Genomic DNA, 57,671 nt, shown 5'->3' on the forward strand with positions numbered 1-57,671 from the left:
CCGAAATCTTCGTCCTGATCTCCACGGACAAAGCCGTAAATCCAACCAGCGTAATGGGAGCTACCAAACGCACGGCAGAACTCGTACTGCAGGAAATCAACCAGCATAGCAAGACCAAATTCGTCACCGTGCGATTCGGCAACGTACTCGGCAGCCGCGGCAGCGTCGTACCGCTCTTTGAAAAACAGATTGCCGCAGGCGGCCCCGTCACCGTCACGCACAAGGAAATGACCCGCTTCTTCATGACCATCCCCGAAGCCGTTCAGCTCGTACTGCAGGCTGGCAGTCAGGCCGAAGGGGGCGAAGTATTCCTCTTCGACATGGGCAAGCCCGTAAAAATCAACGACATGGCCGAAGACCTCATACGGCTTCACGGCCTGACCCCGGGCAGGGATATAAAAATCGTCTACACCGGACTCCGCCCCGGAGAAAAACTCTACGAAGAACTCCTGACCAGCGAAGAAGGCACCACCAGCACCAAACACAAAAAAATCTTCAAAGCGAGGATCCAGCCCTTGGACGAAGCAGACCTCAAACAAAGCCTGCAAACCTTGCAGAAAACAACGGACAGGCAAATCCTTTTGCAGACGTTAAAACACATGATCCCGACCTATAAAAGTAAACAATTGGAAGAAAGAACAAAGCCTTCCCCTTGAGGGGAAGGTGGCCCAAAGGGCCGAATGAGGTGCAGTCCTCCAAACAACCGCGAAAGAAGGCAATGAAACAGTGTCAACCAATAAAATCTGGCTTTCCTCTCCCACGATGCACGGCGAAGAACAAAAATGGGTAGACGAAGCTATCCGCACCAACTGGGTATCTACCGTCGGTGCCAATATCAATGCAATCGAAGAACAAATCGCTGAGTATGTCGGCTGTAAATACGCCGTAGCGTTATCGGCAGGAACAGCAGCATTGCATTTAGCGACGAAACTGGCTGGGGAAAAACTCTACGGTCAGGCAAAACCGAATGCAGGAACCCTGCAAAGCCATAAAGTGTTCTGTTCCGATGTCACCTTCGATGCCAGCATCAATCCCGTAGCCTATGAAGATGGAGAAGCCGTATTTATTGACACGGAATATGACACATGGAATATGTGTCCGGAAGCTTTGGGCAAGGCCTTTGAAATGTACCCGGATGTAAAACTCGTGATTGTTGCGCACCTCTATGGCACGCCGGGGAAAATGCAGCAGATAAAAGAAATCTGTGATAAGCATGGTGCGCTGATTGTAGAGGATGCCGCTGAATCCTTAGGTGCAAAATACAAGCTCAATGGCAAATGGGTAGAAACTGGTACGTTGGGGAATTTCAATGCCATCAGCTTTAACGGCAATAAAATCATCACCGGCAGTTCCGGCGGCATGTTCCTGACGAATAGCAAGGAAGATGCCGAAAAGGTAAGAAAATGGTCCACCCAGAGCCGCGAAGCAGCACCTTGGTACCAGCATGAAGAAATCGGCTACAACTATCGCATGAGCAACATCGTTGCTGGTATCGTTCGTGGTCAGCTTCCTTACCTTGATGAACACATTGCGCAGAAAAAAGCGATTTACGAGCGATATGCAAAGGGACTTGCTGATCTACCAGTCAAGATGAATCCTTGGGACAGAGAAAACAGTCAGCCAAACTTCTGGCTTTCCTGCCTGATTATCGACAAAGAAGCGATGGCTCCACAGGTTAGAGGGGAGCAGAATTATCTCTACAAGCACGAAAGCGGCAAATCTTCGCCGCAGGAAATCTTGGAGGCAATGGCTGCAATCAATGCCGAAGGCCGTCCAATCTGGAAGCCCATGCATATGCAGCCAATCTATCGGACAAATGCCTTTATTACCAAAGAAGGCAATGGTCGTGGTAAGAGTAATGCCTATATCGCAGGTACAGGCATTGACGTAGGTGCAGATATCTTCCAGCGGGGATTATGCCTGCCAAGTGATAACAAGATGACTGCTGAACAGCAGGATAAGATTATTGAAGGGATTCATAAGTGTTTCTTGTGAGCTTATGAGGTGATTATTTGTATCAGAAATATGGCAAGCGGTTGTTTGACATAACAGCGTCAGCTTTAGCGCTAGTCCTATTAAGTCCACTGCTGTTATGGCTGGCATGGAAGATAAAGAAAAATCTTGGTAGTCCTGTTCTTTTCTCGCAGATCAGGCCGGGGAAAAAGAACAAGCTGTTTCGACTGTATAAATTCCGCTCTATGACGGATGCGAGGGATAAACAAGGAAATCTTTTGCCTGATGAAATGAGAATGACCGACTTTGGCCGCAAACTCCGTGCCACCAGTCTGGATGAATTACCGGAACTCTTCAATATTCTCAAAGGCGACATGAGCCTTGTCGGGCCAAGACCGCAACTGGTTCGCGACATGGTGTTCTTTACAGAAAAAGAAATGCACCGTCAAGATGTGACTCCGGGACTAACCGGCCTTGCTCAAATCAGCGGCCGCAATAATATCGACTGGAAAGAACGCTTTGCCTATGACCTGCAATATATCCAAAACATAAGTCTGCAAGAAGACCTGCGCATAATCTGGCGGACAATCTTCAGGGTCAGCCAGCAGAAAGACATTGCCACAGACGGCATGGAAACCAGCGAAGATTATGGAGATTGGCTGTTAAGGAATAAGCTTTTAACTGAATCGGATTATTGCCAAAAACAACAGGCAGCTAATGAAATACTAAGGGAGTGGCAGGAATTTCATGGTGTATGAACCATACAGCGTATTGATGACCGTTTATCAGAAAGATAATCCCGAATATTTTAGGCAGAGTCTTGCCAGCATGCTGAACCAAACCGTTATGCCGGATGAGATTGTGGTTGTTACGGATGGTCCTATAACGGATAATTTACAGGCGGTTATAGATGAACTGGACAGTAAATATCCACACATCATCAAAGAAATACAGCTTGAGGAAAATGTGGGATTGGGGACTGCCTTGCAAATCGGTGTTCCAAAATGCAAAAACAAACTGATTGCCCGCATGGATTCGGATGATATTTCTTTGCCGGATCGGTGCAGATTGCAGTTGGAAGCATTTTCAAATAATCCACAGCTTGATATTGTGGGGTATTCTATAAAAGAATTTTCCGGCAGTATAGATAACATAGTGGGAGAACGCAAGGTGCCAGAAACAAACAAGGCTATCTATAAATTCGCTAAATTACGCGATCCCTTTAATCATCCTACCGTTATGTTCCGTAAATCAAAAGTCTTGTCTTCTGGAAATTATGGTGATTATCGAAAAAATCAGGATAGTGACTTGTGGATTAAAATGCTTAGTCATAAAGCTGTATGTATGAACCTGCCTGATGACCAATTCCGTTTTCGCTTCGATGAAGCAACTTATGCTAGACGGAAAAATTGGTTGAATACAGGTAGCTTGCTTGAAATTCGGTATAAGGCGTGGAGAAGTGGCTATAATAACTTGTTGGAGTTTCTAATTATCAGTATTGGGCAATTGTCAAGATATGCGTTGCCAAATTTATTTCAAAAAATCCTATATAAATTTTTGAAAGGTGGCAATTAACTTTAATGAGTTTTGTATATACCGTAAGCAATTACTTAAATCGTTATCCGGGAATCAAGAAGAAAGCAAAACGAATTTTCCAACGGACCATGGTCGCTATATCACCAAAATTCAAAGCAGAAGGTGATATCCATAAATTGTCACCGAATGATTCCAATCATGAATATTTATTTGGCTATTACGATAAATCTCCTTGGGATGATTCTGGAAGATATGTCCTGTGCTTGCGGGCAAAGGATACATGGACAGATGTTGCACCGGATGAGCCGGCAGATATTTGTCTGATCGATACTGAGCATGATAATGAATTAGAAATTATTGCGCAAACACATGCCTGGAATGTACAACAAGCATGCATGCTTCAATGGCGGGGACCAGATTTCGCTAAAGAAATCCTATACAATGATTTCCGCGATGGAAAGTATTGCGCAGTGATTTTAAATATGGAAACGCGGCAGGAAAGAGTCCTGTCCATGCCGGTATATTCAGTGTCACAGGATGGCAGTTTTGCCTTGACTCTTGATTTTTCTCGCTTACATAGATTGCGCAAAGGCTATGGTTATGCCAATTTGCCTGACCATACAGAAGGGCAGTTAATTCCGGATGAACCGTGCATTTGGAGACTGGATTTACAGACGGATAAAGTTAATCCTGTGTTGAAATACGCTGATTTTGTTAATTTTGAACATCGTCTGGAAATGGATGGGGCGGAGCATAAAGTGAATCACATTATGATTTCGCCTAATGGTAAACGTTTTATGGTACTTCATCGTTGGTTTAATGGTGAACGTAAGTATACGAGATTGGTTACTGCCAATATTGATGGTACAGATATGTATAATCTTAGTGATGATGATATGGTTTCGCATTGTTGCTGGAAGAATGATAAAGAAATATTTGCTTTTGAAAATAAGCGCGATAGTGGCACTGGTTATTATCTAATGGAAGATAAAATGCAAAACTACCAACATTATTGGCCAACAATAAACTATGATGGGCATCCAAGTTTTTCGCCAGATGGGAAGAACATAGTATTTGATCGATATCCTGATGGAAAACGCATAGCAGCGGTTATGGTAGCAGCTGATAATCCTGATGAATCACTCATAAATATCAAAGCTAAAGTATTTGCGCCATTTAAGTACGACAATGATACGAGGTGCGATTTGCATCCGCGGTGGAGCCGTAATGGGGAATTTGTTTGTTTTGATGCGGTGTTTGAAGGACATAGAGGGATGTATTTTGTTAAAACTTAATAAGCCAATGATATCAGTTATAGTTCCTGTATACAATGCAGAAAAATATCTTTCAAGATGTATAGATTCTATTTTGCAGCAAACTTATAAAAATATAGAGATTATTTTGGTCGATGATGGTTCTTTAGATAAGAGTAGAGTCATCTGCGATGATTATGCCAATAGATATGAAAATATATCATCATATCATCAAAAAAATCAAGGGCAAGGCGCAGCTAGAAATTATGGATTGGATAGGTGCCATGGTGATTATATAGGATTCGTTGACAGTGATGATTATATTGCGCTGGATATGTATGAATATCTTTATGGATTAATTGTTAAAAATAGAACGGATTGCGCGAGTGTTTCCTTTAAGTTTACTACTGATGATAGGGAAAAGCTAAATAATGATAATGAACTAATTAGTGTTTATGAGAATGAAGATGTACTAGAGCAACACTTGTTGGAATCTACTACCACTACTGGCTCTCATAGTGTTTGCCGGTGCTTGTTCAAAGCAGAGAGTTTAACCGATGTGCGATTTCCTACAGGTATGATAAATGAGGATATACCATTTAAGTTTGCAGCCCTATCACATGTGGAACGTATGGCAAATAGCAATTTGATTAAATATTATTATTACCAAAAGAGTGAAAGTACGACAAGAGGTGCATTCAAGGAGAAAGATTTAGATCTTTTTAAGGCTACAACAATGTTGGTAGATATGGCTAGGCCATATAATGAAAAAATACAAGTATTAGCAAAGGCGAAACACGAACGAAGCTTTTTTTCAATTTTAGCAAGGATAGCCTTCTATGGAAGTGGTGTTTCGAAAGAACGGAAAAATGAAATTGTGAAAATATGCCAGGCTTCTTTACGGAAGAATTTTATTTTTTTATTAAAAATGCCATTGCCTATAAGTCGTAAAGTGCTGATTTTGTTGTTTGTAATGAATTATAGCATGACTGAATTATGTATCTTAATTGCGAAGAAATTGTTAAGTGTACGAGGATAGTATGATTAAGGTTTTACAGTTTGGTATGTCAACGGAAAAACGCAAGGGTGGAATTGAGACATATTTAATTAATCAGTTGAGAACCCTGCCTGAAGATGTTAGCTATGACTTTATCAATAGTTCTGATGATGTGATTGCTTATGAGGCTGAGATATTAAAACAAGGAAAAGTATATAACCTTGGTAGCAGACCTGCGAATCCTGTCGCTTATTATTGGCGGATGTTGAAATTGTTTTGGGATATCCGTCGTGACAATTATATGGCATTAATTATAAACCGTTCAGATTATTCGCAAGATTTACCTTTTTTGTTAGCTAAATTGATTGGCATTAAATGCAGAATTATGCATGCACATGGCAGTGGATATGAGAATTCAATATCCTTTTTACGGAAGATAATGTTCGCATATAATCGTTTGATTGTTAAAGCTTGCGTTACTGAATATTGGGCATGTAGTAAAAAAGCATCGAAATTCTTGTTTGGACACGAAGATGCGTTTATTGTACGTAACGGAATAAATGTAGAAAGATTTCATTATAATGAGAGTACCAGAAATGAAATAAGGAAATCGTATAAACTGGATGATGCCTTCGTTATAGGTAATGTCGGAAGGTTTTCACCAGTGAAAAATCATTTGTTTCTTATTGATGTGTTTGCAGCTGTGAAAAGACAATGTTCTAATGTTAAGTTGCTGTTGATAGGGGATAATAGCAATTTGGATGCTTATGATGGATATCTTAGGAAAATTCAAGAAAAAATAGATATGTATCATCTAAATGAAGATGTAATATTTACTGGAAATATTGAGAAAGTAGAAAAAATGTATCAGGCTATGGATTTGTTCTTGCTTCCGTCTATTAGCGAGGGATTTTCGCTTGTTTCTTTGGAAGCGCAGGCTTCTGGATTGCCATGCATAATCTCAACAGGGGTACCACTGGATGTTGCTTTGAGTGAGGCTGTGAAAATATGTAAATTGGGAGATATTGATGATTGGACATGCGGAGTATTGTCAATATACCATAGACGAAAGACGCGTATGGATAATACAGGGTTGATTATATCCAGTGGATATTCGGCAAAAGAAGAAACTGTGCGCGTGATTTCTCATCTCAAGGAGTTGATAGCTCGATGAAATACATAAAGTATGCGATGGTATTACTAGCCTTTGTTTATTGGTTGGTTCCTGTGTATTTGCGAGCGTTTCCGGGGTGGCTGAATAGCGGGATATATAATGGAGTACCATTATTGTATATTTTATGCAATTTTAGAAAAGTCCAATGTTTATTATTGGGAATAAAGAAAAAATATTTGTGGATATCATTTTTGCTTTTGGTATTTGCACTAGTATGGTCATTTTGTGCCATAGTCTATAACAACACTGATGATTATAGCTATTTTATGAAAATATTTACTGCATTTCGTTCAATATATATTAGCGTTTTTTTGTTGCTGCTGGCGAATAATACATTGCGGAACAAAAATATATTGGAGAAATATAGTGTTTTTTATAGCGGAGCGATTGCTGTTTGTGTTTTATTTACAGTTATGACATTGCTTTCTTTAGATTTGCGTGAAAATTATATTTTACTGCTTAATCAAACAGATAAGCCATATTTATTAGAAGATGAAATGTATATAACGCGTTTTAGCGTGGGGGGCTTTGCAGGGTTTGGTCAAACGATATTGGCGAGTATTGGGGGGATATTATCGTATTACTTAATAAGTCGAAAAGTCTATATCGGTTTCCCTTTGCTATTGATATCCCTATTAGGAAATTTATTTTATGGTAGAATAGGGATTATTCTTTCACTTATCGCAATTGTTGTTTTGATGATGAGGACAATGCGGTTTCGTACAATTGCTTGGCAGATTGGAGGACTCATAGTTTCGTCTTTTAGTATATATGTAATTTTAGGATGCTTTGATAATTCAATGTTTGATGCTTGGAAACTATGGATTATGCAACCAGTAGATGGATTTATACAAGGATTGCAATACGGTCAAATTACCTTTGGATCAAGTGGAGATAAGTTGGTGTATGGTATGTATTTTATGCCAGACGACAGTACGATTTTATTTGGGGATGGCAGATACGAGAATAATGATGGTAGTTACTATATGTATACAGATGCCGGCTATATGAGGATAATCCTTTATTTTGGTGTGATAGGAGCAATGTGCATATATGGATCTTATTTAGCTCTAACGGTTTTTGCGTTGCAAAATTTGCGCGGAGATAAGGTTGCTAGTTATTTAGTTATGACATTGGTTATATGTTTTTTCGTAGCAGAATACAAGGGGGATGCATACCCGGTATTTTTTGGAATTGTCATGGCGTTAGGCTTGAGTGGTAATAGTAGGGAGATGTCAGTTTGCCGAAGATAAGTGTGGTAATGTCAGTTTACAATGGAGAACAATATTTACAAGAGTCTATTGAAAGTATATTGACACAAACATACAGCGATTTTGAATTTATCATAATAGATGATTGCTCAACGGATAATAGCGTAAATATTATTGAGTCGTATGACGATAGTCGCATTCGTTTGGTGCGCAATAAACAGAATATGCGATTGCCTGCTTCACTCAATAAGGGAATAAACTTGGCAAAGGGGGAATATATTGCACGTATGGATGCTGATGATATATCCATGCCGGAGCGGTTTGCTAAGCAGGTGTTTTACATGGATACTCATCTTGATGTAGCAGTGGTTGGCGGAGGATTTCAAGCGATTGATGAAAGTGGAAATAATCTATATATACATCATCCGGCCACTGGTAAAAAGTTAGCAAAGTATTGCTTGATTCCATCGCCAATGGCCCATCCAACTGTGATGATGCGTCGTGACGTTATTGTAAATCATAATCTATTTTATGATGAGAAATATTCATCAGCACAAGATTATGATTTATGGCAGAGAATAAACAGAAAGTTTAAAATAGATAATTTGCCAGATATCCTGCTGAGATATCGTATACAAAGTAATAGCATTAGTGTAGCGAAGAGACATCAACAACAAGATAATACATACAAAATCTTTAACAAGTATTCTCCAGTAGATGTTTCCTATGATGAAGTTATGGCGATTATGCATAGAAATTATGTGTTAAATCCTTGGCAGCAAGCTCTGATAATGTATAGGGTGTTTCATACGTTGGATTATACATATTGGCGAAATGTTACTGGATATGCGGTGCGTTATATCATGGCTAGATTGAATCTAAATAAAAGCACTGCCGTATAAACAATAGCATGGACATTTTATTAATTTTTATTTAGGGATATGTTTGATAATAATTGTTGACAAAATTGTATTATGGGAGGATTTGTCATGATGGTTTTTGATAATATTTTGAAAGGATGTAGTGTGTTTTGAAAATCGCAATTGCTGGTACGGGCTACGTTGGTCTGTCAAATGGTGTTCTATTGGCCCAGCATAATGAGGTGGTAGCGCTGGATATTGTGCCAGAGAAGGTGGATATGCTCAATAAGGGGATTTCTCCTATTGTAGATGGGGATATTTCGGAGTTTCTGGCGAAAAAGGAGTTGAATTTTCAGGCTACGCTGAATGTAAAGGATGCGGTTGAAGGTGCAGAGTTCGTGATTATCTCCACACCGACCAATTATGATCCAGACAAGAATTTCTTTGATACTTCCTCGGTAGAGGCGGTGATTGAGGAAGTTTTGGAAATCAATCCTTCGGCTGTGATGGTGATTAAATCGACTGTTCCCGTTGGCTATACGGAGCAGATGAAGAGGCGGTATAAGACGGACAATATCATCTTCTCGCCGGAATTCCTGCGAGAGGGGAAGGCTCTGCACGACAACCTCTATCCATCGCGAATTATCGTGGGCGAACGGTCGGAACGGGCGAAGGTCTTTGCCGGACTGTTGGCGGAAGGTGCAGTGAAGGAGGATATTCCTACGCTATTCACGGGCTCTACGGAGGCAGAGGCAATCAAGCTTTTTGCCAATACCTGCCTGGCATTGCGGGTGGCGTACTTCAATGAACTCGATTCCTATGCGGAAGCTCGTGGTTTGGATACGAGTGAGATTATCCGTGGTGTCAGCCTTGATCCACGGATTGGCGATTTCTACAATAATCCTTCTTTTGGGTATGGTGGATATTGTTTGCCAAAAGATACGAAGCAGCTTTTGGCAAACTACCGTGATGTGCCGCAGAATCTTATTGGCGCGGTGGTGGAGGCTAACCGTACCCGTAAAGATTTCATTGCCGATGCGATTATTGCCAAACAGCCCAAAGTAGTTGGTATTTATCGTTTGACCATGAAGACGGCTTCGGATAATTTCCGGGCTAGTGCGATTCAGGGCATCATGAAGCGTATCAAGGCAAAAGGGATTCCCTGCATTGTCTATGAGCCGACTTTGAAAGAGGATAATTTCTTCCGCTCTGAGGTAGTAAATGATTTGTCCGATTTCAAGGTGCGTAGTGATGTGATTGTTGCTAATCGCTGGAATGATGATCTGGAAGATGTGCGTAACAAGGTGTTTACCAGAGATATTTTCAGCAGAGATTGATTGAAAACGCTGAATAGAAAAGTGCCGTCGCGTAAAGCGACGGCACCGGATGCTACATGTTGTTTAATTTGTCTGCAAGGTTTGATGGGGAATAAGCAATACGAGAAATATTTACGGTATGCTCTGTTATGGTAAATATTACCGAATAATTATCTATCAATAATTGCCGGAACTGTTTTTCTGGGCGTTTAGAATCCACCATGACTTTTACTCGCTCAGGGAAATAGTTTAATGTTTCGATTGCTTCAGCAATGCGATTGAACTGCCCCGTTGCGATTTGAGGCATTCCAATGGTGTTAGCTATGTACTCGTATATGTCAGACATATCCTTGGCAGCTTGTTCAGAGATTATGATTTGGTACTCGGTCATGAGTATGTTCTCTCCTAAAGGATGCAAAGAATTCTTTGGCAGGCATGGATTTTCCGGTTTCGATATCTTCGATTCCTTTGTCCAAGAAGGAACGGATTTCATCGGCAGTCATTCGGTCAGTGTTTAAATGATGGGGCCCTTGTGTTAGTGATAGTTCAAAAGGAATCGCGCCTTTGAGGGCAATTTGTTTCAGATATATGGTGATGGCTGATGTCATCGAAAGCCCCAGGGCAGAGAGAACAACTTCGGCGTTATGCTTGACTTCTTGGTTTATGCGTAGATTTAAGGTGGCTGTTTTTTCCATGATAAACCCTCCTTGATGGTCTTTTTTTCTTTTATTGTAACGCGGATGTAACGAAAATACAATGCTTTTGTTGTCAACAGAAGAGGTGTGTATGATTTGGCAAAGTATAAGGAATTTGATGTTCGTAAAAAGGTGCTGGTAACAGGTGGTGCCGGATTTATTGGTTTCCATTTGTCTAAGCGGTTGCTGGAGCTTGGAGCGAAGGTGGTAGGTTTTGACAATTGTAATGATTATTACGATGTGTCGCTGAAGGAGAGTCGGCTGGAGATTTTGCGGCGGTTTCCGCAGTATGAATTTATCAAAGGTGATTTAGCTGATGCGTCAGCTGTCAAGGAACTGTTTGATAAGTCAAAACCGGATATTGTGGTGAATCTTGGTGCTCAGGCTGGTGTGAGGTACAGTATTGACCATCCACGCAGCTACATTGACTCCAATGTGATTGGGTTCTTCAACATATTAGAGGCATGCCGCTATCATCCTGTGGAGCATCTTCTTTTTGCTTCCAGTTCTTCTGTGTATGGCAATCAGGAGAAAACGCCTTTCAGTACCACGGATCAGGTTGACCATCCGATTAGTCTTTATGCAGCTACGAAAAAATCCAATGAGTTGATGGCTTATACCTATAGCCATTTATATGGCATTCCTGCTACAGGTTTACGTTTCTTTACGGTCTATGGCCCTTATGGTCGGCCTGATATGGCATATTTCAAATTTGCGAATCTGATTCGTGATGGGAAAACCATCAAGATTTATAACAATGGAGATATGCTGCGGGATTTCACTTATGTGGATGATATTGTCTCAGGAATTGAGCATATGCTTTGCAATCCGCCAAAAGCCAATAAAGATGGGGATAAATACAAGATCTACAATATTGGCAACAATAGTCCGGTTCGATTGATGGATTTTATCGAGACGTTGGAAAAAGCACTTGGTAAAACGGCAAAAAAGGAATACTTGCCAATGCAGCCTGGGGATGTGTATCAGACCTATGCGGATGTCAGCGAATTGGAGCGGGATTTTGATTTCCGGCCGAATACAACGATTGCAGAAGGGCTGGAAAAGTTTGCTCAGTGGTATCGTACTTACTATGGCTTGTAAGGGGGAACGCAGGCGTTGAGTATCAAGAAAATCCTGAAAGATAATTTGCCGCCGTTTATGTTGGCGCCTTTGAAGCGGGTGTATAGTGATGCACACTATGCTGCCATGCATGTAGTGCCGGAGGAGTGGTATTTGAAGCGTCAGTTCAAAAAGAGGGTGGGCTATTCGCTAAATTTGGATAATCCCCGAACATTTAATGAAAAGCTGCAATGGCTGAAACTTTATGACCGTAATCCACTGTATACGAAAATGGTGGATAAGTATGAAGCCAAAAAGTATGCGGCGGATATTATCGGCGAGGAATATATCATCCCGACGTTGGGCGTTTGGGATCACTTTGATGACATTGATTTTGACCAGTTGCCGGGGCAGTTTGTGCTGAAATGTACCCATGACAGCGGTAGTATCGTCATTTGCAAGGATAAGGATAAGCTGGATAGAAAAAGGGCCAAAGAAAAATTGGAACGTGGGCTTCGCTATAATTACTATTATCGCGGTGGTTTTGAATGGCCGTATAAAAATGTGAAGCCACGGATTATTGCCGAAAAATATATGGTCGATGAATCCCGTACGGAGCTGAAGGATTACAAGGTCTTTAACTTTAACGGAGAGCCAAAGATTATCCAAGTTGATTATGATCGATTCGTGGAACATAAACGTAATCTATACACTGTAGATTGGAAATATATAGAAGCAGCTATTGAATTTGCCACAGATGCAGGTCATCAAATTCCAAGGCCAAAACGATTAGATGAAATGCTAAATCTTGCATCGAAATTGGCAGCAGATATCCCTCACGTTAGAATAGATTTTTACTCTATCGAAGATAAAATTTATTTTGGAGAAATGATTTTTTTTCATGGTTCTGGTTTTGAAAAATTTATACCAGAAGAGTTTGGTGCGAAATTAGGAAATTGTGTGAATATTCATGGAGGGGTAATACTAAGCGGTAATGGCTATATTTTGATCGTTCGGGCAGCAGAATCTTGTACAGATTTAACCGATTACAAATTTATGTGCTTTAATGGAAAGATGAAGTGTTCTTTTACTTGTACGGGACGCAATACAGATAGAGGGCTGTATGTAACTTTCTATGACAGAGATTGGAAGAAATTGCCTTTTTCCCGCCATTATCCGGCTGAGCAGATTGCTATGCCAAAACCTGTGAGTTATGAGAAAATGGTAGATTTAGCAGAAAAAATATCGGCACCACTGAAATTTTCCCGTATTGATTTTTACGAAATAAGCGGGAAGATTTATTTTGGGGAGATTACTTTTTTTCCAGGGAATGGTATGGAAGAATTTTCGCCGGAGGAATGGGATTATAAAATAGGGAGTTGGATTCGGTTGTAATGATGGAGGTTATGTTTTGGATGAGTTGATGATTTGTCTGGGCGGTGATATCGTGCCGACCAAAACAAATGAACATTTTTTTATAACTGGTGATAGCAAGGCGCTACTGGGCAAAGAATTACTGGACATATTGGCCAACAGTGATGCCAATATTTTCAATCTGGAAACACCCTTATGTGATAAATTGGCACCGATTGTGAAATGTGGGCCGAATTTGCACGCTCCGACTGCTTGTGTGAAAGGTTTGAAGGCTATGCATATTACAGCTATGGGGTGCGCTAATAATCATACCCTTGATCAAGGGACAAAAGGTATGTTTCAAACCAAACGCTTACTGGAAGCGCAGGATATCGACGTTTTTGGCATCGGTCGTAACTTATCCGAAGCGGCAGAACCTTATCTTATTGCGAAAAATGGCAGACGGGTGGGAATTTATGCCTGTGCGGAGCATGAATTCACCATTGCTACGGAAACGAAAGCTGGAGCCAATTCTTATGATGCTTTGTATTCCTTTGACCATGTGGCTGAGCTTAAGGCAAAATGCGATTATGTTATCGTCATGTTTCATGGAGGTAAGGAGTTCTATCGGTATCCATCGCCGGATATCCAGCGTATTTGTCGTCGTTTTGTGGAAAAAGGCGCAGATTTAGTGGTTACTCAGCATACTCATTGTATTGGTTGCCGGGAGGATTATCGAAAGGGAGTAATAATCTACGGTCAGGGAAATTTTCTTTTTGAACAGAGTGCTTTTTGCAATCGAGAGTTTTATGCAAATGGATTGTTATTGAGAATTAAGATAGATGATGGGTGCAAGGTAGAAGAATTACCTGTGGTACTGGATGAAAAAGGTCGTTTAGCACTGGCAGAAAGTCTGATAAAAGAACAGATCATGCATGAATACCGGAAAAGGAGCTTAGAAATCCAGAGAAATGGCTTTGTGACAAAATGTTATCAGCGGTTTGCACGTAAAACGATTGAAGGATATCTACGTATTCCTTTAGGATATCTTAATACAAATATTATTTTGCGTATTGCAAATCGACTGTTGAAGCGGAGGTTGTATTATTGGCTGACCAATAGACGGCACAGACTTTCTTTCCTTAATATTGTAGAATGTGAATCCCATAGAGAATTGCTGATTCAGGGATTAAAGGGTGTTACAAAAATAATATGAGTGATATTGGTAATAAGGTAAGAAGTTCTACAAAATGGACATTGTTGACAGAAGTATTAGCAAAAGCTATAACGCCCATTACGGGAATGATATTAGCGCGTTTATTGTCTCCCGAAGCATTTGGTGTCGTAGCGGCAATTTTAGTTGTTACATCTTTTGCAGAAATATTTGCGGACGCTGGCTTTCAAAAATATTTTATTCAGCATGAGTTTTATGAAGAAGCAGAGAAACGTTCATGTTTTATCACAGCTGTGATTACATCTTGTTCAATTGCTGCTGTTATTTGGTTGGTGATATTCATATTCGCAGGACCAATAGCTACAATGATGGGGATACCAAAAGCTGTGTGGGGGATACGTTTAGCAGGGATAGGTATTATTGTTAATTCATATAATGGCATGCAGGCCGCGATATTTAAACGTAATTTTCAGTTCAAATTACTGTTTAAAGTAAAAATGATAGTCTTGTTAGTTCCGTTGCTAGTAACAATTCCTTTGGCATATGCAGGATGTGGGTATTGGGCATTGATAATCGGAACGCTTAGTCAGCAGGTTCTTACTTGTCTTATACAATCATATTACACGGCTATGCCATTAGGATGGTTGTTTTGTATAGAGGATTTACGCAAGATGCTTTCCTTTTCGTTATGGACACTTTTTGAGTCTATAACCATTTGGTTTAGTACATGGGGCGGGATGTTTTTAGTAGGAATGATGTTGAGTAGTTATTATCTAGGAATATACCGTGGAGTGATGACTTTAGTTGGAGCAGCTTTTTCCATTGTTACGGGAACTATCATGCCAGTATTATTCACCGCTTTGTCAAGATTACAAAATGATATGAATGCTTTTCGGGAAATCGTCATATCTATACAGTATAAGTTGGCATTGATTCTTTTGCCGTTAGGTGCCATTTTGTATATATTTCAAGATTTAATCATTGGATTTTTATTAGGAAATCAGTGGCAGGAAGGTGACTTCTTTTTTGGTATTTGGAGCCTTACCATGTGTTTGTCTATACTTATTAATGGCTTTGCAAGTGAGGCGCTACGGGCAAGAGGAATGCCAAGAATGTCATCATTGTCTCAGTTACTGCATTTTCCTGTATTGTTCGTTTTAATATGGTATACAGCGAAGATAAGTTTTCAGGCGTTAGCTATAGGAACTTGTTTAAGTTCTTTATGGTTATATACTGTAAAACTTATAATGCTACGACAGGTTTTAGGCTTTTCATTGCGGAAAATATTTGGATGTATTCTCAATGCAGCTCTGCCAGCTGCTATAGCGGGATTTTTAGCATGGAAGATTCGTATGCTATTAAGCGGCCATCATGAGCCTTTATCTATAATCGTTGCTTTTTTGATTTTTTTCTTGTGTTATATGTCCTTAATACTAATCGGGAAAAATAATAGAAAATTGGTATTTGATGGATTCAATTTCTTGCGTAGTAAGTTCTACAGATAATCGTGAGGTGTCGGTATGTTTGTAGTAAAGAAGAATTCTGAGATGATGAATAAGACGTTCCGCCTGCCGGTGGATTTAGTAAAGCGGCTGACGGAGGTGGCGAGGACGCAGGATGTGTCGGTGAATAATCTGGTGCAGCAGTGCTGCGAGTATGCGCTGGGGGATATGGACGGTGAGGCACAGCAGGATGCGAGGCAGCGGACGTGAGCGGGTGATGGGGCTTTCCAGGAATAACAGAGCATAAAAAACCATCGTTCTCGGATAGGTGAGAACGATGGTTTTTGCGTTGTTTCCGTTCTGGTTGTGTTGCTGATTTACGTATTCGTGCTTCGAAACGTTGAGCGTATTGGATGATTTTTTCTATGGGTTATTTGGGCTGCAGCGCAAGTTCTTCGACTTCTTCACGTGAGAGGTTGACGAGTTCGAGGATTTCCTCAATGGATTTGTTTTTGGCTAACATTCGTTTCGCCGTACGAAGATCAGCATTGCGTTCTCCCTCGGCACGGCCCTCAGCACGGCCGTCGTCGTGTGCTTCACGCATTTTCATTTCGTAGGTCATATAACTCACCCTTTCCTCGCGGTTGGTTTTTGTTTCCGTGATGCAGGCATCGATTTCTTTGATGAAATCATCGGATGCAGGAAGCCCGTTCATATAGTCAAGGAATGCGCGTACGTCTGGCGATACATCGTTGGCAGTACCTTTACTGCTGAGAAATATTTTTGCAGCACCGTCGTTTAGTTCGAGGGTTTTATCTTCGATGCAGATGTTACGGAATGTATAGATATGGCGGTTTTGTTCAAAGAGCTCAAACGGGCAAAGAAAGATGATGATGGAGGAGCGGAGCTCCTTGTACAATACATTCTACCATATTCAGAACATGTTTTCTATCATTATTTCATGTATACATGCGAAAAGAACCATCATTCTTCAGGCAGGAAGAACGATGGGGGTTGAGAGATTTTCGTTCTGGTTGTGTTGCTGATTTACGTATTCTTAATCTTTCTAGAAAATGCTGGACAAATAGGAATGAATGCGTTACAATAATAAAAGTAAAACGGTTTCGTTAAGAAGAATAAAGGAAGCAGGAGTGATTGGCAGTATGGCGGGAGCAAAGCGCAAAAAAGTGACGATCGTGGATGTGGCGGCGAAGGCCGGGGTTTCAAAAACCACGATTTCCCGCTATCTGAACGGCAAATTTGAGTATATGTCTGAGGAGTCGCGCCAGCGTATCGCTGATGTAATTGAGGAGCTGGGCTATCGTCCGAATTCTTTGGCGCGCAGTTTGAAGTCGAAGCAGAGTTTTGTCCTTGGCGTGATTGTTTCCGATATTACGAGTCCGTTTTCTCCGATTCTGCTGAAGGGGATCAGTGATTGCTGTGATCGTTACGGTTATCGGATTTTGATTGCAAACTCTGATGATGAGCCGCGCAAGGAACGCGATTATATTATGAATATGATCGATCAGAGCGTGGATGGCATCATCCTGAATACGACAGGCGGCAATGACGAATTCTTGCGCGAAACGGCGGATATGGGCATGAAGTTTGTGCTGGCAGACCGGACGATCGATTTGGATCTTTTTGATACGGTGCACAGTGCGGACCGTGATGCGATCGGTCAGATGATGCGGTATCTGAAGGGCGTCGGTTATGAGTCCGTCGGTTTTTTCACGCAGCCGTTGACGAACAGTACGCGAATCAACCGCTGTCAGATTTTCCGTGAGGTATACGGCAGTTATTTTGACGGCATGGCGCAGGTGTATTTTCTGGAGAAGAAGCAGCGGGATGCCAATGTGATGCAGGAGTTTATGCGGCGCAATATCGATACGAAGCATGCGATTTTTACAGGCAATGGCGTGGCGACCATGCGCGTGGTTCAGACGATGCGGGATCTGGGAATTCGCTTTCCGCAGGAAACGGGGCTTTGCGGCTTCGATGATTGGGAGTGGATGAATCTGGTCGGCGGAGGCCTGACGACGATTGCTTTGCCCACTTATGATGTAGGCAAGGAATGTGTGAAGCGCATGATGCATTTGCTGAACTATTCCCGCGCGGGAGAGCCGCGGCGGGTGGAGCTGCCGTGTACGCTGCAGATTCGGCATTCGACCTGAGACGCGGCGAGTGGATTGTTTTTGAGGCGGGGATTCCCGCCTTATCATACTATTTTAGAAGTAAACCGGTACACTTGATGTGGGAATGTAAACCGGTTTATGCAAGAGCATCAAGGAGCACAGGAGGTATGGACGTGGCAGAGGTATTGACTTTTGGAGAGCCTATGGGGCTGATGGTGGCGGATGAAGTAAAGCCGCTGAAGGATGTGGAGCATTTTTCCCGCTATGTTTGCGGGGCGGAAGTGAATTTTTCTGTAGGTCTTTCCCGTCTGGGGCATGAGGTGGCATATATTTCCCAGGTCGGCCCGGATCCGTTTGGCGAGCATATCCGCGATTTTTTGGCGGAGAATCATATTGATAACCGTTATGTGAAGGTGGAGCCGAAGTATATGACGGGGATGCAGCTGAAGGCGAAGGTGACGGAGGGGGATCCGCTGGTCATCAATTACCGGAAGGGATCGGCTTTTTCGCATTTCCAGCCGTCTGAGCTGGATGGGATCGATTGGAAGGGCGTCCGTCATGTGCATGTCACGGGGATTTCTGCCGCGCTGTCGGAAAGCTGCCGGGAGGCGGCCGGAAAGCTGATGGATTTGGCGCGGGCTAAGGGCGTCCGGGTTTCTTTTGATCCGAATCTGCGTCCGGCGCTTTGGCCGGATAAGCAGGAGATGGTGCGGGTACTCAACGGTTTGGCCGCGAAGGCGGATATTGTGTTGCCGGGTGTCGGCGAGGGCGAAACGCTGATGGGGTCGCGGGATCCGGAAAAGATTGCGGATTTTTATTTGGCTCAGGGAGCGAAGGCCGTTGTGGTGAAGGTCGGCGCCAAGGGATCCTTCGTAAAGACGAGCGATGGGGAATGCTTTGATTCGCCGGGGTTCCGTGTGGATCATGTGGTAGATACGGTCGGCGCAGGAGATGGCTTTGCCGTCGGTACGATCAGCGCCCTGCTGGAGGGGAAAACGATTCGGGAGGCCGCCCGCCGCGGCGCCGCGATCGGTGCGCTGGCCGTTATGGTCGAGGGCGATAACGAGGGACTGCCGGATCGCCCGAAGCTGGAAGCCTTTATGAGCAGTCAGCAGTAAACAGGTCAGGATGTTTGGAGGAATCAAAATGGATGTACGTTATTCAGTGAATCCCCGCGACTTTAAGCGGTATACCACGGAGGAAGTCCGCAGGGAGTTCTTGATTGAGAAGGTGTTTGAGCCGGATGCGGTAACGGCGGTGTATTCCCATGTAGACCGCATGGTTACGTTCGGCTGCATGCCGGTCAGCCGGACGGTCGCGCTCGATGACGGGATTGATGTCTGGCATAATTTCGGAACGAAGTATATTTTGGAGCGTCGGGAGATCGGTATATTCAATGTCGGCGGTCCCGGCGTGATCACAGCGGACGGCGCAGAGTACCGGCTGGGCTATAAGGATTGCCTATATGTTACGATGGGGACGAAGGACGTGACGTTCCGGAGTGAGGACGGCAGCAAGCCGGCGAAGTTCTATATGGTTTCTGCACCAGCGCATAAGGCATGCAAGACGACGCTGCTGACGATTGCTGATGCCCGCAAGGTACCGTGCGGTTCTATGGAGCAGGCGAACGACCGGGTCATCAATCAGTTTATTCATCCGGATGTATTGGAGACCTGCCAGCTGTCCATGGGGATGACGTCGCTGAAACCGGGCAGCGTCTGGAATACGATGCCGGCGCATACGCATGAACGGCGGATGGAGATTTACTTCTATTTTGAGATTCCGGATGAGGATGTCGTTTTCCATATGATGGGACAGGGCGACGAGACGCGCCATATTGTCATGAAAGGGGAGCAGGCTGTGATCAGCCCGTCCTGGAGCATTCATGCCGGATGCGGCACGTCGAATTATACGTTCATCTGGGCGATGGGCGGCGAAAATAAGACGTTTGATGATATGGATGATCTTCGGAAAACGGATCTGAAGTAATGGAGAGTGTCCGGGTATTGCGGGCAGAAAGGAAGTCAGCAGCATGGATATCATGAAGCAGTTTTCTTTGGAGGGGAAGGTCGCACTGGTGACCGGCGCGGCATACGGCATTGGTTATGCGATTGCGAAAGCCTATGCGGAAGCCGGCGCGAAGATCGCGTTCAACTGCCGCGGGCAGGAGCACATGGATAAAGCCCTTGCCGCTTATAAAAAAGATGGAATCGAGGCGCACGGCTATATCTGCGATGTCACGAGAGAGGACGAGGTGCAGAAGATGGTCGCGGATATTGAAAAAGAACTCGGCACCATTGATATTTTGGTGAACAACGCCGGTATTATTAAGCGGATTCCGATGCTGGAAATGAAGGCGGAGGAGTTCCGGCAGGTGATCGATATCGATCTCAATGCGCCGTTCATCGTGTCCAAAGCGGTGATTCCGGGCATGAAGAAGAAAGGTCATGGCAAGATCATCAACATCTGCTCGATGATGAGCGAACTGGGCCGTGAGACGGTTTCCGCTTATGCGGCAGCCAAGGGTGGATTGAAGATGCTGACCCGCAATATCGCTTCGGAGTACGGCGCGGACAACATTCAGTGCAATGGCATTGGACCGGGATATATCGCTACGCCGCAGACGGCGCCGCTGCGTACGCCGGGCCATCCGTTCAATTCCTTCATTCTGTCCAAGACGCCGGCTAACCGCTGGGGTACGCCGGAAGATCTCATGGGGCCGGCGGTGTTTTTGGCGTCCGATGCTTCGGATTTCGTCAATGGTCATATTCTTTATGTCGACGGAGGAATTCTGGCCTATATCGGCAAACAGCCGTAACGGGGCCACTTTCGGAACGTCGGAAGGAACCGGCCCGATCATGAGCCGGATAGATAGGAAGAGGTGCGAAAGATGGATAAAAATCAAGTGGCTGCTAAGCTTTCTGCGCAGGGAATCATTGCCGTGGTGCGCGGCAGGACCTGCGAGGATGGGATCAAGATCGCGGATGCCTGCATCAAGGGCGGGGTAAAAGCCATCGAACTGGCTTTCACGACGCCGCAGGGTGATGTGGCGATCAAGACATTGGCCGAGAAATATCGGGACGATGAGGATGTGATCATCGGCGCCGGGACGGTGCTGGATGCGGCCTCCTGCCGGATTGCGATTCTGAACGGGGCGAAGTTTATCGTTTCTCCCTGCTTCAGCGAAGAAGTGGTTCGCATGTGCAATCTGTATCGGGTGGTTTCCTGCCCGGGCGTCATGACGCCGACGGAGGCAGTCGCCGCATTGTCGGCCGGTGCGGATATCATCAAGGTATTCCCCGGGGATATTGTCGGCACGAAGATGATAAAAGATCTTCATGGCCCGCTGCCGCAGGCTGCCCTGATGCCGTCAGGCGGCGTTAGTGTGGAAAATACGGCGGACTGGCTCCATGCCGGCGCGGTTGCGGTATCGGCAGGCGGAAGCCTCACCGGCGCGGCAAAGACCGGTGATTATGACGGCGTAACGGCGAAGGCCCGGGAGTTTGTTCAGGCTGTTGCCGCAGCCCGCGCCTGATCGTGGTATTCTTGAGTCAGAGTTCTGGGACGGACGGATTCAGGAAAGGCGGTGGATTGCTGTGATTCAGCTGGAAAAAGTCAAAGCGGCACTGGAAGCGGTCGAAGCGTGCTGCGGACATTGCGTGGTATGTTCCCCCTCATGCCCGATTGCCGTATCACGCCGCGCGCTGGCCGGCCTGCGGGATGATCTGCTGGACGCAGCGCCCGACGATGACGGTACCGTGAAACAGGAAGTATGACCGCGGCGCCATGAGAAAAGAATCCAATAAAAAATAGCGCAAGGAAAAACGCTCCCGGTGGGCTTGGGCCGCACCGGGAGCGTTTTTTCATTGCTCAGTGAAATTCGTAGGGTTTGTTTACCTTATGATAGGTGGTATGCAAAAGCTCATGCGCTTTGTCGCTGAGCGGTTCGCCGAGGAATTCGCGGTAAAGGGTCTGGATTTCCGGGTTTTCATGCGACTTGCGGATGGGCAGGTTTTTATCGATTTTGTAGAGAGCCGCCATGCGCTTTTTGCGGATGGCGTTCGTCGTGCCGATCGGCTGTCCGCCGCCGCCGATGCAGCCGCCGGGGCAGGCCATGATTTCGATGAAGTCGTAGGGGCTGGTTCCCTTCCGGACTTGCTCCATGATGATGCGGGCGTTCCGCAGGGTATGAGCTACGGCGATACGGATTTCCCGGCCGTTCAGCGTCACGGTGCATTCCTTGATTCCGTCGAATCCGCGGACATCGTTGAAGTCGAGTTTTTCCAGTGTTTCGCCGGTGACTTTTTCGTAGACCGTGCGCAGGGCCGCTTCCATGACGCCGCCTGTGGCGCCGAAGATCGCGCCGGCGCCGGAGCCGGTGCCGAGCGGGCTGTCAAAGTCGCTCTCCGGCAAATTGCCGAGGGAAAGACCGACGTATTTGATGAGCTTGATGAGCTCGCGCGTGGTGAGGACGATATCGACGTCCTGCATGCCGTCGCGTCCCATTTCCGGCCGGGCGGCCTCAAATTTCTTGGCGGTACACGGCATGACGGACACGGTGACGATCTGGCGGACATCGATGCCGGCCTTTTCCGGATAATAGGTTTTGGCGATGGCGCCGAACATGCTCATGGGTGATTTTGCCGAGGACAGATGGTCGCGGCAGTCCGGGAAATGTTTTTCCATATAGTTGACCCAGCCGGGACTGCAGGAGGTCATCATGGGCAGGGTGCCGCCGTTCTGCAGGCGGTCGAGGAATTCCGCGCCTTCTTCCATGATCGTGAGGTCGGCGCCGAAGTTGGTGTCGAATACCTTGTCGAAGCCCAGAAGCTTCAGCGCTGTGACCATTTGTCCGGTTACGATGGCGCCCGGCTCCATGCCGAAGGCATCGCCGAGGGCGACGCGGACGGACGGAGCGATCTGTACGATGACATGTTTTTGCGGATCCTGCAGGGCGTTGAGTACTTTTTGCGTATCGTCCTTTTCGACGATCGCGCCGGTCGGGCAGACCAGGCTGCACTGGCCGCAGAGGATGCAGTCCGTAGCTTCCATCGGTTTGTTGAACGCCGTGGTGACGACGATGTCGCTGCTGCGTCCGGCATAGGTCAGGGCGGCGATGCCCTGCACGTCCTTGCAGGCGCGGATGCAGCGTCCGCAGCGGATGCATTTCGAGGGATCGCGCACGATGGAAGGATTGGTTTCGATGCGGGGCTCCTCTTTGACTACGCTGGGCAGCGGGGATTCCAAAATGTTGAACCGGCTGCAGAGGCGCTGCAAGTCGCAGTTCTGATTGCGCGGGCAGCTCAGGCAGTCTTTGTGATGGTTGGCCAGCATCAGCTGGAGGATGGAGACCTGCGTATCGCGGACGATCTGCGTGTCGGTATGGACGTCCATGCCTTCCCAGACTTCGGTCGAGCAGGCCGCGAGCAGACGCCGCTTGCCCGTGACCTCGACGGAGCAGAGACGGCAGTGCGCTTTGATGCGCTGGTCTTCATGGTAGCAGAGGTGCGGGATATCGATTCCGAGCTTCTGCGCCGCCTGCATGATTTTCGTTCCTTTCGGAACTTCAAGCGGGATATTATTGATGGTCAGATGAACCATCGGGATTTTCTTGGATTCGTTTTCAGCGGCCATTATTCAGCACCTCCGATTTCAAATACTTCCGGGAACGCCAGCATTGCCGACTGCAGGGTATTCTGCGCCGTTTCCCCGAGCCCGCACAGGGAGGACATGCTCATGACACGGGCGATGGTGGCCATGATGCGGATATCTTCCCGGGTGGCCGTGTGGTTGGCGATTTTGTCCAAAATGATCTTGATATGAAGATTGCCCTCGCGGCATGGCGTGCATTGACCGCAGCTTTCTTCCGAGAAAAATTCCTGATTCATGCGCAGGAAGTCAATCACACTGGTCCGCTTGTCGATGACCAGCATGGCGCCGGAGCCGACCATGACGCCGGCGGCCCGCAGGTCGTCGTAAGTATACGGCGTGTCGAGGATGGAATCGTCCGCGACCTTGCCGGAGGCGCCGCCAAACTGGATCAGCTGGATGCCGCGGTCCTTTTGGATGCCGCCGGCAAGATTGTAGATGATTTCGCGGATGGTCGTGCCGAACGGGATCTCAAAGGCGCCCGGGCGGTTGACGTTGCCGGCCACGCTGATCATTTTCGTGCCGATGGATTCCCCGGAGCCGCAGGACGCATAGACATGGTCGGCGTCCATGAGAAGATGCGGGACGATGGACAGGCTTTCGACGTTGTTGAGACAGGTCGGCCGCGCGAAGAGGCCGCTGACCTTGATGAACGGCGGTTTCATGCGGGGACGTCCGGCCTTTCCTTCGATGGAGCGGATGAGCGCCGTGCCTTCGCCGCAGACGTATGCGCCGCCGCCGGAATAGAGGTGGAGCTGGAAGTTGAAGCCCTTGCCGAGGATGTTTTCCCCGAGGAATCCGTAATTTTTGGCCTGCCGGATGGCATTCAGCAGGAGCGGGCGGAAGCAGGCGTATTCGGCGCGCATATAAATGTAGCCGTCGGTAGCGCCCACGACATAGCCGGCGATAATCAGCGCCTCGATCAGGTTGAACGGGTCGTTTTTGATGAGCTCGCGGTCTTTGAAGGTCGTGGTCTCTCCCTCGTCGGCATTGCAGACGACGATTTTGTTTTCGCCGACGACAGCGCGGGCCTGTGACCATTTCCGGCCCATTGGGTATTCCGCGCCGCCGCGCCCGCGTACTTTGACCGAAGCGATGAGGTCGCAGATTTCCTCCGGATCCATATTCACGGCCTTGCGCAGCGCCTCGAATCCGCCGATATTCATATAGGAACCGATGGATGAGGTATCATATTGGCCGAAATTCTTGGTGAGAAATCGGATGTTTTTGCTCATGGTATTGCCTCCTTGCTCAGGTCAGAGAACGCAGGAGCGCTTCGATTTTTTCCTGCGAATCCAGATGGTCGTAGATGTGACCGTTGATGCGCACGGACGGAGCGCGGTCGCATGCTCCGTAGCAGGTGGTCGTCTCCAGCGTAAAACGTCCGTCGTAGGTGGTTTCGCCGATTTTGATGTCGAGCAGCCGTTCCAGTGTCTCAAGCAGACGTTTTGTATCGATTACATTGACCCGGCAGGCCGGCGAGCTGCACACCTGGATCGGATATTTGGCCCGCGGCTTTGAGGAAAGTTCGCTGTAAAAGTTCAGGCAGTCGAAGACATTCGTCACCGGCATGTCCAGACGGTCGGCCAGATAATAGGCAACCGGTTCCGGTATGTAGTGGCGCTCGTTGAGATCCTGAACTTCCAGAAGGATGCCGACGATCTGCGTTTTGTCATTGTCGTGGGATTCCAGAACGAGATCGATCTTTGCCTGAAGCTCCGCCGGCAGCGGATACTCTTTCGTTTGTGCAGTCAGCATAGAAAAGCCTCCTAAATATTCACTACAGATATGACTATTTTATTATATAATAAATGGAAGGGGATTCCCATACCTCAGCCGAAAAAACTAAGAAAAATCAAGAAAAAACTAAAGATATTAGTAACCGGTACACACTTTGAGAAATAAAGAACGAAGTAGAGGGGAAGAATAAGAGGAAACATGGGGTCGGAGACAAGGATGCGGGCCGGAAAAGCGGGACTTGTTAACCAAAAGATTACATGACAAGGTATACAACGTTACAGTATTATGATATAATAAACATGTCGCTTGGAGAGCATGTAAATAGACTTCATACTGATCATATGGGGGGAACATTTATGGCAATCAAGAACATTGAAATGGACCGTCGTGACAGTGCGAGTTATCGCAAAATTTTGAAACGAGGAGGTTTCCTTTCGGCCAGTTATTTGTCTGTCAATGGCTTCGATGTGACCCAGCTCAGGAAACTGGCGCTGGCGGGAGAGCTCGATGCAGTCCGCTGCGCTATCGGCAACTCCATCCGCTGGTATTATCGGGAGCGGCAGGCAGAAAATGCACATCTCCGCGGCTTGGCATGATTCTTCATGCTCATGTTGTATTTTTTCTTTTGGAACTTTGTGGAATCGGTGCTGCCGGTTCTCTTTTTTTGCCTTTTTTCAGAGGATGATGATAAGATAGAAGGAAAAGAGGAAAGAGGGGACAGAGTTGTCTTTATTCTGGGTTGTTCTGATCGGCGCTTTGACGCTGATCTTTCTGGTTATTCCCGGCGCGCTGATCTGGCGCCGCTGGATGCGTATTCCGGTGGATGAGGGACGCCGCCGCTTTTTGAAGCGGGCTGCGGCTTATCCGGCCGCTTTGGCGGCCGCCGGCTCCTATGGAGGATTGTATGAGCGGGTGCATACGGTGGACCGCCGGTACACCATACCTGTACCCGCGGCTTCGGGGCTGAACGGGTATCGTATCGCGCAGATCAGCGATGTACATCTCGGCCCGTTTTTTTCCCCGGAGGATCTGCGGCGGCTGCTGGAGCGGATCGCGGCGGACGGGCCTGATCTTCTGGCCGTGACGGGCGATCTTTTTGATGATGTCGGGATGAATCCGGACGCGGCCCGCATATTGGACCACTTTACGGAGGCGTTTCCCGACGGGATATGGTTCTGTCTGGGCAATCATGAGCATCATCGCGGTGTGGCGGCCATCAAGGGGCTGCTGGCGTCGACCCGTGTCCATGCGCTTTACAACGATGCGGAGCAGGTGCCGGGCCGGGTGCTTTGGATCGCCGGCGTGGATTTTCCCATGATCCGTGACGAGGCGAAGTTTCAGCAGTTTAAGGCGGATTTTTTCCGTCAGGCCGTGGAGAAAATCCCCGGGAAGGATTACGGGCGGACGATTCTGCTTGCCCATCATCCGGAGTTCTTTGACAATGCGGCAGAGAAGGGGATTCCGCTGACGCTGGCAGGGCATACGCACGGCAGCCAGTTCGGCGTGCTGGGCATGCCGCTGTTTCCGATTTTCAAGTATACGCGGGGGATGATTCGCCGGGATGGCTGTTATGGCTATGTACACTGCGGCAACGGGAGCTGGTTCCCCTTCCGGATCGGCTGTCCGCCGGAGATCGCCTATATGACCTTGAGCGAGGGATAAAGGAATGACGCAGAAGGAGACATGGAAAGAGCATCTGGCCGGGGTTCGTCAGACTCTGCGCTGCGGCCGCATCGCTGAAGCCCGGGCTGCGCTCGATGCCCTGCGCGGCGCAGGCGTTGTGCCCGAGCCGGAGCAGTGGCGGATTCATGAGTTGTACGGCGCGGTCTTTCATGATCTTGCCGATGCGGAGGGCGCTGCGGCGGCTTATTTCCGGGCGGCAGCCGCGGATCGCTATCTGCGCAGCCAGCGGGAACATTTCTCCAACTATCTCTTTGCGCTGCATTACCTGCCAAATCTTGCGGCAGATGAACTGGCCGGGCAGCATCGCCGTTATGCTTTGCTTTTTCGCGGCGAGGCGCCGCTTCCGCCGCGTGTCCCTCCCGCGCATACGCGGCTGCGCATCGGTTTTTTGTCCCCGGATTTTGTCCGTTCGTCGTCGTCTTTTTTTTACGCCGGGCTGCTGACGGGGCTGGACAGGACGCGCTTTTCGGTGTATGCGTATTCTTTGTCCATGCGGGAGGATGCGTTTTCTTCCTCGCTGGCCGACTCCGGGGTGACGATGCGCTGTTTGGCGGGACAATCGCTGTATGAACAGGCGCAGGCGGTCCGCCGGGATGAAATCGATATTCTCGTGGATCTCGGCGGTCATTCCGCCGGCGGCATGACGCTTATGGTGACGGCATTGCGCCCTGCTCCGGTACAGATCTGCGGTATCGGCTGGTTTGATACGACGGGACTGGACGCCGTGGATGCGGTTCTGGCCGATCCGGTCATGGATCCGGAGCCGCGCGCGGATGGGGCGCGGTTCTCTGAGAAGCTGCTGTATCTTCCGCAGGCATTCTGCTTCCGGCCTTCGGCGAAGATGCGCCGCTTCCGGCGGCCGCCGCGCCGGCCCGGCTCTCCGGTGGTCTTTGCCAGCCTGCAGAATGTGATGAAGATCAGCCGTCCTGTGCTGGACTGCTGGCGGCGTATTCTCGATGATGTGTCGGAGGCGCGGCTGTTCGTTCAGGATACCATGCGGCTGCCGGAGCGCTGCGCGGCGGTGCGGGAGCGCATGGCCGGAGCTGGGCTGCCGATGGAGCGCGTCATGGTACGGCCGGGCAGGGACGGCTATCTTGAGGATTACAGCCGGGCCGATATTCTGCTGGACACGTTCCCGTACCCCGGCGGAGCGTCTGCGGCGACGGCGCTTTATATGGGCACGCCGGTTGTCGGCTGGGCAGGAGATCACCACAGCGCCCGTCTGGGAGCCTCCGTTTTGTCTGCGGCCGGGCAACAGGACTGCGTCGCTTCGGACGCAGAGGAATACGTCCGTCTGGCGCTGCGGCTGGCTGGCGACACGGAGAAGCTGGCCGTGCGGCAGCAGGCCCTGCGGGAGGCCGTGCGGCGTTCGCCGCTCATGGATGAGGAGGGCTATTGCCGGAGTTTTATGCAGGCGTGCTGCCGTCTCTGGCAGCAAAAAGGCGGAGGTGAGGTTCTTTGACGCAGGATATGTTTCGTTTTTTGCCGGCGGCCGGTGCGGGCCGCTGGCTGGTCGTCGAGAGCCTCCCGTATCTTCCCGGGGTCTGCCGCCGCTATCCCGGGGCCAGCATTACGGTGGTGACGCGCTTTGAGGAGGCGCCGGAGCTTCCGGAGCTTCGGGCGCTTCCGGTGACGTGGGCCGTGCAGGATTTCCGCGCGGGCGGGCTGGCGTTTCCGCACGGCTCGTTTGATTTCGTTCTGGCGGAGTCCTGTCTGACGGAGGCCGGCGATCCCGATTCCGTCATGATGGAGCTGAGCGGCGTCCTGACAGACACCGGCACATTGTATACGCAGTTCCGGAATATCCGCTATCAGGGGATTCTGGAGCAGCTCCGGTGCGGAGCGTTCCGGGTCCGGTCGCAGCATTATTATGCCAAGTCGGAGGTGGTGCGACTCCTGAACGATGCGTTGTTCAAGGAGATTTTCTTCCTGCCGGGGCAGCAGGACGAGGAAGACGCGGCGGAAAAACAATGGCAGGAACGGGGCTTTGAGGATTTCAGCCGGGATCTTGCCACCGCGGTCTGGTTCGTCCGCGCGTCGCGCAGCACCGCGTCCGTGGCCAACCTCAAGAGTTTGTACAGCCGTCCGGTACGGGCGCGGCTTTCTCGTCTGCTGCACCGCATCGAATACGGCATCGATACGGAAAAATCCGTTGCCGAGCTTCACCGCCTCTGCCGCGAGCAGGAGATTTTTCCCGAATATCTGGACGATTTCATTCACGAGGCCTGCCTGCATGAACAGCGTGTGCATGATGCGCTTTGATCCGGGAAAGGCCGCCGTACCCTCGCCATGACCGCGCTCCAACCGGAGCGCGGTTTTCTCTTCTTGACAGATTGTTGAAATGGTTTTACACTAAATAGGTATGTCTATGTCCATTGCAAAAGGACAAGATGATTCAACTAACGCGTTGGCAGGACAAAGGGCTGTCCCGGAGGCCTGCCGCGCAGAAATCAGGAGGAGTTTCATGTCGGAGGACAACAAAACGCAGCGTCCGTATGCCCCGCGGATGCTGCCGGACAAGGAGTACGAAGAGATCAATTCGTACGTCGTTTTCTGGGGATTGTTTTTTTCGGTCATTTTCGCTTTGGCCGTCGGCTATCTGTGCCTGAAAATCGGCCAGACGGTGGACGCCTTTGCGCCGGTTTCTGTGCTGGCTATGGGCATGGCGGTGCTGTTTCATCGCCGGAACGCCTTTCCGGAGACGGTTCATATTCAGGCGATTGCGAGTGCCGGAACGAATATCATCGGCGGTGCGATGTTTATTCTGCCGGCGCTGTACATTTTGCATATCGAAGACGTATCCTTTGTGGAAATGGTGATCCCGATCGTGCTCGGCGGTGTGCTCGGCGTATTCCTCGCTACGGTGTTCCGCCGGTATTTCTGCGAGGAAATGGACGGCGTTTATCCATTCCCGTCGGGAAGCGCCGCAGCGGAGGTTCTGGAGTCAAACGAAGGTTCAAAAGCACATCTGATGCTGCTCAGCGGCGCGGTGGCCATGGTTTATGATTTTGTCCTCAACACGCTTGGCTGGTGGCAGGAGCTTCTGAAGACGACCACATTCCAGTGGGGGCAGGCGCTGGCGGATAAGTACAAGCTGGTGTTCAGTCTGGACAGCGACGCGGCTCTGCTCGGTATCGGATATTTTACGGGTCTGCGCTACGCGGCGATCATCGCTGCGGGTTCGTTCTTTTCCTGGCTGGTCTGCATCCCTGTAGCGTATTATCTCGGCGGGGACCACACGATGGTTGTGGGCGGAACGGCCATGCTGCTGGCCGATGCGCCGGTTGAAGCGGTCTTTTCCCAGTATGTCCGCCACATCGGCATCGGCATGCTGGCCATGTCGGGCATCATCGGCCTGCTTTCCATGTCCGGCGTCGTTGTTCGCGTCGCCCGCCGTGCGGTATCGGATCTCTTTTTCGGCGGTCGCGATTCGTCGGCTTCGCTGCTTCGCACGCAGCAGGATATGCCGATGGGACAGATCGTATCCGGCAGTCTGCTGATTGCTGTCTTGTTTGCGGTATTTTTCCATGTCATGTGCGCCGAGACGCTGACGCAGACGCTGATCGCCTTCGTTCTGGCTGTGGCGTTCGCGCTGATGCTCTCCGTCGTGGGAATCAGTTCGATTGCCTTTACGGGCAATGAGCCGGTATCCGGCATGACGATCTTTATGATTATCGTTTCCGCTGTGGTCATGGGCAATGCCGGCATGCACGGCAGGGTCGGCATCGTGGCGATTCTGATGATGGCGTCGTTCCTCTGCGCGACGCTGGCTGTGGCCGGCAATTTCATGTCGGAGCTCAAGGTGGCGCATCTGACCGGTGCGACGCCGAAGAAGATGCAGCAGTGGCAGATTGTCTCCATCATCCTGTCGGGCATCGTTTCGGTCGGTGTAGTGTTCCTGCTCAACCATGCTTACGGCTATACGGGCGAGGGAGCGCTGGCGGCGCCGCAGGCCAATGCGATGGCGGCGATTGTCGGCCCGATGATGGACGGCGGCGACGCGCCGTGGCCGCTTTATATGGCGGGTGCGTTCTTCGCCGTCCTGCTCTGGATGATGAAGATTCCGCCGCTGGCCTTTGCGCTCGGCTCTTATCTGCCGATGGGAATCAATACGCCGGTTTTGGTCGGCGGTCTGATTTCCTATTTCGTTTCGCATAGCAGCGAGGACGCCAAGGTCAACGCCAAGCGCCTCAGCGAGGGCAATACGGTCGCCTCCGGCTTTGTGGCCGGCGGTGCGATCGGCAGCCTGATCAGCGCGGTTCTGCATATCGCAGGCATCGACTGGTTTGCCAAGGCATGGGCCGCTTCGCCGGCTGCTTCGCTGGCCGGCGTGGCCGCTTACTTCCTGCTGTGCATTTTCCTGTGCGGCATGGCCCGCCGTGCGGCCCGCTGATATTTTCAGATTTTAAACGGACAGAAGAAAAACTCCGCGTTTCCGGCAAGGGAAACGCGGAGTTTTTTGCTTCTGGCCAATGCATATCGGGAGAATCCGGATAACTTTAGGCTATAGAGTTCATACCTTTTTTATATGACTAAAAAGATGATAATAATAGACAATTTAGAATACTTATGCTAATATAAAAACAAGCAATCATTTTCTGTTTATTCTGAGAGCGATAGAGATATAAAGGAGGGAAGGAGCGTATTACGCAGCGTATCTTCGATAACCAGACAGGGGGGATTTTCCTATGGTCACATTTTTGATTGCACTATTTGCATTGATTGCAGGTTATTTTATTTATGGCAAGATCGTCGACAATGTTTTCGGGCCGACGGACCAGCCGACGCCGGCTATGGTTCATAACGACGGGGTAGACTATATCCCGCTGCCGACCTGGAGAGTGTTCATGATCCAGCTGCTCAACATCGCGGGCCTTGGCCCGATTTTCGGTGCGCTGGGCGGCGCGATCTGGGGGCCGAGCGTGTATCTTTGGATCGTTTTGGGTACCATTTTCGCCGGCGGCGTTCATGACTATCTTTCCGGCATGATTTCCCTGCGCGAGGACGGCAAGAGCATCTCGGAGGTCGTCGGCAGGGATATGGGCAAGACGATGCTCATGATCATGCGCGTGTTCTCCGTCGTCCTGCTGGTTCTCGTCGGTACGGTATTCATGACAGGGCCGGCCGGACTGATCTCGAAGCTGACCGGCGTGGCGGTCACCTATGTGCTGCCGTGCGTTCTGCTCTATTATTTTCTCGCGACCCTGCTGCCGATCGACACCCTGATCGCCCGCTTCTATCCGATCTTCGGCGCATGCCTTATCATCATGGCGCTCGGCATCATGGGCGGCATGCTCTTCGGCGTCGGCGGCCATACGATGCCGGAAATGACGCTGCAGAACCTGCATCCGCTCGGTGCGGAGAAAATGCCGATCTGGCCGCTGATGTTCATCACGGTCGCCTGCGGCGCTGTCTCCGGTTTCCATTCCACGCAGTCGCCGATCATGGCGCGCTGCCTGAAGGATGAGCGTCTGGGCCGCCCGGTATTCTATGGCGCGATGGTTTCCGAGGGCATCATTGCCCTGATCTGGGCAGCTGCCGGCGTCACCTTCTATGACAGCACGGGCGGTCTGGCCGCTGCGATGAAAGCAGGCGGCGCGGGAACCGTGGTCTATGATATCTGCGTCGGCTTTATGGGAACGGGCGTCGGCGCGGTGCTGGCGATGCTCGGCGTCATTGCCTGCCCGATCACTTCCGGCGATACGGCTTTCCGCTCGGCCCGTCTGACTCTGGCGGACTGGTTCAATATCAAGCAGGAAAAGGCGCCGAAACGCCTGCTGTTCGCCGTTCCGCTGCTGGCTATCGGCGGCATTTTGTCGCAGATGGATTTCAATATCATTTGGCGTTATTTCTCATGGACGAATCAGACGCTGGCTATGATCGTACTCTGGACCGGTGCGGTGTATCTGTTCCGGACGAAAAAGGGCTCGAATGCCTGGATCATTCCGGCTGTGCCGGCGACGTTTATGTCGGCCGTTACCTGCACCTACATCCTGATGGCGCCGGAGGGGCTTCAGCTTTCCACGGCGATTTCCTATCCGATCGGCATCATCTTTGCGGTATTCTGCGCGGTATTGTTTGCAAAGACTACGGTTCTGAAAAAAGGATAAGGTCTGTCGCGAAAAGCGCATGAGACAAAAGAAACGTGCTGCGGCAAAGCGTTATAGCTTTGCCGCAGCACGTTTTTTGCGTCATTTTTGTGTTTTTGCATCGTATGAGAGAGGGAGCCGTCAGGCGCACGGCGTTTCAGCGGGAGTCCGGCGGAGCGGGAAAGCTGTCGCGGTACTGGATGATGGCGGGGAAAACGGTCTGGCTCGGCGCGGCGTCGGGGCCGGTTTCCAGAATCTTTGCCAGGACATCGACGGCTGCGGGGCAGAGGATGTCGAGACGGTTGTCGATGCTGGTCAGCGACGGCGTAGCGCAGTCGGCGAGGACCGAATTGTTGCAGCCGATAACCGGCAGATGAAGATTCGCGGCGGAAAGCGCTTTCTGCGCGCCGATGGCGATCTGATCCTCCGAGCCGATGATGGCATCGAACGGCAGGGACGGGGCGATCATCCGCTTTACGGTCTCTTCGACGATGGGCAGGTCGCGGCTGGTGCGGCAGATCAGTTTCTCCTGATGCGGCAGCCCGGCCCGGGCGATCCCCGCGCGGAATCCCTGCAGTTTTTGCTGTCCGCTGTAGTTGGTGCGGTCGTAGAGATAGAGGATGTTTTTGCAGCCCGCATTGGTCAGCTTGCGGACTGCAAGCTCCATGCCGCCGGCTTCGTCGCAGAGTACGCTGTAGATGTTCGGCAGTTCCAGCAGGCTGTTGATCGCGATGATCGGCACCTTGCGGGCTGTTTCGGCCAGATGGCTGTTATCCTCGTCCTCCCGGAAGGGGGAGCCGATGAGAATGATGGCGTCGACGTGTTTTTTCAGCAAAAATTGAAGGTATTTTTTCTTCGACTGAATGTCGTTGCCCGTGCAGATCAGCATCATATCGAGTCCGCGCTGCTTGAGCTCGTGCTCGACCAGAGAGACGGCTTTTGCATAGAACGCGTCGGATACATCGGTACAGAGCAGGCCGATCATCCGCATCGAGTCGAGTCCGAGTCCGCGCGCGAAGGGATTCGGCGAGTAGTTCTGCTGACGGATGACATCGAGTACCTTCTGACGCGTTTTTTCGCTGACCTTGTCGCTGTTGTTGAGGACACGGGAGACGGTGGCGATGGAGACGCCGCAGGCATTGGCAATATCGTAAATGGTCATAAAGCACCTCCCTGTGCGAATTTACAGTAGCTTACAATATCTTACCCTAGATTTTAGCGCAATTCCGTTGGATAATGCAATAGCTTACATAAAATTTTCTATAAAAACAGGCGGAAAAGGAAAGCGGGGAAAAATTAAATGTGAATATATTGCGTAAAAAGATCATAAATATCGCCATAAATAAGAAAAATATCCGGATAAAAAGAAAGAAATAAAGATAAATAATACTTATCGAAAGACATATTGATAATTTTTCCTAAACATAAAATTTTTAGAATTTTATTGACAGTATGGGAGAGAATGAGTATAATCGGTCTTGTAAGGGATTACATCACACCCCTTCGGTAAAGAGGTTACAAAGAACTACGAAGAAGGATGAAGAGAGTTTTGAGGAGGAATGGAACATGACCTGGAAAAAGAACGTCCTTGCCGCGCTGTCTGTACTCGCTGTCGGCACCATGGCGCTGACGGGCTGCGGCGGAAACAGCAGCTCTTCGAGTGGAAGCGGTGACAAGATAGTTCTTCGCTATGCGGAGAATCAGGTAAAGGATTATCCGACCACGCAGGCGGCGCAGAAGTTTGCGGATCTTGTCAAGGAAAAGACGAACGGACGTATCACGGTCGAGGTTTATGACAGCGGCCAGCTCGGCGACGAGAAATCCGTCATTGAGCAGGTGCAGTTCGGCGGCATTGACATGAGCCGCGTCAGCCTGACGCCTCTTTCCGAGTTCAGCCGCAATCTGATGGCGTTGCAGCTTCCTTACCTCTATCGCGATTCGGAGCATATGTGGAAGGTGCTGGACGGCGACATCGGCAAGGAGCTTTTGAAGAGCACGGAGGATTCGGGCATCGTCGGCCTTTCCTGGTATGACGCGGGCGCCCGCAACTTCTACAATTCCAAGCGTGAGATCAAGAGTCTGGCCGATATGCAGGGCCTCAAGATTCGCGTGCAGGAATCCTCGATGATGATGGATATGGTCAAGGCGCTTGGCGCGAACCCGACGCCGATGCCGTACGGCGAGGTTTACTCCGGACTGCAGACGAACGTCATTGACGGCGCGGAGAACAACTGGCCGTCCTATGAATCCACGAGCCATTACGAAGTAGCCAAATATTATGTAGTCGATGAGCACAGCCGCGTTCCGGAGATGCAGATCATCTCCAAGCAGACGATGGATAAGCTGTCGGCGGACGATCAGAAGATCATCCGTGAGTGTGCGGCGGAATCGGCCAAATATGAGCGCCAGCTCTGGGCTGAGCGCGAAAAAGCCTCGGAAGAGAAGGTCCGCGCAGGCGGCGCCGTGATCACGCGGCTTTCCGATGCGGCCCGTGCGGAATTCATCAAAGCCGTTCAGCCGCTTTACGAGAAGTACGGCGCGGAATACAAGGATCTGATTCAGAAGATTCGCGACGTCAAATAACCGGAGATATACGGCAAAGGTCTGTGGTATCGGGCAGGAATACGCATGATGGAGCCTTCCCCTGCGGGGGGAGGCTCTTTTTATCCGATGCTAAGGGTCGCTAAGCTTCCCGCTTTTCAGCGGGGAGCAAGCGCCCCTAAAGCTCTGGATAAGTTCGACTAGATTCAAAGGGAGTAAAAACTCCCTTTGAATCAGTCTCACTTTATCCGATACTGACGGACGGGCCGGAAGGAGGTCTTATCATGAGTGAGGAGAAGAAGCAGCTGAACCCGGTTCTAAGCGCCATGACCTATGTGTTCGACTTTACCTATTCGCTGCTGCTGCATTATTCGAAGATCGTGCTGCTGCTGATCGTCCTTATCGTTTCGGCGGAAGTGTTCAGCCGCCAGTTCCTGCATACGAGTATTCACTGGTCGGAGGAAGTCGCTCTGTTCCTGATGGTATGGATGGCGTTTCTGTCCATGGCCATCGGCGTGCAGAAGGGCGTCCATATCGCGCTGGGATTTTTTGTCCAGCTGATGCCGGAGAAGCTTCGCTGGTACGTCAATAAGTTCGACCTGCTGATTATCATGGGGTTCGGCGTATTTATGGTCTATTACGGCGCAAAGCTCGTGCAGAGCACGATGAGCTCGACGTTGCCGGCGACGCAGTGGCCGGCGGGGCTGCTGTATCTTATGATTCCCGTCAGCGGCGTTTACATCGTTTACTTTGCCGGTCTGGATTTCTTCGGACTCAAGGAGTACGAGCATACGCAGTTTTATCAGGATGACGAAAAGAACGGAGGCGAAGCATGATGTTTGATGCCAATACGGCCATTGCGCTGTTATTCGGAACCTTTTTCCTGTTCATCATCTGCCGGCTGCCGATTACCTTTGCTTTGGCCGGCTCTACGGCCATCACGATGCTCTATGTGCATGTCCCGCTGATGTCGCTGGTCCAGCAGATGAGCAAGGCGATCAACAGCTTCTCGCTGATGGCGATCCCGTTCTTCATTCTGGCCGGTGAAATCATGTGCGCGGGCGGCATTTCCGACCGGCTGCTGGCCTTCGCCAACGTCCTCGTCGGCCGGTTCCGCGGCGGCCTATCGCATGTGAATATTCTGGCCTCCATGTTCTTCGGCGGCATTTCCGGTTCGGCGGTCGCCGACGTTTCCTCGCTGGGCTCGGTCGAGATTCCGATGATGAAAAAGGCGGGGTACAGCGGGGAGTTTTCTACGGCGGTCACGGTGGCCAGCGCCTGTCAGGGCGTGCTGGTTCCGCCGTCTCACAATATGATCATTTATTCGCTGGCCGCGGGCGGCGTATCGGTCGGCGCGCTCTTTCTGGCCGGCTTCATCCCGGGCATCCTGCTCGGCTGCTGCCTTTTGGTGGTTTCGGTCTACATGTCCGTGAAGCATCACTACCCGAAAGGATCGGCCGTGGGCCTTCGCGAAGCGCTGCGCACGACCAAGGACGCGTTCTTCGCGCTCGGCACGGCGTTCATCATCCTGTTCGGCACGGCGCTGGGCTTTTTCACGGCGACCGAATCGGCGGCCATCGCCTGCGTGTATGCCTTCCTCGTCTCGGTGTTCATTTACCGGGAGCTCAAGATGAACATGATGCCGCGCATCCTCATGAATACGGTTAAGACTCTGGCGATGGTATTCAGCCTCATCGCTGCGGCCGGAGCCTTCGGCTGGATGATGGCCTTCCTCAAGGTGCCGGCGATCATCACGCACGGCGTGCTGTCCATCAGCGACAACCCGCTGGTTATCCTCTTTGCCATGAATATCCTGCTGCTTTTCCTCGGCGCGGTGATGGATATGGCGCCGCTGATCGTCATCATGACCCCGATTCTTCTGCCGGTCGCGACGGCATGCGGCATGAGTCCCGTGCAGTTCGGCGTGATGCTCATCTACAATCTGGCCATCGGCCTCTGCACGCCGCCGGTCGGTTCGGCGCTCTTTGTCGGCTGCGGCATTGCGAAGCTGCCGATGGAGCGGGTCGGCAAAGCCATGATTCCGATGTATGCGGCGATGTTCATCGGATTGATGCTGGTCACCTTTGTCCCGCAGTTTTCTATGACGCTGCCGACGATGCTCGGTGCGCTGAAATAAGAAAATAAGCGAAACTGAGAGAAAATCATCACGGTTTTTATTGACAATAGGAAGGAAAAGTCATAAAATAAGAATTGTAAGGGCTTACAAATAATGTAACAGAGAAAGTGTACGATACAAAAGCAGATTGCGGCGGAACATACGCAAAGGAGGATTTCATCATGAAAGCATTTATGGACGAGGATTTCCTGCTCCAGACCGAGACGGCAAAAAAACTCTACCATGAACACGCGGCCAAGATGCCGATCATCGATTATCACTGCCACATCAGCCCGCAGGAGATCGCGGAAGATCATCGCTTCGGCGATATTACCGAGGTCTGGCTCGGCGGCGATCATTACAAGTGGCGCATGATGCGCAGCAACGGCGTACCGGAAAAATACATCACGGGAACCGCGTCGACGGCGCGTGAGAAATTCCAGAAATTTGCGGAGTCCCTGCCGCGCGCGATCGGCAATCCGCTGTACCACTGGACTCATCTGGAACTCAAGCGGTACTTTGGCTGCGACAAGACGCTGAACGGCGACACGGCGGAGGAGATCTGGAATCTCTGCAATGAAAAGCTGCAGCAGCCCGATATGAGCGTTCAGGGCATCATCCGCAAATCGAACGTCAAAGTGATCTGCACGACGGACGATCCGGCGGACGATCTGCGCTGGCACAAGAGGATTCGCGAGGAAGGCAAGTGCAGTGCGCTCGTTCTGCCGGCGATGCGCCCGGACAAGGCGATGCGCATCGAAAAGCCGGAGTGGGAGAACTACATGAAATACGAGCTGGGGCAGGCGGCCGGCATGGAGATCTCGACCATGCAGGATATCCGCGACGCGCTGTCCAAGCGCATCGACTATTTCGCCTCGATGGGCTGCAAGGCTTCGGACCACGCGCTGGAATACTGCTTCTATAACCCGGCGGAAGAGTACGAGCTGGATGATATCGTCGGCAGGGTCATCAACGGCAAGGGCGCGCCGAGCCGCGACGAGATCGAGAAGTACAAGACGGCGCTGTTGCTCTTCCTCGGCAAGGAATATGCCCGCCGCGGCTGGGCCATGCAGATTCACTATTCCGCGCTGCGCGACAACAACTCCAATATGTATGACCGACTCGGCCCGGATACCGGCTTCGACTGCATCGCCACGTACAACTGCGGAGAAGGACTTGTCCATCTCATGGACGCGCTGGAGCGCAACGGCCACCTGCCGAAATTCATCATTTACTCGCTGAATCCGGCGGACAATGCCATGATCGGGACGATCCTTGGCTCGTTCCAGGGACCGGAGGTGCCGGGCAAGATTCAGCAGGGCGCCGCCTGGTGGTTCAACGATACGAAACTGGGCATGGAAGCGCAGCTGGCCAACGTCGGCAACCTGTCCGTTCTGGGCAACGCGCTCGGCATGCTGACGGATTCCCGCTCGTTCCTGTCCTATACGCGCCATGAATATTACCGCCGCATCCTCTGCAACTTCCTCGGCAATCTGGTAGAGAACGGCGAATATCCGGCCGATATGGAGTTCCTCGGACAGATCGTCGAGGACATCAGCTACAACAACGCCGACCGCTATTTCGGCTTTGGAAAAGAATAATAGCAGGCAGGCACTTCTCCCGTGCGGAGAAGGGCCTGTCTTATAGATAAACCGATTTACGAAAAAGTTACGAAAAAGAGGAAGGGATAGATCATGAAGAACATCCGTGAATTGTACCGCCGCGAGCAGCATCCGGTCCGCGTCCTGCAGATCGGGGAGGGAAATTTCCTGCGCGCCTTTGTAGACTATGCCATCGACGCCGCCAACGAGGAAAACGGATTTGACGGCAATGTGGCCATCGTCATGCCGCGCGCCAGAAAAAACGAGCGGTTCGCGAGTCAGGACAATCTCTACACCGTCTGCCTGCGCGGACAGAAGGACGGCAAGCCGTACAAGGAGAATCGCGTGATCCGGTGCATCGATTCGGTTCTCGGCGCGTATGATGATTACGACGCGTTCATGAAGCTGGCGGAGCTGGACACCCTGCGCTTCGTGGTATCCAACACGACAGAAGCCGGCATCGTCTATGAGGACGGCGACCGCTTCGACGATTGTCCGCCGAAGACGTTCCCCGCTAAGCTGACGAAATTCCTCTTTGCGCGCTACCGCCATTTTCATGGCGCGGCCGACAAGGGACTGGTCATGCTGCCCGTGGAGCTCATCGACCACAACGGCGAGACGCTCAAGCGCTGCGTCCTGCAATATGCGGCGCTCTGGCAGCTGGAGGACGGCTTCCAAAGCTGGCTGGATGAGGCCTGCATCTTTGCCAGCACACTGGTAGACCGCATTGTGGCCGGCTATCCGAAGGATCAGGCCGCGGCGTATGAAGCGGAGCTGGGCTATACGGACTGCCTGCTCGATCAGGGCGAGCCGTTCGGCCTGTGGGTCATCGGCGATCCGCGTGTGCGGGATATGCTGCCGATTTCCACGGACAAGCTGCAGGTGGAATTCACGGAGGACATTGAAAAATTCAAGGAACAGAAGGTCCGCATCCTGAACGGCGCGCATACCTCGATGGTTCTCGGCGCTTATCTGGCGGGATTCGACTACGTCGGCCAGTGCATGAAGGACAAGGCGGTGCGTACGCAGCTGGAACAGTCCGTATTCGGCGAAATCGTGCCGACCGTACACCTGCCGGAGGAAAAGGCAAAGGCCTTTGCCGCCGCCGTATTTGAACGCTTCGAGAACCCCTTCGTCAATCACGCGCTGCTGTCCATCTCCCTGAACTCTTTGTCCAAGTGGCGTGCGCGCGTGCTGCCGACGCTCAAGGACAGCTTCGAGAAAAACGGCCGCCTGCCGAAATGGCTGACGTATTCCCTTGCGGCTCTGCTGGCCTTCTACCATACGACGGAACAGGGCGACGGATGCCTGATCGGCCATCGCGGTGCAGGGACGTATGAGATTCATGACGACGCGGACAAGCTGGAACAGATCGCCAAGTGGGCTGGCGGGCCGGACGCGGAGTACATTCATGAGATCATGAGCCAGACCGGCTGGTGGGGAGAAGACCTCACGAAGATCGCGGGTCTGGAACAGGCCGTGGCCGGACATTTTGCCCGCATCGCAAAGATCGGTGCCAAAGCGCACATCGAGGAACTCGGAGCACAGGAGTAAACATCATGGCAAAGATATTCAGGATCCATCCGGAAGATAACGTAGCCGTAGCCGTTCAGCCGCTGGCAAAGGGAGAAACGGCCGGACTGGACGGGCAGGACTTCACGGCCGGCAGCGATATTCCCGCCGGACACAAAATGGCCATCCGGGCGATACGGCGCGGCGAACCGGTGGTGAAATACGGATTCCCGATCGGCTCGGCCAAAGAGGATATTCAGCCCGGTGACTGGGTTCATACCCACAATGTACAGAGCCGTCTCGGCGACCTGCTTTCCTATGAATACCACCCGGAACAGGCGGGCAATACGGCGGTCGCGAATGACAGGGAGTACACGTTCATGGGCTATGAGCGGCCGGACGGACGGGCCGGCATCCGCAATGAAGTCTGGATCATCCCGACGGTCGGCTGCGTCAACGGAATCGCCCGCGCCATCGAGGCGGGCAGCCAGTCCTTCCGGACGGAGCACATCGACGGGATTTATGCCTACAGCCATCCGCACGGCTGCTCCCAGCTCGGCGACGACCAGCTGAACACGCAGAAGATGCTGGCCGGACTCGTGCACAGCCCGAATGCCGGCGCGGTGCTGGTCCTTTCGCTGGGCTGCGAAAACAATCAGATCGACCTCATGAAAAAGGCCATCGGCGACTACGACGAAAACCGGGTGCGCTTCCTCGTCTGTCAGGACGTTGAAGATGAAGTCGCTTCCGGCATCGCGATCGTCAAAGAACTCTGCCGCTATGCGGATCAGTTCCATCGCACACAGCAGCCGGCCGGCAAATTGGTGCTCGGACTCAAATGTGGCGGCTCCGACGGATTTTCCGGCATTACGGCCAACCCGCTGGTCGGCACGGTTTCCAACAAAATCGTGGCGGCGGGCGGCACGAGCATCCTCACGGAAGTTCCGGAGATGTTCGGCGCGGAAACCCTGCTGATGAACCGCTGCAAAGATCAGGCGACCTTTGAAAAAACCGTGAACCTGATCAACTCGTTCAAATCCTACTTCATGCGCTACGGCGAAAAGATCAATGAAAATCCGTCGCCGGGCAACAAGGCGGGCGGCATCACGACCTTGGAGGACAAATCGCTCGGCTGTGTGCAAAAAGGTGGCCGTGCCGTCGTGCAGGATGTGCTGGAATACGGCGATCGCGCACAGGAAAAGGGACTGCTTCTTCTGCAGGCCCCCGGCAACGACCTCGTAGCGGCCAACGCACTCGCCGCGGCCGGGGCGCATATCGTTCTCTTTACCACGGGACGCGGCACCCCGTTCGCCTGCCCGGTCCCGACCGTGAAGATCGCCAGCAACTCCCATCTGGCCGGCTTCAAGAGCCGCTGGATCGACTTTAACGCCGGCCAGCTGCTCGAAGGACACAGCATGGAAGAAGTCAGCGAATCCTTCATGCAGCTGATTCTCGACATCGCCTCCGGCCGCCGCCATGCCAAAAGCGAGTCACTGGACAAACACGAACTGGCCATCTTCAAAGACGGCGTAACATTATAAAGTGAGACTTATTCAAAGGGACGGACAGCCCCTCATCCGGGTTCGCTGCGCTCACCCACCTTCCCCCGAGGGGGAAGGCTGCGCTTCGAGGATTACGCCTTCCACGACAAAATCTTGGCACATACCACATATTTTTCAGTATTGACGTCCCTATGTAGATATGCTATATTTGAAGTACGGAAAGGTTGATCCTTCCGTTGCTCGTGAACTTAGCCGCTTGGTCAAGGGAGTGGTTAAGGGAGGCTTTATATCGGTTTGTGCATTAAGCCAGAACTTGAATAGGTATGCCATGCATGCTGAAAAGAAAAATGCCAACATGATCTTATTGCCTGGGGCTGTATGGCTTCAGGCATTTTTCTTTGGGGGATACTCGTTGGACGCTCTAGCAAAAGCCCTAAACTTATATGAAGGCCTGTTGAACAAGGATTTTTATATCACGATTGCTAAAAACGGCGATAAACGCATCCTGCATCTTGTATTCAAAAAGGCAAATTTTCCGCATCTTTTGGGGCTCACAAAGCTCATGGATCTCTCTAAAGTAAAAGGAGAAAGACCCGGTACTATCTACAACAAGGTAAAGCGCGGAGACATAACCTACGAATACCTTACTAAAAGTTCTCACTTTCCTGAGATCGAGCAGAGAATCAACGACTTCTTAAATGTTCAGCAAATCATTCAAAACCTGCGCAACCGGAAAATCATTATCCAATTTAACCCAGGGCGTGCAGGGTCGACGATCGAAGCAGACTATCTAATCTACAGCAAAGAAGGCCTGCAGTACCTTTATCTGTTCATTGTAAAAGAATTCAATCAGACAAATCTGTTTGTTCCGATGTCTTTTTTTGGTTCCACCAATAATGGTTACTTGCAAAATCAGACAGTATATACTGTTCTTGATGTAAAAATTACTCCTTTTGAAAGGAAGCAAAAAAGAACGACTCCATAAAAACAGCTAGATTGCACGATGCGCCAATTTAGCTGTTTTTAGTTACCTTTTCTCAAAACAATCCGTCACGCCCCGGGCGGTGGCCCGAAGGGCCGGAAGAGGTGTTCCGCGCAGGACGTTTCTTCCGCGAAAGGGATAACGAATACCAGCCCCTCATCCGGGTTCGCTGCGCTCACCCTTTTTGGGAGCAGGAGCCATCATGAAGGAGGGCCCCTCATCCGGGTTCGCTGCGCTCACCCACCTTCCCCCGAGGGGGAAGGCTACGCTTTGAGGATTACGCCTTCCCCCTGGTGCGCTTCGAGGATTACGCTCTCCCCTTGGTGCGCTTTGAGGATTACGCTCTCCCCTTGGTGCGCTTTGAGGATTACGCTCTCCCCTTGGTGCGCTTCGGGGATTATGCCTTCCCCCTCAGGGGGGAAGGTGCCGAACGAAGGGAGGCGGAAGAGGGGTGTGCCCCATACGCTGCTTTTTTTGTGGCATCGTGTTCTTTGCTATGCTATAATAGAAGGGAAAATCAGTGGAAACGAGGGAGAATTATGCCGAAAAAGAGCAGCGACGGCCGCGGCGTCGAGAGCAATGAAAAGGCGTTAAAATTTCAGGAATTTCTGATGGAGAACGAGATCAACGTGTTCAGCACGGAGTCGGTGGAGGATGAATATTCTACCGTGATCTTCCGCTCCCGCATCGAGACGAAGGGGCAGATTCTGCCGATGGCGGTGCTGATCGATACGAGCATTTTCACGATCATCCGCACGCAGATCATCACCGGAATCCCCGAGGAGAAGCGGGAGCATATCCGGGCGTATCTCAATGAACTCAACGCGCAGTACAAGGTATTCAAATATTATCTGCGCGACGACGGAGCGGTTTATCTGGACATCTGTCTGCCCTTCGTAGAGGAAACCTTTGACAGCAAGATGATTCAGCTCATGCTCAGCGTCCTCGTCCAGCACCTCGACGCGGTCTACGAGGACATCATGGCGCAGATCTGGGGCAAAGAGCCGGACGCGGGAAAAAAGATTTAAGAAAAAATCGTTTTATACGATATAGAGATATGAAGGCGCTGTCAGACAGAAGGACAGCGCAAAACGGACGGATATGGACAAAGAGAGCGGCAGGCAGGAGCATGCCGCCGGTCTGATCGATAGAAAAACAGGGAGGTTGGCCGTTCATGGCTATGATCGTAAAAAACAACATGGCAGCGAAGAAAGCGCTGAACCAGCTTGATAAAAATGACAAAGCGATGGCGAAGAGCCTGAAAAAGGTCGCTTCCGGAATGAAAATCAACAGCGCGGCGGACGATGCGTCCGGCTTTTCGATTTCCGAAAAGATGCGCGTGCAGATTCAGGGCCTCGAGCAGGACGTAGACAATACGCAGACCGGCAGCAGCATGCTCAAGGTTGCCGAGGGCGGCCTGCAGAGCTCGGCAGACATCCTCAAGACACTCAAGGAAAAGGTCATCAATGCGGCCAACGATACGAATACCGATGCTGACCGCAGAACCATCCAGAAGGAACTCGATCAGGCCATCGACCAGCTCGATGAAAACGCCAATGTTTCCTATAATGGAAAGGTTATGCTGGACGGGTCACATAACAACGAAGTCTTGTCGCCGGGGACAAAGACGGTGCTTTCCAATGAAAGCCTGTCCAACGATATATCTTCGACGATGGAATTAACGGAGTTAAAAGATTCGACGGGACGGGATTTGGGGATTTTTGCCGATAGCAAAATCGAGATTTCGTATGTTACTAAAGGGAAGACCCATGTATCTGTTCTGGATCCTGTTGAAGATACTATATTGGGGAAATTATTTTCTAGTATATCTAATCGCGGAGACGTAATCATGGATTTCTCTGCGAGTACAGTTGTAGGGCAGGATAGAGTGGGACAGGATGTTCATACTACTAGCGGTGAGAAGGCATTGCTCTTTTCTGCAAGAAATCCAGGAGTCGATGGACAGATTTCCGGCTTAACCTTTAATGTGATCAATCGGGACGGCACGACCAATCGCACGGCAAATTCCATTTTGAACGATTTTCGTGAGGCCATTCGGGCAGAAAATCCCTCGCCGGACAATGCGCTGGTCTTTCAGGTCGGAACGCAGTCCAATCAGGCTGTAAAAATCGGCTTTTCCGATATGCGGGCTGTAGCATTGGGACTCAAGACCTCGGACGGAACGACATTGGACGTTACGACGCAGAAGAAAGCCAATGCGGCGATCAGCGTCGTTGATCTGGCCCTGCAGAAGGTGCTGGATCAGCAGACGACGGTCGGCTCGATGCAGAGCCGGCTGGAATACACGGCGTCGAATCTGACCACGGCGGGCGAGAATACGCAGTCGTCGGAGTCGGTGATCCGCGACGCCAATATGGCCAAGGAAATGACCGAGTACACGAAGAACAACGTCCTGACTCAGGCCGCGCAGTCGATGCTGGCTCAGGCCAACCAGAACAGCAGTCAGGTGCTGCAGCTGCTGCAGTGATTCGAATACAAAGCCTTCCCCCGTGGGGGGAAGGTGCCCCGCAGGGGCGGATGAGGCCGAGGAGGAACGGTATCCTGCCTCAGCGGCCTCATCCGCCGCGGTTCGCACCTTCCTGTTTCATAGGGCGGAGGGCTTTTTCTTATTCCAGATCGTTATTTTCATGATATGGATTTGAGGCAAATCCGTATCACGGCGCGGCGTTCCGTTCGGCGGAACGCGGCATGGTGTCACCGAGGGAGCGGAATGACAATGATGAGACGAGATAACAACAAGGAACGTTTGGCGATACAGATCGGCATCACCTTGACCGCCGGCATGTTCAGCATCGTGCCGACGGCGTTTGGCGCGCCGACCGGCGGTCAGGTGGTGGCTGGCGGCGCGAATATCGATAAGCCGCTGAATATTACGAGTACGACGAAGAATAACGTGATCACATGGCAGGACTTCTCGGTCGGGAAGAATGAGACGGTCCAGTTCGACGGCGGGGCCAAGACGAATAACTATCTCAATATCGTAACCGGAGCCAATACGTCCAATATTCAGGGGAAGATTCAGGGCGGCAAGGACGTCTATCTGGTCAATCCGAACGGCATCATCATCGGCAAGGATGCCGTGGTCGATGTGGGGAATTTCTATGCCTCGACGCGCTATGTCAGCGAAGAGGTCGCCAAACAGGCGGCGGGCAGTCAGAATCTGGCGGCTGTGCTCGGCGATCCGAGTAAGAGTATGGCCACGGATGTGGTCAATCTCGGCACGGTACAGGCCGATCAGGTGGTCGTCGAGGGGCAGAATATCCGCTTCCTTGATTCGTCGAAGGTGAAGAACGCAGGGGGAACTGCGCCCTCTTCGTCGGTCACGCTGCGCGCCAACGGCTATATCCATGTTGGAAATAAAACGGGCAGCGATGCGGGCTATACGGGAAAGACGCTTTCGGGCACGGAAAATAAGCCGGTTTATTATCGGCTGATTGACAGCATGAGTAAGGTGACGTCCTCCGGAAACTATATGCTGACGCAGAATCTGACCGATGGCTCTAGCTTTAATGGCACGTTTTCCGGTAAGTTCGACGGTATGGGGTATACTGTTTCGGGGATTACGAATGATTACGGCCTTTTCCGCAGCCTGAATAATGCCCGTATCGATAATGTAGGTGTAGTAAACTCGACCATAACGACATCAGCGAAAACTGCTATAGGTGCGATTGCTTCGACGGCTGGAAATTCGGAGTTAAATGGTGTATATAGCAGTGGAAATGTGATTTTTGGAGGAAAAAGTCTTCTTACTGGAGGCTTAATCGGTCAGGCAGATAAAGTAAAGATTAAGTACAGCTTCAGCAATAATAAGGGGAAAGACGGCGGGGCCTTTAAAGGAGGAGCTTTAATCGGTCAGGTCAATAGTGGCACGGCAGATGAAAATGTTGTATCGCATTGCTATAATATTGGAACGTTGACCGATGAAAGTGGATTAATCTACTTGGCATTAGCGGACAATCAGGCCAAAATAAAAATTGAGGATAGCTATACTTCTTCTGGTCAAGTTGGTGATGGCGAGGGCATAACAACCAATAACGTTGTTATTTTGAACGCTACCCTTACGGGAAAACATTTGTCGGATTTTTCGTCATGGGGCAATGATATTTCCAATACCGGCGGTGTCAAGATTGATGCCGACGGCAATGTGACGCGGCCGACGTGGCGCATTTATGAAGGGCAGTCGACACCGGTGCTGACGTCTATGCTCAAGGGCGTGGCGACGGTAGACTACGACTATACGCACGGAACAGAATCCGGCAGCAATGATGGGAAAGATCTTTCTGTTGTCTATAATGCCAAAGATGTGGTGTTGGATCATGTCGCGATCGGCAGCAATGTGGACATCAGTACAGTGGAAAAAGGCGTCAAGCTGCATAATGCCAATACGGACAGCGATACAAGCGTTGGCGTTGCTTACTACTATGACGGGCAGGATGGTTTTGATCTCGTGGGCGGCAATGTCGCCATCCGCCAGCGTCAGGTCAATGTCACGAATACTTTTACGGACAAGACGATGTCCAAGCAGTATGACGGCACGACGAAGGTAACGAAAGAGGCGGTTGCTTCGCTGTTTGCCGGCTCATCCTCCGACGGCCTTATCCCGGGGGATAATACCGCTTCGCTGGATACGACCGGCCTTACGGCGTCCTATGATAAGAAAGACGTTGGCGCAGGACGTATCGTGAGGATCAAGGGCGGGCTTTCGCTGAATGCGCCGAAGCAGGCCGATACCGGCTATGCCAACTACAAGCTTTCCCAGACGTCTTTGACAATCGGTTCGGACACAAACCCGGCAACGGTCAAGGGTATCATCACCCAGCGCGATCTCCATGTCGGCTTGAAGGATTCGAATGGCGTCAACAAGGAATACGACGGCAATGCAGCGATCAAGGACGCGATGAACGCCGATTTGTTCCAGCTGACCGAATCCGATCTGGTCACAGACGGGACGACCGGTAAGCAGGAGAAGGTTTCGCTCGGTCTTACGGGAAATGCAGCGGGGACGTATGTGGACCGCTCATCCGCGGGGGATCAGGAGAATAAAAATGCCGGCAAACATTCCGTCCGGTATACCGGCCTGACTTTATCCGGAGACGATGCGGCCAATTACCGGCTTGTCGATGCAGACGGGAATCCCATCTATGCACTGGCCGTTGCGGGACTGACCGGCGGGATCAATACTACCTCAGGCGGCACGATGTATACGGCGGGCAAGATTACACCCAAAGAGCTTGCGTCCACGGGGTTTTCCTGGTATCTCGATGGTCAGAAGCAGGAGGCGAAGCGCGAGTACAGCGCTTCTTCCAGCTACACGGAGCCGACGGGGCATATCGTCCGATCGGACAATATGGCGCAGGATTCCCTGACCTTTACGGCGGATTCGGCGGCCTTTATCAAGGCTTCCGATGGCTCGACGAAAGAGAAGACCGCCAACGTGGCTGACGCGAAGGGCGTGCTTTATACCGTCAGCATTTCGGGCAGTGATGCGTCCAATTATCAGATTGGCGGCCAGACGCTGGCGGACGGCGGGACTGTGGACGTCATCGGTGAGGGCGCGATTACGCCGCGCACCGTATGGCTGAAAGCGACGGACAAGGTGCTTTCGAAGGACTATGATGGCACGGATACGGCCTTGGTAAACGGCAAGGATACGTTCTCGCTGTCAGACGGATATGTATCGTACGCCAAAGACGCGGCACATCAGCTGATCGACGGCGACAACAATCAGATCGTTCTGAGCGGGAAGTATCTGGCGACGAACGGCGAAGGGGCGCAGGAGGTCAACAATTTAAGCGGCGCATTGCAGAACAAGAAGGTTTCGTATACCGCTAAAGTGACGGATGCGTCGGGCGCCGATTCGGCCAACTATACCTTGGTATGGGCGGTGAATCCTTCGACTGAGGGGACGAAGATCACGTTTGAGAGCGCGAACGGCCTCATTACGCCGCGCGCCCTCAAAGGGATTGCCTTTGGCGATGTGTCCAAGACGTATGACGCGTCGGACGCGGTCAAGGGGGAGCAGATCACGGATCGGATCACGGTCGCGGGCCTTGACGGCCTTGCCGCGGGGGATGATGTCGGAGAGGTCGTAAATGCCGCGGCGCTGAAAGGGCGCTACGGGCTTCGCAATGGCGCGGACTTTTCCTACAGCGCTGACGTATGCCGCGACACATCGAATCAGGTCGCGAAGAAGGATGTGGAATATACCGGTGTCCGCTCGGCCTTTACCGGGGCAAAGGCGCATAACTATACATTTGACGGCGCGGATAAGCAGTACGGCAAAGGCACCATCAATCCGCTGCTCATCGACCGTGCCGATCAGCTGACGCTCGACCGGAAGACGGGTACTTTGATCACGAAGGTTTACGATGGGAACAGCCATGTCGCTCATGATACGGTGACGGCGGACTCGTACGTGGACAAGCTCTATGCCACGGTCGGGGCGACGAAGGTGTATTTTGATTATCGGGTGGATTCCGCCGACTATGCGACGAAGAACAGCAAAGGACAGGCGGCGCAGGATGTCACCTATAAGCTGAATCTTGACCGCGGAAACGGCAACTATGAGATCGCCGATTCGGCGCTGACGGACGGAAAGCTCGTCAAGACGTTCGACTCTGCCGGCGTGATCACGCCGCGGACGCTGACGGCATCGCTCCGGTCGGACAACCTGACCAAGACATATGATGCGACAACCGATGTGACGGATGCGGTCGGAACGGTGCTGACGGGCGATCAGCTCGTCACGCTGACTGGACTCGTCGCGGGCGACGGCACGAAAAATGCCAGTACGGCGGCCTATGTATCAAAGGACGCCGGCTCGGGCGATCAGCTCGTCCGCTATACGCTGCAGATTGCCGGCGACGGCACGGCGGATTTTGATCCGACGAACTATGTCTTTTCGGAGAATCCGGTCTATGGCGGCGGCACGATCAAAAAGCGGGATATTACCATTGCATTTGACCCGCTGAAAAAGATTTACGATGGCGATGAGCTGGTACAGCAGGATGATAAGAGTGCAGACGGCCCGTCCGTAATCCAGGCGGCCATCGGCGACGGCACCGCGGGCAATCAGGTGCTGAGGCGGGACGGCATCAGCACGGCGCTGGATTCTTCGCCCTTTTATGGCGTCAGCGAGTACGGCAGACGGGACGGCGATGCGTTTCAGGCAGATGCCAATGTGAAAACGGTCAATGCGGTCCGCTATACGGGCGTATCGTCCGCGCTGAAAAACCGCTTCGGCGATCTGGCGAAAAACTATAATCTCGACGCGGTCAGCGATACGCAGTACGGCAAAGGCACGATTACGCCTCTGTCCATCAAGGCGGATCAGTTTAAGTTTACCGTGGACAGCGTCACGAAGGAATACGATAACGGCTACGATGCTTCCAAGGCGGATGCGGTCATTCATCATTATGTGGATATGTCCGCTGCCGGCTTGCCGAATCTTGATTACGCCTATAAGATCACGTCCGCGTCCTATGCGCAAAGCACGGGCAAGGATGCGGGCAAGGGCAAGCAGGTAACGTACAAGGTAGAAGTCAAGCCGGAGGCGCTGGCCAATTTCAAAATTGACGGGACGGTGCCGGAGCTGACGTCGACCACGACAAACGGCGAGATCACCAGACGGACGGTCTATGCCGCCGCCGTCAGCCCGGAATGGGTCAAGACGTATGACGGGACGACGGAGCTGCGCACGGGCAATCCTTCCTGGTCAGGCGATACGGCGACGGGGACGAAGAAGACGGGAGACGGCGTTATCCAGCTCACCGGCCGCGACGGAGGGGACTGGATGGCGAAGGACGACGGTGCCCAAAATATCAGCACCGGACAGTATCGCGACGCGAATGCCGGTACAGGCAAAACGGTGGACTATACCGTTGCGATCGATGCTGCGCATGCCAAGAACTATGCCATTTACAATCTGGCCGATAAGGACAAGGCGGACCGGCGGGAAATCGGCTCGCTTTCGACGGCGAACAACACCATCAACAAGTATGGGCTGGCGCTTTCCTTTAATCCGGTCAACCGCGATTATGACGGGACGACAAACATCGATCATGGTCTGGTTCATCCGCATCTGGCCCCTGCATGGGGGACGGATTCCGTTTCGCTGGACAATGGCTATACGGCGAATTATATCGATCCGAATGTCAAAACCGTCAATGCGTCCGCTTCATCGTCTGTCATTTATGATGGTCTGAAGCTCACGGGCGGCGATGCGGACAACTATATGCTGGTCGATACCAAAGGGGCGGCGCTTGCCGTCAGCGCCGGCGACAGCACGGCGCGGACGATGACCGGGGCCGGAACGATGAACAAGTTTAAGCTGACGGGCGACAATGTCACGTTCAGCTTCGGGAAAGTCGGCAAGGTATACGATGCGACGACGACGGTAAGCTATAACGGCGATACGAGCAGCGAGGCGCTGCGCGGTTTCCTCAACGATCACTACGTCACGCTCAACGGGACGAATAAGCAGGATATCGTCGTCGACATGAAGTCGGCGGAGTACGATACGCGCGATCACGGCGAGAATAAGACCGTCACGTTCATGATGTATCTGAACGGCGATAACTATGATTACAGCGATCTGGAAGCACACGGCGTCGTCGATCGCGAGGGCAACTTTAAGGCGCAGACAACGACGGGCTCGATCGCCCGCCGCAAGGTCTACGCGTCGCTGACAGACGATCCCGCGGATGCGGACATCGTCAAGCCCTATGACGGCAGGATGAACGTCGCGCAGGATGTCGCGGGCAAGGTGACGCTGCGCGAAGGCGATCTCTGCACGGAAAAGGACGGCGTGACGCTTGCCGCGCCCGACGCGCAGTATACGGATCCGAATGCCGGAACGGATAAGGACGTCCGCTACACCGTGAGCCTAAGCGGGGACACGGCCGGAAACTATGAGATTCACGACTTGTCGAATCTCGGGAAGGCCGATTCTGAGGATGGGGAGATTTCTTCTCTGATCGGGAAAGGTACGATCAATAAGGCCGTACTGTCCATTGATTTTGCCCGGCGGGAAAAGGACTATGATACCCGTGATGCCGTGCAGGACATCGCGCCGACGCTGACGGGCGTCAACAACGAAGTGCTGGCCTTTGACGGCAATGCGCTGAGCAAGATTCACGGTCGCTACGGCACTTGGGATCCGGCGACGGATCAGTTTGTTGCCGATGCCAACGTCAGCCGGGACGCGAATGGCAACGTGCAGGACAAAGGCGTTTACTATGAAGGGCTGCAGGACGCTCTGCAGTCCATGGTGGACGGCGGCAGTATTGTCGCCCGCAACTATACCATCGCCGATACGGTTTATTTCGATGAGGCGAAGGGCAAGGGGAGAATTCGTCCGCTGGCCGTCACGCAGGGCGCTGTGGCGTACTGGACGCCGGTCGCCAAGGAGTATGACGCGGATACATCGCTTCCCGTTGGGGCCGACAAGGTGCTGCGCCTGACCGTAAACGGTCAGTATGAGACGTCGCCGATCGAGCTGTCCTATACCGTGAATACCGCGGCATATGACAATAAGGATGCGGGCGACAGCCATAAGCTGAATGTCACGCTGAAATCGCTGAACAAGAATCTGGGCAACTATCAGCTCAGCGATGCTTATGCGTCGGAGCTGCTCGGCAGGACATGGGAAAGCGAAAGCAACAACATCATCACGCCGCGCAAGGTCAATGCCTGGCTGGAAAAGACGCAGGATATCACGAAGACTTATGACGGGACGGTCTACGCCGACGCGTCCAACGTCCGCATCGACGATACGTCTGCGTCCATCCTCGCCAAGGACGGGCTGGCGGTCGGCGTCCGCGCCGAGTATGATGGAAAGGATGCGGCGGCCAGTGAAGCGGACGATACGCTGCTGTCCCATTCGGTCACGTATACGCTGACGCTGGACAATCCCAATTATGAGCTGGAGCGTCCGGAGCTTCGCGGCAGCGGGACAATCCGCCGCCGGGCGCTGGATATCGTCGCCGAGCCGATCACGGTTCGCGCCGGCGAGCCACTGCCGGTCTTTGGCGGACAGGTGAACGGACTGGCTTCGGGCGAGGAAGATCTCGCCGGCAGCTTTGCGTTCCGCACGATGCCGGAGGTCACGACTTCGGCGCCGGGCGTCTATGCCGTCTACGGCTGGTATCAGGACCGCACGGCCGGAAACTTCGGCCAGAACTATACATTTAGTCAGAATCCAGCCAATGAGGAGGCCTTTACGGTCAGCCTTATCGACCCGGGCCGCGAGTATCACGATACGGTCAACCCGAAGACGCAGTTCCGGCCGGACGATACGTCCTACCGGCAGTCCTCTTTGGATCACCGGAACCACTTTGAAGGGCGGCCCGATGCGGCGCTGGAGTACCGCGACGGACAGGGCCGTGTCATGGGCACGGAGCCGATCGGCGTGACGGGAGTCTACGGGCCGGATTCCGGGGAAACCCGCAACCAGACGATCGGCCGGATCGGCATCAGCCGCGGCAGCGTTATCAACCTTGAGCATGCCGATGTTGCCAATGCCGCTTCGGTGCGGGTGGAGAATCAGGGCCAGGTCGTCAATCTGGAAATCCTGCCGGTGACGCCGGCAGCGCATGAACGCGAGGCCAGTGCAGAGATTCGCAGTACCGTCTGAGAAAGGGAAGGATAGCAATGAAATACGATTGGACCTGTCAAGCCGCAGCAGGAGCGGCGCTCCTCCTGCTCGGGAGCATGAGCGGGACGGCGCTGGCGGCCTCGTCCCTTTCCCATCCGGGAGAGGACGTGGCCTCCAGCCTGCCGCAGGCGCAGGCTGAGGTGCAGCCGCAGAAGCCGGAAGGCGAAGCGGCGCAGCCCCCGGTCTCGTTTACGATCACGAATTTCCGTCTCGAAGCGCCCGAACTGTATCTGGACAAGGCGGAGCTCACGCGCATCCTGCAGGACGGCATGGGCGAGAAAAAGACGATGGCGAAGCTCAACGAGACGCTGAACCAGCTGACCGCCTACTGCCGCCGCAACGGCTATCCGGCTGCCGCGGCCTATGTCCCCGCGCAGGAGAGCCGGGACGGCATGATCGTTATCAAGGTCATACCGGGACGCTACGGCGAGGTTCGTTTTGACAATCAGAGCAATATGAAGGAAAAGACGGCGCGCGGTTTTGTGAACGGGCTGAAATCCGGCCAGATCATCCGCACGCATGATCTGGAATCCGCGCTGTACGGCATTTCGGATGTCAGCGGCACGCGCGCCGTCGGTGTGCTGAGTCCCGGCAGGGAGTTCGGTACAAGCGATCTCACGGTGCGCATCGAGAAGGGAAAGGGCAGCAATACCGTCCTGTATGTGGAGAACTACGGCAGTCAGAATTCCGGGCGCTACCGCTACGGCCTGCAGGAAAATCTCTACGACGTCGGCGGCAGCGGCGGCAAGATCAGCGCGGGAACGCTGATTTCCAACGCACACATGCACAACTACTACGCGAACTATGAAGCGCTCGTCGGGCACGGCGGTACGACGCTCGGCTTTGGCTACAGCCGCATGGATTACAAGGTCGGCGGCAGGCTCCGCAGCTTGGGAGCCAACGGCGTGGCCGATACGGTCAGCCTGTTCGGCAGCCGTCCGCTTTACCATTATGCGGACAGCGGCATGACCTTCCGCTACGGCTATGACTACCGCGATCTGGATGATGATCTGACCAGCTATCAGGGGATGGACAGCCAGAAACATTCGCACAGCGTCCACGCGGGCGTCACCGGCTTTATGCGGGAGGACGGGCTGCTGCTGAACTATGAGGCCAAGGCGACGACCGGCACGATGGTCATGGATTCGGCTCATGCGCAGCTGATGGATACGAAGATGGGCGGAAAGACGGGCGGACGCTTTACCAAGGGCGAGATCAATGTCTCCGCCGTTCAGCGTCTCGGAAACCGCGCCGATGTCCTCTTCAAGGCGTCGGGACAGATCGCCAGCCATAATCTGGACGGCTCGGAGGAAATGTACCTCGGCGGCTCGTCCGGCGTGCGCGCCTATCCGCAGGGCGAAGGTTCCGGCGACGAGGGCATCCTTGCGACGGTGGAGGCGCGCTATTATACCCATGTGACGGGGCTGGTGGCAAGCACCTTCTTTGACGCCGGACATATCCGGTACCGCAACGACGGCGGCATGGACAGTCTGGGCATGGGCCGCGGCGTCCCGTCGAGCGGCGAGACGCTCAAGGGCTGGGGCCTCGGTCTGGCCTACAACCGTCCCGATGACTGGTTCGCCCGCCTCGATTACGCCCGCCGCATCGGCAGCGACCCGAACCTCTCGGCGGCAGCCAGGGCAAAGGGCCGCACCTGGTTCATGTTCGGGAAAATCTGGTAATCCGGCAGATCATGGGACCGGCAGGCAGGAAAACGGCAGCGGCGGAGCGAATCTTTTCCTCATACGCAAAGCGGGAATGCGCCCGCGGTAAGGAGTGAGATTTATGACAGGAAAAATCAAGAACTGCCCGATGTGCGGCAGATTGTTTTCAGATACCGGGCTTCATGTCTGCATGGACTGCTACGACAAGATCGAGCGCAAGGAACATGAGGTCATCGAGTATGTCCGCGACCATCCGAAATCCAAGGTGCCGGACATCTGCGAGGCGACCGGCGCCCCGGAGAAGATGCTCAAGAAGATGATCCGGGAAGGCCGCTTCATCGAAGTCGGGGTCAAAATGACTTATCCCTGCGAGAAATGCGGCGCGCCCATCATGACCGGCAAGCTCTGCCGCTCCTGCATGGAGGCGATGCGCATGGATCTGCAGAGACAGTCCGCGGCCATCACGGCATCGAGGCAGGCGGAGCGCAAAGCGCGCGGACGCGGCATGTATTCGAAAAAGATGATGGAAGTCATCAAAGATGGAAATGATAGAGAACTGCCGAAAAAAAGAGGAAAATGGCAATAACCGCTGAAAACGGCGAAAAAGCAGGAGTTAAGTCTCTTGCTTTTTTTTTCGATAGAGTAACCAGAGGATGTAAAGGGTTCCGGTTGGAATCCTTTGTTTCGATGGAGTCCAGTCAGGTGGTGAAAGACGATGTATATCAACAACAACATTCAGGCGGTGAGCGGAGCCTATCAGGTCAGCAGCGCCAGACCGTCGGCCCGCGCTGGAGCGGCGCAGGAGAGCGGAAAGGGCGACGAGGTCGTGTTTTCTCATGAGGCAAAGCGCTTCAGCAGCATGCTGCAGGAGCTTCGGAACATGCCGGAGGTCCGCAGTGAAAAGGTCGAGACGCTGAGCCGGCAGATCGCCGACGGCTCGTATGATCAGGATGCGGACAAGCTGGCAGGAAGCCTGCTGGATGCGCGCTACTGAGAGAGAAGGAGAAGCGAACATGTGGCAGGAATTGGCAGCGGCATTGAATGAACTCAATAAGGTTTACCGGCAGCTCGCCGAAATCGGGGAGAAAAAGCGCCGGGCGCTGGTTGCCGTGGATATGAAGGCCCTTGAGGAGCTGCTTCAGCAGGAGGAACCGCTGACACGGCGCATCGGGGAGCTGGAACGGCGCCGCCGGCAGGTCCTGACCGATCTTGCCGCGGAGAACCGCTCCATCCATACGGATACGAAGCTGCAGGATCTGCTGAAACTGGCGCCCGAAGGAACGGTGCGCCGAGTCCTTGACCAGCTCTTTCGGGAACTGTCGGAGAATACGGCGAAGGTGAAAGAGCTCGGCGAAAACAATGCCGTTCTCGTGAAGGGCGCGATGCAGGCCGTGGCCTGGCATCTGAACCGCCTCGGCGGCGCATCGGTCGAACCGGCCTACGGCAAAGAGGGCGAAGTGGTGTCGCATCATAGGAATTTTGAGTTTGACGCCTGACGCGCTGTCGGACGGGAGGAAAATCCGGAGGTGGATGAAGGATGAATGACGCGATCCGGCTGCTGCGGGCACAGCTCCTGCTGAGCGAAGAATGTCTGGAGCGTCTGGCTGCCGTCAAGAAAGCGCTGCAGGAAAACACGGACGGAACGGAAGTGACTGCCTCCGTGCAGGCGCTGGAGCCGGTTCTGTCCAGACTCGGCCAGCTGGAAAAGCTCCGCGAGGGATTTCTGCAGAAAAGCGGAAAACCGCGTATGACTGCCTAT

Annotated in this window: 50 protein-coding genes (1 of these 50 running past the window's edge); 43 read left to right on the forward strand and 7 right to left on the reverse strand. The window is 51.8% G+C overall.

Annotation, left to right across the window (positions count from 1 at the left end; all coding sequences use genetic code 11):
• The 10 genes from FYJ78_RS07110 to FYJ78_RS07155 form a co-directional block, all read left to right on the forward strand.
• The coding region (locus FYJ78_RS07110) for a polysaccharide biosynthesis protein (protein WP_154620723.1) at positions 1-656 on the forward strand (656 nt) is incomplete at its 5' end.
• A gap of 70 nt (positions 657-726) precedes the next feature.
• Positions 727-1,995 carry a DegT/DnrJ/EryC1/StrS family aminotransferase gene (locus tag FYJ78_RS07115; protein ID WP_328597674.1) on the forward strand — a complete coding sequence of 423 codons (1,269 nt, stop codon included), beginning with the start codon at positions 727-729 and terminating at the stop codon, positions 1,993-1,995.
• Positions 1,996-2,012: 17 nt separating this feature from the next.
• Positions 2,013-2,711, forward strand: a complete 699-nt coding sequence (locus FYJ78_RS07120) for a sugar transferase (RefSeq protein ID WP_154620724.1) — start codon at positions 2,013-2,015, stop codon at positions 2,709-2,711.
• Positions 2,701-3,528 carry a glycosyltransferase gene (locus FYJ78_RS07125; RefSeq protein ID WP_154620725.1) on the forward strand — a complete coding sequence of 276 codons (828 nt, stop codon included), beginning with the start codon at positions 2,701-2,703 and terminating at the stop codon, positions 3,526-3,528. The genes FYJ78_RS07120 and FYJ78_RS07125 overlap by 11 nt, the downstream gene beginning before the upstream one ends.
• Positions 3,529-3,533: 5 nt before the next feature.
• Complete coding sequence (locus FYJ78_RS07130; RefSeq protein WP_154620727.1) at positions 3,534-4,784, forward strand: TolB family protein; 1,251 nt, start codon at positions 3,534-3,536, stop codon at positions 4,782-4,784.
• The gene (locus tag FYJ78_RS07135; RefSeq protein WP_195847899.1) at positions 4,771-5,781 is read left to right on the forward strand and encodes a glycosyltransferase family 2 protein; all 1,011 of its coding nucleotides are present in this window, start codon (positions 4,771-4,773) and stop codon (positions 5,779-5,781) included. Before FYJ78_RS07130 ends, FYJ78_RS07135 begins: the two co-directional genes overlap by 14 nt.
• A 1-nt stretch (position 5,782) precedes the next feature.
• Positions 5,783-6,913 (forward strand): glycosyltransferase, encoded by a 1,131-nt coding sequence (locus tag FYJ78_RS07140; protein WP_154620729.1) that lies wholly within the window; start codon positions 5,783-5,785, stop codon positions 6,911-6,913.
• Positions 6,910-8,166 (forward strand): hypothetical protein, encoded by a 1,257-nt coding sequence (locus FYJ78_RS07145; protein ID WP_154620730.1) that lies wholly within the window; start codon positions 6,910-6,912, stop codon positions 8,164-8,166. Before FYJ78_RS07140 ends, FYJ78_RS07145 begins: the two co-directional genes overlap by 4 nt.
• 8 nt (positions 8,167-8,174) lie before the next feature.
• Positions 8,175-9,026, forward strand: coding sequence for a glycosyltransferase family 2 protein (locus FYJ78_RS07150; protein ID WP_195847900.1), 852 nt, complete (start codon positions 8,175-8,177; stop codon positions 9,024-9,026).
• Between the two features lie 128 nt (positions 9,027-9,154).
• Complete coding sequence (locus tag FYJ78_RS07155) at positions 9,155-10,321, forward strand: nucleotide sugar dehydrogenase (RefSeq protein WP_154620732.1); 1,167 nt, start codon at positions 9,155-9,157, stop codon at positions 10,319-10,321.
• Between the two features lie 52 nt (positions 10,322-10,373).
• Here FYJ78_RS07155 and FYJ78_RS07160 read toward each other — a convergent pair whose 3' ends face one another.
• Together FYJ78_RS07160 and FYJ78_RS07165 are read right to left on the reverse strand one after the other, a co-directional pair.
• Positions 10,374-10,691 (reverse strand): type II toxin-antitoxin system RelE/ParE family toxin, encoded by a 318-nt coding sequence (locus FYJ78_RS07160; protein ID WP_195847901.1) that lies wholly within the window; start codon positions 10,689-10,691, stop codon positions 10,374-10,376.
• Positions 10,663-10,995, reverse strand: a complete 333-nt coding sequence (locus tag FYJ78_RS07165; protein ID WP_154620846.1) for a type II toxin-antitoxin system RelB/DinJ family antitoxin — start codon at positions 10,993-10,995, stop codon at positions 10,663-10,665. The genes FYJ78_RS07160 and FYJ78_RS07165 overlap by 29 nt, the downstream gene beginning before the upstream one ends.
• Before the next feature lie 87 nt (positions 10,996-11,082).
• Between FYJ78_RS07165 and FYJ78_RS07170 the strand changes: the two genes are divergently transcribed.
• Genes FYJ78_RS07170 through FYJ78_RS07190 form a run of 5 tightly spaced genes read left to right on the forward strand, consistent with a single transcriptional unit; the run spans position 11,083 to position 16,293 of the window.
• Positions 11,083-12,096: an NAD-dependent epimerase gene (locus FYJ78_RS07170; protein ID WP_328597675.1), complete on the forward strand. Its 1,014-nt coding sequence runs from the start codon at positions 11,083-11,085 to the stop codon at positions 12,094-12,096.
• A 15-nt stretch (positions 12,097-12,111) separates the two neighbouring features.
• Positions 12,112-13,449, forward strand: coding sequence for an ATP-grasp fold amidoligase family protein (locus FYJ78_RS07175; protein WP_195847902.1), 1,338 nt, complete (start codon positions 12,112-12,114; stop codon positions 13,447-13,449).
• Positions 13,450-13,465: 16 nt separating this feature from the next.
• Complete coding sequence (locus FYJ78_RS07180; protein ID WP_206671383.1) at positions 13,466-14,623, forward strand: CapA family protein; 1,158 nt, start codon at positions 13,466-13,468, stop codon at positions 14,621-14,623.
• Positions 14,620-16,086: an oligosaccharide flippase family protein gene (locus tag FYJ78_RS07185; protein ID WP_154620735.1), complete on the forward strand. Its 1,467-nt coding sequence runs from the start codon at positions 14,620-14,622 to the stop codon at positions 16,084-16,086. Before FYJ78_RS07180 ends, FYJ78_RS07185 begins: the two co-directional genes overlap by 4 nt.
• Before the next feature lie 15 nt (positions 16,087-16,101).
• Positions 16,102-16,293 (forward strand): hypothetical protein, encoded by a 192-nt coding sequence (locus FYJ78_RS07190; protein WP_154620736.1) that lies wholly within the window; start codon positions 16,102-16,104, stop codon positions 16,291-16,293.
• Between the two features lie 160 nt (positions 16,294-16,453).
• Here FYJ78_RS07190 and FYJ78_RS07195 read toward each other — a convergent pair whose 3' ends face one another.
• Complete coding sequence (locus FYJ78_RS07195) at positions 16,454-16,942, reverse strand: Rpn family recombination-promoting nuclease/putative transposase (protein WP_154620737.1); 489 nt, start codon at positions 16,940-16,942, stop codon at positions 16,454-16,456.
• 244 nt (positions 16,943-17,186) lie between these two features.
• On the opposite strand from FYJ78_RS07195, the gene FYJ78_RS07200 reads away from it, so the two are divergent.
• From FYJ78_RS07200 to FYJ78_RS07225, 6 genes are all read left to right on the forward strand, one after another.
• Entirely contained in the window at positions 17,187-18,197 is a 1,011-nt protein-coding gene (locus tag FYJ78_RS07200; RefSeq protein ID WP_154620738.1) for a LacI family DNA-binding transcriptional regulator, read from the forward strand.
• Between the two features lie 134 nt (positions 18,198-18,331).
• Positions 18,332-19,276: a sugar kinase gene (locus tag FYJ78_RS07205; protein WP_328597676.1), complete on the forward strand. Its 945-nt coding sequence runs from the start codon at positions 18,332-18,334 to the stop codon at positions 19,274-19,276.
• A gap of 28 nt (positions 19,277-19,304) precedes the next feature.
• Positions 19,305-20,147, forward strand: coding sequence for a 5-dehydro-4-deoxy-D-glucuronate isomerase (kduI, locus tag FYJ78_RS07210; protein WP_154620740.1), 843 nt, complete (start codon positions 19,305-19,307; stop codon positions 20,145-20,147).
• 43 nt (positions 20,148-20,190) lie between these two features.
• The gene (locus FYJ78_RS07215; protein WP_154620741.1) at positions 20,191-20,976 is read left to right on the forward strand and encodes a gluconate 5-dehydrogenase; all 786 of its coding nucleotides are present in this window, start codon (positions 20,191-20,193) and stop codon (positions 20,974-20,976) included.
• A gap of 72 nt (positions 20,977-21,048) precedes the next feature.
• Positions 21,049-21,693, forward strand: a complete 645-nt coding sequence (locus FYJ78_RS07220; protein ID WP_154620742.1) for a bifunctional 2-keto-4-hydroxyglutarate aldolase/2-keto-3-deoxy-6-phosphogluconate aldolase — start codon at positions 21,049-21,051, stop codon at positions 21,691-21,693.
• 61 nt (positions 21,694-21,754) lie between these two features.
• The gene (locus FYJ78_RS07225) at positions 21,755-21,934 is read left to right on the forward strand and encodes a hypothetical protein (protein WP_154620743.1); all 180 of its coding nucleotides are present in this window, start codon (positions 21,755-21,757) and stop codon (positions 21,932-21,934) included.
• A 94-nt stretch (positions 21,935-22,028) separates the two neighbouring features.
• On the opposite strand, the gene FYJ78_RS07230 is transcribed toward FYJ78_RS07225, so the two are convergent.
• The 3 genes from FYJ78_RS07230 to FYJ78_RS07240 are packed head-to-tail and all read right to left on the reverse strand — an operon-like array spanning position 22,029 to position 25,565.
• On the reverse strand, positions 22,029-23,792 hold the full coding sequence (locus FYJ78_RS07230) for an NADH-dependent [FeFe] hydrogenase, group A6 (RefSeq protein ID WP_154620744.1): 1,764 nt from the start codon (positions 23,790-23,792) through the stop codon (positions 22,029-22,031).
• The gene (locus FYJ78_RS07235; RefSeq protein ID WP_154620745.1) at positions 23,792-25,042 is read right to left on the reverse strand and encodes a complex I 51 kDa subunit family protein; all 1,251 of its coding nucleotides are present in this window, start codon (positions 25,040-25,042) and stop codon (positions 23,792-23,794) included. The genes FYJ78_RS07230 and FYJ78_RS07235 overlap by 1 nt, the downstream gene beginning before the upstream one ends.
• Positions 25,043-25,058: 16 nt before the next feature.
• Complete coding sequence (locus tag FYJ78_RS07240) at positions 25,059-25,565, reverse strand: NADH-quinone oxidoreductase subunit NuoE family protein (protein WP_154620746.1); 507 nt, start codon at positions 25,563-25,565, stop codon at positions 25,059-25,061.
• Between the two features lie 338 nt (positions 25,566-25,903).
• On the opposite strand from FYJ78_RS07240, the gene FYJ78_RS07245 reads away from it, so the two are divergent.
• The 6 genes from FYJ78_RS07245 to FYJ78_RS07270 all read left to right on the forward strand — a co-directional run bounded on the left by FYJ78_RS07245 (position 25,904) and on the right by FYJ78_RS07270 (position 33,340).
• Positions 25,904-26,143 carry a hypothetical protein gene (locus FYJ78_RS07245; RefSeq protein WP_154620747.1) on the forward strand — a complete coding sequence of 80 codons (240 nt, stop codon included), beginning with the start codon at positions 25,904-25,906 and terminating at the stop codon, positions 26,141-26,143.
• A 127-nt stretch (positions 26,144-26,270) separates the two neighbouring features.
• Positions 26,271-27,209 (forward strand): metallophosphoesterase, encoded by a 939-nt coding sequence (locus tag FYJ78_RS07250; protein WP_154620748.1) that lies wholly within the window; start codon positions 26,271-26,273, stop codon positions 27,207-27,209.
• A gap of 4 nt (positions 27,210-27,213) precedes the next feature.
• Positions 27,214-28,692 (forward strand): O-linked N-acetylglucosamine transferase, SPINDLY family protein, encoded by a 1,479-nt coding sequence (locus tag FYJ78_RS07255; protein ID WP_154620749.1) that lies wholly within the window; start codon positions 27,214-27,216, stop codon positions 28,690-28,692.
• A gap of 8 nt (positions 28,693-28,700) precedes the next feature.
• Positions 28,701-29,492 carry a methyltransferase domain-containing protein gene (locus tag FYJ78_RS07260; protein WP_195847903.1) on the forward strand — a complete coding sequence of 264 codons (792 nt, stop codon included), beginning with the start codon at positions 28,701-28,703 and terminating at the stop codon, positions 29,490-29,492.
• Between the two features lie 202 nt (positions 29,493-29,694).
• Positions 29,695-31,623: an OPT family oligopeptide transporter gene (locus FYJ78_RS07265; RefSeq protein ID WP_154620751.1), complete on the forward strand. Its 1,929-nt coding sequence runs from the start codon at positions 29,695-29,697 to the stop codon at positions 31,621-31,623.
• Positions 31,624-31,918: 295 nt separating this feature from the next.
• Positions 31,919-33,340: a carbon starvation CstA family protein gene (locus tag FYJ78_RS07270; protein ID WP_154620752.1), complete on the forward strand. Its 1,422-nt coding sequence runs from the start codon at positions 31,919-31,921 to the stop codon at positions 33,338-33,340.
• Positions 33,341-33,476: 136 nt separating this feature from the next.
• Here the strand turns inward: FYJ78_RS07270 and FYJ78_RS07275 are convergent, their stop codons facing one another.
• Complete coding sequence (locus FYJ78_RS07275; protein WP_154620753.1) at positions 33,477-34,481, reverse strand: LacI family DNA-binding transcriptional regulator; 1,005 nt, start codon at positions 34,479-34,481, stop codon at positions 33,477-33,479.
• Between the two features lie 404 nt (positions 34,482-34,885).
• On the opposite strand from FYJ78_RS07275, the gene FYJ78_RS07280 reads away from it, so the two are divergent.
• The 16 genes from FYJ78_RS07280 to flgN all read left to right on the forward strand — a co-directional run.
• Entirely contained in the window at positions 34,886-35,902 is a 1,017-nt protein-coding gene (locus FYJ78_RS07280; protein WP_154620754.1) for a TRAP transporter substrate-binding protein, read from the forward strand.
• 242 nt (positions 35,903-36,144) lie between these two features.
• The gene (locus FYJ78_RS07285) at positions 36,145-36,696 is read left to right on the forward strand and encodes a TRAP transporter small permease (RefSeq protein WP_154620755.1); all 552 of its coding nucleotides are present in this window, start codon (positions 36,145-36,147) and stop codon (positions 36,694-36,696) included.
• Positions 36,693-37,997, forward strand: coding sequence for a TRAP transporter large permease (locus FYJ78_RS07290; RefSeq protein ID WP_235899927.1), 1,305 nt, complete (start codon positions 36,693-36,695; stop codon positions 37,995-37,997). The genes FYJ78_RS07285 and FYJ78_RS07290 overlap by 4 nt, the downstream gene beginning before the upstream one ends.
• A gap of 161 nt (positions 37,998-38,158) precedes the next feature.
• A complete protein-coding gene (gene uxaC / locus FYJ78_RS07295) occupies positions 38,159-39,577 on the forward strand; it encodes a glucuronate isomerase (protein WP_154620756.1) in 1,419 nt (472 codons plus the stop codon).
• Positions 39,578-39,670: 93 nt separating this feature from the next.
• Positions 39,671-41,131: a tagaturonate reductase gene (locus FYJ78_RS07300; protein WP_154620757.1), complete on the forward strand. Its 1,461-nt coding sequence runs from the start codon at positions 39,671-39,673 to the stop codon at positions 41,129-41,131.
• A gap of 5 nt (positions 41,132-41,136) precedes the next feature.
• On the forward strand, positions 41,137-42,630 hold the full coding sequence (locus FYJ78_RS07305; protein ID WP_154620758.1) for a UxaA family hydrolase: 1,494 nt from the start codon (positions 41,137-41,139) through the stop codon (positions 42,628-42,630).
• Between the two features lie 169 nt (positions 42,631-42,799).
• Positions 42,800-43,576, forward strand: a complete 777-nt coding sequence (locus FYJ78_RS07310; RefSeq protein WP_154620759.1) for a PBECR4 domain-containing protein — start codon at positions 42,800-42,802, stop codon at positions 43,574-43,576.
• Between the two features lie 536 nt (positions 43,577-44,112).
• Positions 44,113-44,601 (forward strand): type III secretion system chaperone family protein, encoded by a 489-nt coding sequence (locus tag FYJ78_RS07315; protein ID WP_154620760.1) that lies wholly within the window; start codon positions 44,113-44,115, stop codon positions 44,599-44,601.
• A 73-nt stretch (positions 44,602-44,674) separates the two neighbouring features.
• Complete coding sequence (locus tag FYJ78_RS13085) at positions 44,675-44,803, forward strand: hypothetical protein (RefSeq protein WP_268878432.1); 129 nt, start codon at positions 44,675-44,677, stop codon at positions 44,801-44,803.
• A complete protein-coding gene (locus tag FYJ78_RS07320; protein WP_154620761.1) occupies positions 44,748-46,061 on the forward strand; it encodes a flagellin N-terminal helical domain-containing protein in 1,314 nt (437 codons plus the stop codon). Before FYJ78_RS13085 ends, FYJ78_RS07320 begins: the two co-directional genes overlap by 56 nt.
• Positions 46,062-46,310: 249 nt before the next feature.
• Complete coding sequence (locus FYJ78_RS07325) at positions 46,311-54,227, forward strand: YDG domain-containing protein (protein WP_195847904.1); 7,917 nt, start codon at positions 46,311-46,313, stop codon at positions 54,225-54,227.
• Positions 54,228-54,244: 17 nt separating this feature from the next.
• Positions 54,245-55,930: a ShlB/FhaC/HecB family hemolysin secretion/activation protein gene (locus FYJ78_RS07330; RefSeq protein WP_195847905.1), complete on the forward strand. Its 1,686-nt coding sequence runs from the start codon at positions 54,245-54,247 to the stop codon at positions 55,928-55,930.
• A gap of 103 nt (positions 55,931-56,033) precedes the next feature.
• Complete coding sequence (locus FYJ78_RS07335) at positions 56,034-56,498, forward strand: flagellar protein (RefSeq protein ID WP_195847906.1); 465 nt, start codon at positions 56,034-56,036, stop codon at positions 56,496-56,498.
• A 129-nt stretch (positions 56,499-56,627) separates the two neighbouring features.
• Positions 56,628-56,906, forward strand: coding sequence for a flagellar biosynthesis anti-sigma factor FlgM (gene flgM / locus FYJ78_RS07340; RefSeq protein ID WP_154620763.1), 279 nt, complete (start codon positions 56,628-56,630; stop codon positions 56,904-56,906).
• Between the two features lie 19 nt (positions 56,907-56,925).
• Positions 56,926-57,408: a flagellar protein FlgN gene (locus FYJ78_RS07345; protein WP_195847907.1), complete on the forward strand. Its 483-nt coding sequence runs from the start codon at positions 56,926-56,928 to the stop codon at positions 57,406-57,408.
• 41 nt (positions 57,409-57,449) lie between these two features.
• Positions 57,450-57,671, forward strand: the 5' portion of a protein-coding gene (gene flgN / locus FYJ78_RS07350) for a flagellar export chaperone FlgN (protein ID WP_154620765.1). The gene runs 249 nt beyond the window's last position; 222 of the gene's 471 nt are visible here — the first part of the coding sequence; it begins with the start codon at positions 57,450-57,452; its stop codon lies off the right edge, out of view.

The organism is Wylensekiella montiformis, from assembly GCF_009697385.1.
In the GTDB taxonomy this organism is placed as follows: Bacteria; Bacillota; Negativicutes; order Selenomonadales; family Selenomonadaceae; genus Selenomonas_A; species Selenomonas_A montiformis.

Excerpts from the sequence above, each read along its gene's own strand:
- FYJ78_RS07125 (WP_154620725.1), top strand. The coding sequence starts at position 2,701 with ATGGTGTATGAACCATACAGCGTATTGATGACCGTTTATCAGAAAGAT.
- FYJ78_RS07130 (WP_154620727.1), top strand. The coding sequence starts at position 3,534 with ATGAGTTTTGTATATACCGTAAGCAATTACTTAAATCGTTATCCGGGA.
- FYJ78_RS07140 (WP_154620729.1), top strand. The coding sequence starts at position 5,783 with ATGATTAAGGTTTTACAGTTTGGTATGTCAACGGAAAAACGCAAGGGT.
- FYJ78_RS07145 (WP_154620730.1), top strand. The coding sequence starts at position 6,910 with ATGAAATACATAAAGTATGCGATGGTATTACTAGCCTTTGTTTATTGG.
- FYJ78_RS07150 (WP_195847900.1), top strand. The coding sequence starts at position 8,175 with ATGTCAGTTTACAATGGAGAACAATATTTACAAGAGTCTATTGAAAGT.
- FYJ78_RS07160 (WP_195847901.1), bottom strand. The coding sequence starts at position 10,691 with ATGACCGAGTACCAAATCATAATCTCTGAACAAGCTGCCAAGGATATG.
- FYJ78_RS07165 (WP_154620846.1), bottom strand. The coding sequence starts at position 10,995 with ATGGAAAAAACAGCCACCTTAAATCTACGCATAAACCAAGAAGTCAAG.
- FYJ78_RS07185 (WP_154620735.1), top strand. The coding sequence starts at position 14,620 with ATGAGTGATATTGGTAATAAGGTAAGAAGTTCTACAAAATGGACATTG.
- FYJ78_RS07190 (WP_154620736.1), top strand. The coding sequence starts at position 16,102 with ATGTTTGTAGTAAAGAAGAATTCTGAGATGATGAATAAGACGTTCCGC.
- FYJ78_RS07200 (WP_154620738.1), top strand. The coding sequence starts at position 17,187 with ATGGCGGGAGCAAAGCGCAAAAAAGTGACGATCGTGGATGTGGCGGCG.
- kduI (WP_154620740.1), top strand. The coding sequence starts at position 19,305 with ATGGATGTACGTTATTCAGTGAATCCCCGCGACTTTAAGCGGTATACC.
- FYJ78_RS07215 (WP_154620741.1), top strand. The coding sequence starts at position 20,191 with ATGGATATCATGAAGCAGTTTTCTTTGGAGGGGAAGGTCGCACTGGTG.
- FYJ78_RS07220 (WP_154620742.1), top strand. The coding sequence starts at position 21,049 with ATGGATAAAAATCAAGTGGCTGCTAAGCTTTCTGCGCAGGGAATCATT.
- FYJ78_RS07230 (WP_154620744.1), bottom strand. The coding sequence starts at position 23,792 with ATGGCCGCTGAAAACGAATCCAAGAAAATCCCGATGGTTCATCTGACC.
- FYJ78_RS07235 (WP_154620745.1), bottom strand. The coding sequence starts at position 25,042 with ATGAGCAAAAACATCCGATTTCTCACCAAGAATTTCGGCCAATATGAT.
- FYJ78_RS07240 (WP_154620746.1), bottom strand. The coding sequence starts at position 25,565 with ATGCTGACTGCACAAACGAAAGAGTATCCGCTGCCGGCGGAGCTTCAG.
- FYJ78_RS07245 (WP_154620747.1), top strand. The coding sequence starts at position 25,904 with ATGGCAATCAAGAACATTGAAATGGACCGTCGTGACAGTGCGAGTTAT.
- FYJ78_RS07255 (WP_154620749.1), top strand. The coding sequence starts at position 27,214 with ATGACGCAGAAGGAGACATGGAAAGAGCATCTGGCCGGGGTTCGTCAG.
- FYJ78_RS07260 (WP_195847903.1), top strand. The coding sequence starts at position 28,701 with ATGTTTCGTTTTTTGCCGGCGGCCGGTGCGGGCCGCTGGCTGGTCGTC.
- FYJ78_RS07265 (WP_154620751.1), top strand. The coding sequence starts at position 29,695 with ATGTCGGAGGACAACAAAACGCAGCGTCCGTATGCCCCGCGGATGCTG.
- FYJ78_RS07270 (WP_154620752.1), top strand. The coding sequence starts at position 31,919 with ATGGTCACATTTTTGATTGCACTATTTGCATTGATTGCAGGTTATTTT.
- FYJ78_RS07275 (WP_154620753.1), bottom strand. The coding sequence starts at position 34,481 with ATGACCATTTACGATATTGCCAATGCCTGCGGCGTCTCCATCGCCACC.
- FYJ78_RS07280 (WP_154620754.1), top strand. The coding sequence starts at position 34,886 with ATGACCTGGAAAAAGAACGTCCTTGCCGCGCTGTCTGTACTCGCTGTC.
- FYJ78_RS07285 (WP_154620755.1), top strand. The coding sequence starts at position 36,145 with ATGAGTGAGGAGAAGAAGCAGCTGAACCCGGTTCTAAGCGCCATGACC.
- FYJ78_RS07290 (WP_235899927.1), top strand. The coding sequence starts at position 36,693 with ATGATGTTTGATGCCAATACGGCCATTGCGCTGTTATTCGGAACCTTT.
- uxaC (WP_154620756.1), top strand. The coding sequence starts at position 38,159 with ATGAAAGCATTTATGGACGAGGATTTCCTGCTCCAGACCGAGACGGCA.
- FYJ78_RS07300 (WP_154620757.1), top strand. The coding sequence starts at position 39,671 with ATGAAGAACATCCGTGAATTGTACCGCCGCGAGCAGCATCCGGTCCGC.
- FYJ78_RS07305 (WP_154620758.1), top strand. The coding sequence starts at position 41,137 with ATGGCAAAGATATTCAGGATCCATCCGGAAGATAACGTAGCCGTAGCC.
- FYJ78_RS07315 (WP_154620760.1), top strand. The coding sequence starts at position 44,113 with ATGCCGAAAAAGAGCAGCGACGGCCGCGGCGTCGAGAGCAATGAAAAG.
- FYJ78_RS13085 (WP_268878432.1), top strand. The coding sequence starts at position 44,675 with ATGGACAAAGAGAGCGGCAGGCAGGAGCATGCCGCCGGTCTGATCGAT.
- FYJ78_RS07320 (WP_154620761.1), top strand. The coding sequence starts at position 44,748 with ATGGCTATGATCGTAAAAAACAACATGGCAGCGAAGAAAGCGCTGAAC.
- FYJ78_RS07325 (WP_195847904.1), top strand. The coding sequence starts at position 46,311 with ATGATGAGACGAGATAACAACAAGGAACGTTTGGCGATACAGATCGGC.
- FYJ78_RS07330 (WP_195847905.1), top strand. The coding sequence starts at position 54,245 with ATGAAATACGATTGGACCTGTCAAGCCGCAGCAGGAGCGGCGCTCCTC.
- FYJ78_RS07335 (WP_195847906.1), top strand. The coding sequence starts at position 56,034 with ATGACAGGAAAAATCAAGAACTGCCCGATGTGCGGCAGATTGTTTTCA.
- flgM (WP_154620763.1), top strand. The coding sequence starts at position 56,628 with ATGTATATCAACAACAACATTCAGGCGGTGAGCGGAGCCTATCAGGTC.
- FYJ78_RS07345 (WP_195847907.1), top strand. The coding sequence starts at position 56,926 with ATGTGGCAGGAATTGGCAGCGGCATTGAATGAACTCAATAAGGTTTAC.